Source organism: Cellulomonas sp. NPDC055163, from assembly GCF_053607065.1.
In genome coordinates this window covers 1-54,251 of record NZ_JBSGSU010000003.1, presented here as the reverse complement: position 1 = coordinate 54,251, position 54,251 = coordinate 1, and the positions used below count along the sequence as shown (strand labels likewise).

The window sequence follows — 54,251 nt, the reverse complement described above, 5'->3', positions numbered from 1 at the left end:
CGGGTGAGGGGGTGGTCCCTCCTCCGTGGTGTTGGGGGTGGGCCCGTTGCGGGAGGGGGGGCGAAAAAGAAGCTGAGGGGCGAGGCGCGGGGGGGGTGTGTCCTCCCGGGCCGGGCTGGGGACGGGCGGGTGTCAGTCGCGGCTGAAGTCCGCGCCGAGGGCCCCGAGCTTGTCCATGAAGTGCTCGTACCCGCGGTCGATCAGGCTGATCCCCCGCACCGACGAGGTGCCCTTCGCGGCGAGCGCCGCGATGAGGTGGCTGAACCCGCCGCGCAGGTCCGGGACCTCGATCTCGGCGGCCGCGAGCGGCGTCGGGCCGGAGATGACGGCCGAGTGGTAGAAGTTGCGCTGCCCGAACCGGCACGGCCGGCCACCGAGGCACTCCTTGTAGACCTGGATCGTCGCACCCATGCCGCGCAGCGCGTCGGTGAACCCGAAGCGGTTCTCGTAGACCGTCTCGTGGACGATCGACAGACCCGTGGCCTGCGTGAGCGCGACGACGAGCGGCTGCTGCCAGTCGGTCATGAACCCCGGGTGCACGTCGGTCTCGAGGACGATCGAGCGCAGGTCGCCGCCGGGGTGGAAGAACCGGATGCCGTCGTCGTCGACCACGAACTCGCCGCCGACCTTGCGGAAGGTGTTGAGGAACGCCGTCATCTCCGGCTGGGTCGCCCCGCGCACGTAGATGTCGCCGCCCGTCGCGAGCGCCGCCGACGCCCACGAGGCAGCCTCGATGCGGTCCGAGAGAGCCGTGTGCTGGAAGCCGTTGAGCCGCTCGACGCCCTCGATGCGGATGACCCGGTCGGTGTCGACCGAGATGATCGCGCCCATCTTCTGCAGGACGTTGATCAGGTCCATGATCTCGGGCTCGATCGCCGCGTTCGAGAGCTCGGTGAGCCCCTCGGCGCGCACGGCCGTGAGCAGCAGCTGCTCGGTAGCCCCGACGCTCGGGTACGGCAGCGCGATCTTGGTGCCCTGCAGGCGGCGCGGCGCCCGGATGTGGATGCCGCCCTCGCGCTTGTCCACGACCGCACCGAACTGGCGCAGGATGTCGAGGTGGTAGTTGATCGGCCGGTCACCGATGCGGCAGCCGCCGAGGTCCGGGATGAACGCCTCGCCGAGCCGGTGCAGCAGCGGGCCGCAGAACAGGATCGGGATGCGGCTCGAGCCGGCGTGGGCGTCGATGTCGGCGACGTGCGCGGACTCGACGTTGGACGGGTCGAGGTACAGCGTGCCGTCGTCGGCCTTCACGGTCACGCCGTGCAGCTCGAGCAGGCCGGTCACGACGGCCACGTCGCGGATCTGCGGGACGTTCCGCAGGACGCTCGGTCCTTCACCGAGGAGGGCGGCGACCATGGCCTTCGAGACGAAGTTCTTGGCGCCGCGGACGGTGATCTCCCCCGAGAGCGGGGTCCCACCGTTGACGTACAGCAGATCGGTCATGGTCCCCATCGTCGCTCACGGAACCGTGTGGTTCCTAACCGCGGGCCTGGCGCGTCGCCCGTCCGTGCAGAACCTGCACGGACGGGCGACGTATCGGGATGTTCCGGACGTTCCCGGACGGTCAGACGGTGCGCGTCGCGCCGAGCTCGACCGGGACGCCGACGGGCCGCGCGGCCTCGATCTCGACGGGCGGCAGGTGCTTGGCGGGCAGCGTGCGCGGGCGCCACGGCTCGCGCGTCGCCTCGAACGCCGTGATCTCAGCCTCGTGCTGGAGCGTGAGCCCGATGTCGTCGAGCCCCTCGAGCAGGCGCCAGCGCGTGTAGTCGTCGACGTGGAACGGCACCACGACGTCGTCGGCCGTGATCGTGCGCGCGACGAGGTCGACCGTCACCTCGGTCCCCGGGCGGGTCTCGAGCACCTTCCAGACGAGCTCGATGTCCTCCTGCGCCGCCTGGGCCGCGAGCAGCCCCTGCTTGCCGGAGTTGCCGCGGAAGATGTCGGCGAACCGGTTCGAGACGACGACCTTGAAGCCGTAGTCCTTGAGGGCCCACACGGCGTGCTCGCGCGAGGAGCCGGTGCCGAAGTCGGGACCCGCGACGAGCACCGAGCCCGACGAGTACGCCGGCTGGTTGAGCACGAAGGACGGGTCCCCGCGCCACGCGGCGAACAGCGCGTCCTCGAAGCCGGTCCGCGTGACCCGCTTGAGGTAGACGGCGGGGATGATCTGGTCGGTGTCGACGTTGCTGCGACGCAGCGGGACCCCGACGCCGGTGTGCTGGCTGAACTTCTCCATGGTGCTTCTCGCTTCCGGTGCGTGCGGGTCAGGCGTGCTGCAGGTCGGTCAGCGGCGAGCCGTCGGGTGCGACGACGTCGGCACCCAGGTCCGCCACGGACGAGAGCGTGCCGCGGATCGCGGTCGCCCCGGCGACGAGCGGCGACACGAGGTGCGTGCGCCCGCCCTTGCCCTGACGGCCCTCGAAGTTGCGGTTCGACGTCGACGCGGAGCGCTCCCCCGGCGCGAGCTGGTCGGGGTTCATGCCGAGGCACATCGAGCAGCCGGCGTTGCGCCACTCGGCGCCGAAGTCGAGGAAGATCTTGTCGAGCCCCTCGGCCTCGGCCTGCAGGCGCACGCGCGCCGACGCGGGGACGACGAGCACGCGCACCGAGTCGGCCTTCCGGCGGCCCTTCACGAGCTTCGCGACCGAGCGCAGGTCCTCGATGCGGCCGTTCGTGCACGAGCCGATGAAGACCGTGTCGACAGGGATCTCGCGCAGCGGCTGGCCCGGCGTCAGGCCCATGTACTCGATCGCGCGCTCGGCGGCCTGGCGCTCGTTCTCGTCGGCGATCTGCTCGGGGACGGGCACGTTGCCCGAGAGCGGGAGGCCCTGACCCGGGTTGGTGCCCCACGTCACGAACGGCTCGAGGTCGGCCGCCTCGAGCACGACCTCGGCGTCGAACGTCGCGTCGTCGTCGGTGCGCAGCGTCGTCCAGTACTCCACGGCGGCGTCCCAGTCGGCACCCTCGGGCGCGTGCGGGCGGCCCTGGAGGTACTCGAACGTGGTCTCGTCGGGTGCGATCATCCCGGCGCGGGCGCCCGCCTCGATCGACATGTTGCAGATCGTCATGCGGGCTTCCATCGACAGCGCCTTGATGGCCTCGCCGCGGTACTCGAGCACGTAGCCCTGGCCACCGCCGGTGCCGATCTTGGCGATGATCGCGAGGATGATGTCCTTCGACGTGGCGCCCGCGGGCAGCGTGCCGTTGACGGTGATCGCCATGGTCTTGAACGGCACGAGCGGCAGCGTCTGGGTCGCGAGCACGTGCTCGACCTCGCTCGTGCCGATGCCGAACGCGAGCGCGCCGAACGCGCCGTGCGTCGAGGTGTGCGAGTCGCCGCAGACGACCGTGAGGCCCGGCATCGTGAGGCCGAGCTGCGGGCCGACCTGGTGCACGATCCCCTGGTCGGCATCGCCGAGCGAGTGGATGCGCACGCCGAACTCCGCGGCGTTGTTGCGCAGCGTCTGGATCTGGGTGCGGCTCGTCACGTCGGCGATGGGCCGGTCGATGTCGAGCGTCGGGGTGTTGTGGTCCTCGGTGGCCAGCGTGAGGTCGGTGCGGCGCACCGTGCGGCCCGCGAGGCGGAGCCCCTCGAACGCCTGCGGGCTGGTCACCTCGTGCACCAGGTGGAGGTCGATGTAGAGCAGGTCCGGTGCGCCGTCGGTGCCGCGGCGCACGATGTGCGCGTCCCAAACCTTCTCTGCCAGCGTGCCGGCCATGTCCGTGGTCCTCTCGTGATCCCCCGCCGGAGAATGGTTGCGGGGCAGTAAGTAGGCCGAGCGGCTTGCGTCTCAGGTTACGAGACGCCAATATCGACCTATGGACAACTCTAGCGGAGTCGGCGTGCTGGACAAGGCCGCGTCCGTTCTCAGTGCACTCGAGGCCGGTCCGGCGACGCTCGCGCAGCTCGTGACCGCCACCCACCTCGCGCGCCCGACCGCGCACCGGCTCGCCGTCGCGCTCGAGCACCACCGCCTCGTCGCCCGCGACATGCAGGGCCGGTTCGTGCTCGGGCCCCGCCTCTCGGAGCTCTCCACGGCCGCCGGCGAGGACCGCCTCCTCGCGGCCGCAGGGCCCGTCCTGACGGCGCTGCGCGACCACACCGGCGAGAGCGCCCAGCTCTACCGCCGGCAGGGTGACCAGCGCATCTGCGTCGCCGCGGCCGAGCGGCCCATCGGCCTGCGGGACTCGATCCCGGTCGGCGCGACCCTGACGATGCAGGCCGGCTCCGCCGCGCAGATCCTGCTCGCGTGGGAGGAGCCGGACCGCCTGCACCGCGGCCTCCAGGGAGCGAAGTTCACCGCGACGATCCTCTCGGGCGTCCGCCGCCGCGGCTGGGCGCAGTCGGTCTCCGAGCGCGAGGTCGGCGTCGCGTCGGTGTCCGCGCCCGTGCGCGGCCCGTCGGGGCGCATCGTCGCCGCCGTCTCGATCTCAGGACCGCTCGAGCGCCTCTCGCGCCAGCCCGGCCGCCTGCACGCCGCCGCGGTCGTCTCCGCCGCCAACCGGCTGACGGAGGTGCTGCGCCGCACGGGTGAATGAGGGTCCCCCGGGGCTTCCGCCGCCGGGTCGGCTGCTCCTGCCGGGCCGTGCGCGGCGCCGGCGGTCGGCCGTCGGCGCGGGGGCCCCAGGGGCCGTAGGCCGTAGGGCCGCAGCGCATCCGGGCACCGTCCCGCGCGTTCAGGGAACCGCGCGCAGCGGCCCGTACGCCGCGCGGTAGGCGCGGGGACCGGCGCGCGGGGCCAACGTCCGGGCGAGCAGGTCGGGCAGCGCCGCGAGCCGCGACATGCGGTCGGTCGCCGCCTGCACGTGGGCCACGCGCGCGCGGCGCCGCCGCTCCCAGACGGCGCAGGCCGCCGACCAGTCGGGCACCGCCGCGAGGACCTCGGCGAGCACCAGGGCGTCCTCGAGGGCGAGGGCGGCGCCCTGTGCCCACACGGGGCCGGTGGCGTGCGCCGCGTCGCCCAGCACGACCACGCGCCCCCGGTGCCAGGTCGGGACCCGCACCTCCTCGACCGGCGCGTGGTAGGGCCGGTCGGGCGCACGGCAGGCGGCGTCGACTGCCGTCCTGGCCGGCGCCGGGAACCCCGCGAACGACTCGGCGAGCCACCCGAGGTCGCCGCCCGCCGAGCTGCCCGCGCTGCTCGACGCGTAGCCGTAGACCTCGCCCTCCGCGACGGGGACCAGGAGCAGAGCCAGGCCCCCACCGGTCCACGCGGTCCAGCACCCGACGCCCGGGTTCGGGACGACGAACCGCCAGCTCGTGGCGGTCATCGCGGACGCACGCGGCCGCGTGCCCACCACCGCGTCACGGACCGTGGACCGCACGCCGTCCGCACCGACGACGAGGTCGGCGAGCTCCCGGCTGCCGTCGCCGAGCACGACCTCGGAACCGGTCGTGCGGCTGTCGACGCCGACGACGCCGACCCCCCGGCGGACCTCCTGGCCGGCGCCCAGCGCCTCCAGCAGCCGACCCGGCCGCACGCAGACCGACGGTGCGACGCCCGACCAGAACGACGCCTCGTCGACCGCGAACAGCAGCCGACCGCTCCGGCTGCGGTACTCGCGCCGGGTCACCGGTACCCCGGCGGCGAGAACGGGCTCGACGACCCCGAGGGCGCCGAGCGCACGCACCGCGTTGCCCGGCAGGTTCAGTCCGAGACCGAGGCCGGGCGCACCGTCGCGGCGCTCGACCACCATGACGTCGATGCCGACGGCACGCAGCGCCCGCGCGGTCGCGAGCCCGGCGACACCGGCACCGACCACGAGCACGCGTCGCGTCATCGCCGGCTCCTCGTCGTGCGGCTCATCGGGCCAGCCTGCCGGTGTCCGGTGGCGGCGTCGAGCACGCGCCACCGCCGCTCACCGGCGTGCCGGCTCATCTCCAGTCCCACTCGACGTCGGCGCACACGCCCCGGGCGAGCACCCCGCCCCACGCGTAGGGCGTCGGGGTGTGCTCGGTCGCACTCGCGTTGCCGAAGATCTCCCACGTCGAGCCGATCGACTGCAGCGTCGCGTTCCCCGGCGCGCTCGAGTCGATCGCGGCGCCGTGCGAGACGAGGGAGCGGCCGTCCTGGCAGAAGACCGACGCCTTCTGGATGGTCGCCGACGACGGACCGCTGACGTCGCCGTCGGTGACGCGGAACCGGTTCGGCCGCTCGGCGCACAGCGCGATCGCGGTCAGCCCCCACGCGCCCGGGTACCCGCCCGGGTGCTCCTGCGCCTGGGCACGCAGCAGCCCGCCGAGGGCGTCGACCCGCGCCACCTGGAGGCCCACCCCGTGGGGGTCGGGGGCGTTGCGCACCGTCGCCCCACCGCCGAGGGCCACCAGGCCGGCCGGGCACACCGCGGAGACCGCCTGCATCGGCTCGGTGCTGGACTGCGGGGTCGACCCGGAGCTGAACACGTACCCGGGCGGCCGGTCGGCGCACCGGACCTGGACCAGGAGCGACCACGCGCGCGGCGTCCCTGCCCGGGTCTCGCTGGCGCGGGCGATCCACTCGTAGCGCCCGGTGACCGGCACCAGGTTCGGCAGGGACGCCCGGAGCGAGATCTGGTTGTCCTCCTGCCACGGGCCTCCCTCGTCGCCGGCGACACCGACCTTGGCCGACCCGCCGACCACGACCTTGCCGACCGGGCAGCTCGCGTGGATCTCCTTGGCGGGCTGGTGGTTCGTCCCGGTCGCCTCGGCGAGGTACTCCATGCCGGTGATCGGAGCCGCGACCGCGACCGCCTCGCCCTCGACGGGCTCCCGGGGAGCCGCTGAGGCAGCCTGGCCGGGTCCGACCAGCCCCGCGAGGCCCACGAGGCCCGCGAGCACCGGCCCGGCGAGCCGGGCCCTCCCGGTTCGGGCGGGCGCGCGGGTCCGGGAAGTGGGGGCGGCCGCGGCGCGGCCGGCTCCGTCGTCGTCCAGCATCGCGTGCGTCACGGCGGTGACCTCCTTGTGCGAAGTTCCGGTGCCGGCGTGTGCCGGGGGTCACCGGCGGCACGAGGTCCGGGTCGCGCCGCTCAGGACGGTGCGGGCTCGTCGTCGTGCACGAGGGGGAGAATGGGATCCACGCTAGGAAGCGGCACCGCCGCGCGGAACGCTCGTGCTACCGGAGGACCTGCCCGATCGTCCGGACGGCACGCGCGGGTGCGCGCGGTCCGGGGTCGAGGCCCTCGCCCGAGGAGGTGCGTCGTGGACGTGCTGTCCGACGTCCTGCTCGCCGTGCGACTCACCGGCGCGGTCTTCTTCGACGTCGACGCCCGGCACCCGTTCGCCACGCAGAGCCCCGGCTCCGACGCGATCGGCGCGAGGGTGATGGCGAACGCCCAGCACGTGATCGGCTTCCACGTGGTGACCGACGGGACCTGCTGGACGGAGGCCGTCGACCGGGACGAGCCACCGCAGCAGCTCGACGCCGGCGACATGGTGATCTACCCCGCCGGAGACGCGAACGTCATGGCCTCGGCGCCCGGGATGCGGGGTCGGCCGGACTGGCGCCGCTACTACCGGCCGGTGGACGAGCTGCTGCCGATGAGCATCCGCGTGAACCCCGACACGTCGGCCGAGCGCTGCCGGTTCGTGTGCGGCTTCCTGGCGTGCGACACCCGGCCTTTCAACCCGCTGCTCGACTCGCTGCCGCACGTGGTGCGTGCACCGCTGCCGGACCGCAGCTGGCGCTGGCTCGCCGGCCTGCTCGACGTCGCGGTCTCGGCCAGCTCCGCAGGCGCGGCACGCCGCGAGGCGGGGGTCGGTCCGGCAGGCGCCGCGCACGGTGCGCGCCCACGGAGCGACACGGGCACGGGCGTCGGCGCGGGTGCGGACTCCCGCGCCGGCATCCCGGCGACGCCGATCGTCCCCCCGGCCGCGGGCCAGGAGGCGATCCTCGCCAAGCTGGCCGAGCTCATGTTCGTCGAGGCGCTGCGCGCACACCTCTCGAGCCTTCCACCGGACGCCACGGGCTGGGTCGCGGGACTGCGCGACCCCTGCACGAGCGCAGCCTTGCAGCTCATGCACGGACGCCCCGCGGAGCCGTGGACCCTCGAGAGCCTCGCCCGGGAGGTCGGCACGTCCCGCTCCGTGCTCGCGGAGCGGTTCGGCGCCGTCGTCGGGCAACCACCCATGCAGTACCTCGCGCGGTGGCGGCTGCAGGTTGCGGCGCGACTCCTCGAGAGCGGCGACGCGACCGTCCGCCGCGCGGCCGCCGCCGTGGGCTACGAGTCGGAGGCGGCCTTCAGCCGAGCGTTCACCCGGTACGCCGGGCAGCCACCCGGCTCCTGGCGGCGCGCGCGCAGGTCGGCGGGGGCGTGGACGAGCTGAGGACCACCGATCGGCCGGAGACGCCGCTGCGTCGGGTGGGACCGGTGAGCGACCGCGCCGCCGCGCGCGGTCGCCGCGCGACGGGGCCGGAACACGACGGGGCCGGAACACGACAGACAAGGGTGAAGCCCTGGCCTGCGTTTCCGCTGACCAGGGCTTCGTGACGCCTCTGTACCCCCGACCGGATTCGAACCGGCGCTACCGCCGTGAGAGGGCGGCGTGCTAGGCCGCTACACAACGGGGGCCTATGCAGCCTGCGAGCGAACTCGCGTGCTACGGGTGAACACTCTACCGGAAGCTCTGAAGATCTCAGAACCGCCGCAGCGGTGCTCGCGCTGGGGTACCAGGACTCGAACCTAGACTAACTGAACCAGAATCAGTCGTGCTGCCAATTACACCATACCCCATGGGGGTACCCCCTCCACGCCGTCGCGTTCCGGACCGAGGCCCGTCACGCGGCACACGCAGACGTCGTACCGGCGGTGAACATTACCCGACGCCGGGGGCCCGTCCAAACCAGATCCTCGCTGCCCCGCTCTGGCGCGGGACGAGCGGCTCGACGAGCGGCAGGACGAGCACCGACCGGGCCGCGAACGCCACGCCGCCCCGCGTCACCCGACGCCCCGCCCAGCCGCGTCCGCCCCTGCATGGGATGCTCGTCCCATGGCTGACGACCCAGCCCGCCAGGACAGGGCCCGCTCGTTCGACCGCGGGGCTCAGGCGTACGGCCGTGCCCGCCCCTCCTACCCCGACGACGCGGTGCGCTGGTGCGTCCCGGACGGAGCGCACCGGGTCCTCGACCTCGCAGCCGGCACGGGCAAGCTCACCGCGGTCCTCGTCGCCCACGGGTTCGACGTGACCGCGGTCGAGCCCTCGCGCGCGATGCGCGAGCAGCTGACGTCGCTCGTGCCGGACGTCTCGCCCCGTCCCGGGACGGCGGAGGACACCGGGCTGCCGTCCGCGTCGGTCGACGCCGTGACGGTGGCCCAGGCGTGGCACTGGTTCGACGAGGCGGCCGCGAGCGCCGAGATCGCCCGCGTGCTGCGTCCGGGCGGCACGCTCGCGCTGCTGTGGAACGTGCGGGACGCCTCGGTCGACTGGGTGGCCCGGTTCGGCGAGATCATCCACCGCGGCGACGCGCACGAGCGCGACCCCGAGGCCCCGGCGCTCGGGGACCGCTTCGAGGTGCCCGAGCACGCGACGTTCCCGTGGACGGACCGGGTCGCGGTGCGGACGCTGCGGATGCTCGCCGCGTCACGCAGCCACCTGCTGACGCTGCCGGCCCAGCGCCGCGAGGAGCTGCTCGACGAGGTCGACGAGCTCGGCCGCACGCACCCGGACCTGCGCGGCCGCGACGAGGTCGACCTGCCCTACCGGACGGTGTGCTGGCGCGCGCGGGTGCGCGGCTGAGGCGTGCTCGTGGGTCGTCGCGGCCCACGCGTGCGGGCGCGACGGCACGCTCGCAGGTGACGCTCCCCGGGCAGCCCGGCGACGGGTCCGGCCCGGTGGGGGTGGCCCCCGCCCTGAGCGCTCGGCGGGGCGCGACGGCGGTCCCCGCGGCCCGCGTCAGCGGCGCAGGACCGCCGGCAGCTCCGTGAGGGACGTCACGACGTGCACGCCGGCGGCACGCGCCGCGGCGATGTCCGCCTCGGGGATCGTGCGGCGCCGCCCGCCCGGACGGTCGACCCACACACCGACGAGCCCGGCGCCGACCGCGGCGTGCGCGTCCACGTCGAGCTCGTCACCGACGTACACGGTGCGCGCCGGGTCCGTGCCGAGCCGGCGGCAGGCCTCCAGGAACACCCGCGGGTCGGGCTTGCCGAAGCCGAGGGTGTCGGTCCCGACGAGCATGGGCACACGCTCCCCGAGCCCCGCGACCTCGAGCTTGCGGGTCTGGTAGGCCACGTCGGCGTTGCTCAGCGCGCCCACGGCGAGGCCGGCGGCGACGAGCTCCTCGACGACGTCGGCCGCCTCCGGGTGTGCGGCCCAGGCGGCGGCGAACGCGGCGTCGAAGAGCTCGTCCCACGCCTCGTACGCCTCGTCGTCGAGCTCGGCGCCCCCGAACGCGCGGTGCAGGTCGTTGGCGCGGCCCATGCGCTGGGTCCGGTGGCTGACCTCGCCGCGCGTGAACTGCGCGTAGCGGTCGTGCTCGTCGGCCCGCCAGAAGGCCACGAGGCCCGCGCGCCGGTCCGCGTCGAGGTCGGTGAGGTACCGGTCGGCGACCGCCTCCATCGCCGCCCCGAACGCCGCGCGCGTGTCGACGAGCGTGTCGTCGATGTCGAACAGCACGCCGTCGACGTGCACCACCCCGTCGAGCGTGGCCAGGCGCTCGTCCGTCACAGCGTCGCGCGCAGCGTCGCGATGCGCGCGAGGGTCGAGTCCTTGCCGAGGATCTCCATCGACTCGAACAGCGGCGGCGAGACGCGCCGGCCCGAGAGCGCGGTGCGCAGCGGCGTGTACGCGAAGCGCGGCTTGATGCCCAGCCCGTCGACGAGCGCGGCCTGCAGCGCCTCCTGCGTCGCGGCGGTCGTGAACGCGTCGGCCGGGATCGGCTCGAGCGCGGCGGTCGCGGCGTCGAGCACCGCGGGGGCCTCGTCGCGGAGCCCCGCACGGGCGTCGTCCTCGACCACGAGCGCGTCGTCGGCCACGAACAGGAAGCCCAGCATGCCGACGGCCTCGCCGAGCAGCGTCATGCGCTCCTGGACGAGCGGCGCGCCGGCGTCGAGCAGTGCGCGGTGGCGGGGCTCGAGGTCGGCGTAGGAGTCGGCGGGGACGATCCCCGCGCGGTGCAGGTAGGGCACGAGGCGGTCCCGGAAGTCCTCGGGCGCGAGCATCCGCACGTGCGCCGAGTTGATGGCCTCGGCCTTCTTGACGTCGAAGCGGGCGGGGTTCGGGTTGACGTCGGCGACGTCGAACGCCGCGACGAGCTCCTCGGTCGTGAAGATGTCGCGGTCGGGCCCGATCGACCAGCCGAGCAGCGCGAGGTAGTTGAGCAGCCCCTCGGGGGTGAACCCGCGGTCGCGGTGCAGGAAGAGGTTCGACTCGGGGTCGCGCTTCGAGAGCTTCTTGTTGCCCTCTCCCATGACGTAGGGCAGGTGCCCGAAGACCGGCACGACCGAGCCGACGCCGAGCTCCAGCAGCGCGCGGTACAGCGCGACCTGGCGCGGCGTCGAGGAGAGCAGGTCCTCGCCGCGCAGCACGTGCGTGATGCCCATGAGCGCGTCGTCGACCGGGTTGACCAGCGTGTACAGCGGCTGGCCGTTCGCGCGGACGATCACGTAGTCGGGCACGGAGCCCGCGGGGAACGTGACGTCGCCGCGGACGAGGTCGGTGAACGTGACGTCGTCGTCGGGCATGCGCAGGCGCAGTACCGGCTCGCGACCCTCGGCGCGGAAGGCCGCCTTCTGCTCGTCGGTCAGGGCGCGGTCGAAGCCGTCGTAGCCGAGCTTGGGGTCGCGGCCCGCGGCGCGGTGGCGTGCCTCGATCTCCTCGGGCGTCGAGAACGACTCGTAGGCGAACCCGCCCTCGAGCAGGCGGCGGGCGACGTCGCGGTACAGGTCCATGCGCTGGGACTGCCGGTACGGCTCGTGCGGGCCGCCGACCTCGACGCCCTCGTCCCAGTCGAGCCCGAGCCAGCGCAGCGCGTCGAGCAGCTGCTGGTAGCTCTCCTCCGAGTCGCGCGCGGCGTCGGTGTCCTCGATCCGGAACACGAACGTGCCGCCGACGTGGCGCGCGTACGCCCAGTTGAACAGCGCGGTCCGGATGAGCCCGACGTGCGGGGTCCCGGTCGGCGAGGGGCAGAAGCGCACGCGGACGGCGGAACCCGTGGGCACGCCGGTGGAGGTCTCAGGAGCGGTGGAGGTCACAGGTGCCAGCCTACTGGCGGGCGCCCGGGCAGCCCGGGCCGGCTCCGCGAGGCTGCCCTGTCGTGCCCGGTCCGGTCCGGCCCCGTCCGGTCCGGCGTCAGGCCCGGCGCAGGACCGGGTTGCGCAGCGTGCCGATGTCCTCGATCTCGCACTCGACGACGTCGCGGTCCACGATCGGGCCGACCCCGGCGGGCGTCCCGGTGAGGATCACGTCGCCGGGCAGCAGCGTGAAGACCTCGGAGATGTACGAGATCAGGTACGCGACGTCGAAGATGAGCTGCGACGTGCGCCCGTCCTGGCGGACCTCGCCGTTGACCCGGGCACGCACCGCGAGGTCGTCGACGTCGAGCCCGGGGACGACCCAGGGGCCGATCGGGCACGACGTGTCGAAGCCCTTGGCGCGCGCCCACTGGTCGTCGGTGCGCTGGATGTCGCGCGCGGTCACGTCGTTCGCGACCGTGAACCCGAAGACCTGGCCGAGAGCGTGCTCGGGGGCGACGTCCTTGGTGACCTTGCCGATCACGACGGCGAGCTCGGCCTCGTGGTCGACGTGCTCGGTCCAGGTCGGCAGGACGATCGGGTCGTCCGGGCCGATCACCGACGTGTTGGGCTTGAGGAAGAGCAGCGGCGCGACGGGCAGGTCGTTGCCCATCTCGGCGGCGTGCGCGGCGTAGTTGCGCCCGACGCCGATGATCTTCGAGCGCGGGATCACCGGAGCGAGCAGCCGCACGCGGTCGTCGTCGAGCGGGACCTGCTCGCCGGTCGGCTGGACCGGGGTGTAGATCGGGTCGCCGGTGAGGACGACGAGCTGCTCGGAGCCCGGGTCACCCTCGACGAGGGCGTAGCGGGGGTCGTCGCCGGTCGTGAATCTCGCGATGCGCACGCGCCCACCCTAGTCGGGCGGCGCGCCCCCAGCCGTGTCGCCGGGTGCCCGCCCGGCGGACGTGCGGCGCGCCCCGCTGCACGTCAGGCGCGCGCGAGCACCTCGCCGTGCACGATCGAGAACCAGCCGTCCTCGGCGGTCCCCCACTCGCGCCACGCGTCCGAGAGGTGCTCGAGCGCGACCTCGTCGGCGAGCCCGTGCGCGATCGCCTGGGCCGCGAAGTTCGACGCGACCGCGCGGTCCGCCCACAGGCTGGACCACCATGTGCGGTCCTCGGGCGTCGCGTAGCACCACACGCCGGCCGACGGCGCGATGCCGGCGGGGTCGAACCCGGCCTGGCGCACCCAGCTCAGCAGGCGGCGTCCCGCGTCGGCCTCGGCGTGGTTGGCCTGCGTGACCTCGTGGTACAGCGTCAGCCACTCGTCGAGCCCCGCGGACGGCGGGTACCAGGTCATCGCGGCGTAGTCGGCGTCACGCACCGCGACGGTCCCACCGGGGCGCGTGACGCGGCGGATCTCGCGCAGCGCGGCGACGGGGTCGACGAGGTGCTGGAGCACCTGGTGGGCGTGCACGACGTCGAAGCTGGCGTCCTCGTAGGGCAGCGCGTACACGTCGCCGACCTCGAACGTCACGTTCGCCGCGTCCGCCTCGGTGGCCGCCTCGCGCGCGGCCTCGATGACCTTGGCCGAGCGGTCGATGCCGACGACGTCGCCCGGGCTCACCCGCGACGCGAGGTCGATCGTGATGGTGCCGGGGCCGCAGCCCACGTCGAGCAGCCGCTGACCGGGCTGGAGCGACGGGAGGAGGTACGCGGCGGAGTTCTCGGCGGTGCGCCAGCGGTGCGAGCGCAGCACGCTCTCGTGGTGCCCGTGCGTGTAGACGTCCTGGGGCGACTCGATGCTCACCCCGCACTGTAGACGCCGACCCGGGGCCCGTTTCAAGCACCGGAACAGGAAAGTCCGCGTGCTGAGACCCGCACCGCCCGGACCTGCGCCGGGCCCGCCCAGGACCCGCGCCCGCGCCGGCGGTACCGTGACCCGATGCAGCGGATCGCCGGCGTCGACGTCGCACGCGGGCTCGCAGTGCTCGGGATGTTCACCGCGCACCTCGCCCCCGGCGCCGCGGGTGACCCCTGGCCGCGGGGTGCCGTGCAGGTCGCGGACGGACGCTCGGCCGCCGCGTTCGTCGTGCTCGCCGGGCTCTCCGTGGCCCTGCTGTCGGGCGGTCCGCGACCCGCCGACGGCGTGCGGCGCGTGCAGGCCCGGCTCCGGGTGCTCGTGCGCGGCGTCCTCCTCGTGACGATCGGGGTCGTTCTCGTCGCGCTCGGGACACCCGTCGCGGTGATCCTGCCCGTGTACGGCGTCTACTTCGCCGTCGCGATCGGCTTCCTCGGCTGGTCCCCGCGGGCGCTGCTCGCCGCGGCGGCCGCCGTCGCCGTCGTCGGGCCGCCCCTGACGTTCCGCGTCGGGGACTGGCTCGTCGAGCGCGAGCAGGCGACGGCGCTGACTAACCTCGTCGTCGGGCACTACTACCCCGCCGGCATCTGGACCGCGTACGTGCTCGCCGGGCTCGCGGTCGGGCGGCTGGACCTCACCGCAGCGCACGTGCGCCGCGCCCTGCTGCTCGGCGGCACGGGGGTCGCGGTGCTGGCCCACCTCGCGTCGGGGGTGCTCATGCGGCTCGTCCCCGGCGCGCGCCCCGAGGTCGGGCTCGGGCGGTACCTGACGACCGAGCCCCACGCCGGCACGACCTTCGAGGTGGTCGCCAACACCGGCGTCGCGGTCGCGGTGCTCGCGGTGTGCCTCGTCGTCGCGGACCGCTGGCCGCGCCTGACGAGCCCGCTCGCTGCGACCGGCGCGCTCGCGCTCACGGCCTACACGGTGCACGTCGCCGTGGTCGCCGCCCTCGGCGACGACGTGGTCTGGGAGCCGACCGACGCGGTCTGGCTCACGTTCCTCGCCGTGACCGTCGTTGCCTGCACCCTCTGGCGCGCGACGCTCGGGCGAGGGCCGCTCGAGCGCCTGCTGCACGCGGTCTCGACGCGCGCGAGCGACCTCGGCGCCGATGGCCCCGCGCGCCCGCCGGCGGAGGGCGGCCGTGGGTCGTCCCGGACCGGCGGGCTCGCCTCGCCGGCTGCGGCGGCCCCGTCCTCGGGCGGTCCAGGGAGGGCGCCGGACGCTGCCGGACCCGCCGACGCCGCAGCCGGCAGAGCCCCGCTCTCCGGCGGCGGCCGGGCTCCACGAGGCTGACCGTCACGGCCCGGGGGCCCGAGCTCCGGGAGGCGGCCCGACCCGGCCAGAGGCCGGGCCGCGCGAGACCGACCGTCACGGCCGGCCGGGCCGCGCGAGGCTGACCGTCACGGCCGGCCGGGCCGCGCGAGGCTGACCGTCACGGCCAGGGGCCGAGCTCCGGGAGCGGGGCCGGTTCCCGGTGACGCTCGGCCGTGACCGGTCCCGAGGGCTCCCGCCCCGCGAGCCACGCGACGAGGTCCTCGGCCCGCTCGGCGTGCACGCGCACGAGCGCGCCGTCGCCGACCTCCCACCGTGAGGCCCCACGCCCGGGGACGAGAGCCACGAGCACGCCGCCCGGCACGCGCGGCGCGAGGAACTCGACGAGGTGGTCGAGCAGGGCGGGCGACCAGACGTCCTGCCCGACGCCGAGGTCGAGGTCGACCAGGTGGATGGCGAGCTCGCGCCACCATGCGTGCGCGACGGCGGTCGCGGGCTGGTCCCGGTAGCGCGTCGGGGCGTCCCAGTCCTCGGGTCCCAGGGCCTCGAGCGCCCTCTCGACCCGCCGCGCCGCCGCGACGACGTCGCGCGCGTGCACCTCTGCCGGGGCCCCCGCGCCCGCCTCGATCGCGGCGTCGCGGCCGGGCCGACCGCCGTCGTAGAAGTCCACGAGCCGGCGCGCGCGGGCGTGCTCGAGCTGGCGCGCCGCCGCGGAGCCGACCCCCGCGAGGTGCGCGAGCACGTGCCCGCGCGTCCACCCGGGGAGCCGCGACGGCGCCCCCACCTCGGCGTCGGTCAGCCGGGCGAGCACGCCCTCGAGCGCGTGCCGCAGCCGCACGACGTCCGCGACCACCTCCCGCCCCGCCGCGTCGGACTGCTCCGCTGCCGTCAGGGCCACAACCTCGTCCGGGTCCATCCCGCCGCCTCCCTCCGGTACACCGCACGCACGTGCGCCCGCTCGGCGCTGCCCTGCCAGAACTCGATCTCCTCGGGCACCACGACCCACTCCTGCCACTCGGGCAGCACGAGCTCGCGGTCCGCGTCGGCGCGCGCCGTCGCGTCGGCGATCGCCGCGACGAGCTCGGCGTGCGACGCGAGCGGCTCACCGGGCCGGGTCGCGAGCGCCGCACCGCGGGACGCCGGGGAGCGCTCGAGGAAGTCCGTGGCCGACGCCGCCGCACCCATCGCGTGCGCCCACCCGGTGATCCGGACCTGGCGTGCGAGCGTCGGCCAGTAGAAGCTCGCCGCGACCGTCGCGTCGGCGGTGAGGTCCTGGATCTTGCGGCTGCGCGCGTCGGTCGCGAAGTGCCAGCCGTCGGCGGTGACGTCCTTGAGCACCACGACGCGCGCCGAGACCGATCCGTCGGCCCCTCGGGTCGAGAGCGTCATGGCCTGCGGCGCCGGTGTGCCCGCGTCGATCGCGCCGAGCACCCACTCCGTGAACAGCACGTGCGGGTCGTCGGGGGCGTCGTCGGGCTCGAAGCCCGGCAGGTCGGCGCCGAACGCCGGGGCGCGGCGCAGCCGCTGGCGCAGCGTCGGGCCCTCCGGGTCCCTCATGCCGTGCGTGCGTCGCGGGACGCGCCGAGGGGACGGGGGGCCACGCCGGGGTGGGTCACCCGGTCAGTATCTCCGCGGGCGCACGCCTGCGGAAGAGCAGGTCACACGAGTGCGGCGACCGTCAGGAGGACCGCGAGGCCCGGGAGCAGCCCCTGGGTCACGGCGGCGCGCGCCATCCTGCGGTCGGTGACCACCAGCACGAGGGCCGCGGCCGCCATGGAGCCGCACGCGAGGAGCACGAGCGCCGTACCGGCCTCACGGGAGCCCGCCGCCGTGAGCCCGACACCGACGAACGCGCCGACGGCGAGGAACAGGTTGTAGAAACCCTGGTTGTAGGCCCACGGGCGGACCGCGGGGACGTCCTCGGTGCGGGTCCGGAAGCGGGCGTGGACCTCGGGGCGCTCGAAGCGGACCGACTCGAGCACGAAGATGACGACGTGGAACGCGGCGGCGAGCGCGGCGAGGACGAGGGCGAGGGTCAGCAGCATGCGGCCCAGCATCCTCCGTCCCGGCCGCGGTGCGGCACCCAGCCCCGGCGTGGGGCGCGGGACCTCCGGGGGGCGGTCCGGGCGACCTACCCTGGTGCCGTGGAACCGACCGCGCACGCGCGCCTCGTGCTGCCCGCCGCGGAGTGGGCCGGACGCGCACGCGAGCACGCCGCACGGGCCGACGCCCTGACGCAGGCGCACCGCGCGCGCCGGGCCGCCGGCGAGCGCCACGCGATCGACGACTTCCTCTACGACTACTACGGCACCAAGCCCTCGCTCCTGCGCCGGTGGCACCCCGGGGCCGGCACCGCGCTCGCCCCCGCGGCGGCCGGCCCGGCGGAGCACGCGGCGTGGCGCTGGTACCGCACCGACGCCGACGGCGCCGTCGCCCTCGACATCGGGGCGTTCCTCGACGAGCGCCGGGACACCGTCGCGTTCGTCCGCACCCTGCTCGCGCGGACCGCGTCCCGCCCGGCGCACACGGGCTGCCTGGGGCTGCACGAGTGGGCGATGGTCTACCGCCAGGACGACGAGCGCCGCCGGCACACGCTGCCGCTGCGCCTCGGGCGGGGCGGGACCGACGCGGTGGTCGAGCAGCTCCCGCTGCAGTGCACGCACTTCGACGCGTTCCGGTTCTTCACGCCCGACGCGGTGCCGCGCAACCGCGCACCGCTCAGCCGGGCCGACCAGGTCGAGCACGAGCAGCCGGGCTGCCTGCACGCGAACATGGACCTGTTGACCTTGGAAGCAGGCATGTTTCGAGAAGCGGCGCCCTTGACCCGTCAGACGCAGGTCGAATTCGAGCAGCCGGGCTGTCTACATGCAAATATGGACTTGCATAAATGGTCATCAAAATTGGGACCGGCAGTGCCTGGGGAAGTCGCGCTCGATTGCTTCGAGCTCGCGACGGAAATCCGAACGGTCGACATGCGAGCGTCGCCGTACGACGTCACCACCTACGGCCTTGAGCCTATCCCCATAGAAACGGCAGCAGGCAAAGCCGAATACATCCGTGCGCAGCGCAGCTTTGCAACCCGAGCCAGCGTCTTGCGCCAGCGGCTCGTCGAGATTTGCGAACAATTGCTTGGCCACGCATCCGCGCCTAAGGCGAAGTTCGAGGCTCCGCGTGCCACCTAGGGGCTAGAAGGCCCCGGCTCGCCGTCCCACACCGCTCGGAACGTCTTCCACAGAATCATCAGGTCCATCGAGATTGACCAATTCTCCATGTAGCGAGCATCGAGACGCACCGCGTCTTCCCACGAAAGTTCTGCGCGTCCTGATACCTGCCACAGTCCGGTTATTCCAGGCTTCGTCAAGAGGCGACCTTGGTAGTAATCACTGTAGCGTTCCACCTCCGCAAGCAGGGGCGGCCGGGGGCCTACTAGCGACATCTCACCACGAAGCAGATTGAGCAACTGCGGCAGTTCATCGATCGAGAATCTCCGAAGCACGCGCCCCACCGGTGTGATGCGCGGGTCGGACCGCATCTTGAACAGGAGACCAGAGCGCGGGTCGACTCCATCAGCGAGCGCGGCCAAGTTCTGAGGAGCGTCCACGTACATCGTTCGCATTTTCCACATAGTGAACGTCTGACCGGCTAGGCCGACTCGAGTCTGGCGATAGAACGCTCCACCTGGACTGCTAAGCGCAACTGCTGCCGCGGCCCCGAGAATGACGGGTGAACAGAGGAAAAGCGCAAGGGATCCGAGCACCACATCGAGCACGCGCTTGGCTCGTCGCGCGGTCGAAAATGGCTCCCGAGAACCTGAAAGCACCTCGACGGCGACTGCAATGTCCCGACGAGAGACTCCAAAAGCGCCAGAGAGCCGACTTCTCGGGCGGATCAAAGCTTGCGCCACAATAAACCGACGTGGATCAGGCGGGTTCGCTGCGATCTCCGGCGCGGAGAATTCCGGTCTCCACTGGAGATGATCTTGCTCCGGAACGATCTCTTGCGTGAATTGCTTCTCAAGGAATTCGAGGTAGCTTCCTGCGCTGGACATCAAGCGCCGCCTCTGGACCCAAGCGCGTTAACGGCGAGCAGAATCGATCCGACAGTGCATGCCGCCTGGAGGAAAAACACCATCTCTGTTCGGGCCATCGCGCGCGTATTTGCTTCTAGAGCGACAAGTTTCGCCGATTCAAGCAGTGCGACATCCTGAATGGATCCAGAATTCCATCGAGCGAGCTGGCTAGGAGATGGCCCGAGCACGAGTCGCGCCAACCCGAGCACGACGACGCCCAGGATTGCCGAGCCGGCGATAGTGATGATGAGCAGTCGCTCAGGAGCGTCGGTACCGTTGCCCGCCGCACCGGTGCCGATCAGACCTACAAGTAGAGCGGTCGCCGCGACGAGCACTCCGGCGCGTGTGGCGTAGGCGTCGGCCTGGGCTCGCTGCTCACTCAGTTGACGATCGATCTCTGAGAGCAGTTGGCTCACGACCCGACTCCCCCTAACTCGAAGGCTGCAAGGCTACATGCGCACCCCCGCGCAGACGTGCAATCTCGCGCACGTTCGCTGGAAACGAGAGGACGCGGGGAGCGGTCCAGGACCTTGGCAGCCCGGCCCACCACGGTTGGCCCGGGCCGTTCCGAGGCCAAGGAGGACTTGCCTGCTAGTCGCGCCAGCACGGACCTCTTCAAGTGGGCCTCGAAGCTCGGGCCCGCGGCGCCCGGCGAGCTCGTGCTCGACTGCTTCGAGCTCGCCCGGGACGTGCGCACGCTGGACATGCAGGCGTCGCCGTACGACGTGACCTCGCTCGGCGAGCGTCCGGTCGCTATCGAGACGTCCGCCGGGAAGGCCGAGTACGTGCGGCGGCAGCGGGGGTTCGCCGAGCGGGCGGCCGTCCTGCGCGAGCGGCTGCTCGTCGTGGCGGGCGGCGTCCTCGACGCGGACCCGGCGCTCGCGTCCTGAGACCCGGCGCACCCGGGGCCGGCGGGGGCAGTGACGGGGCGGTCACGGCGCAGAAAGACGAAACGGACCTTTTACGTGACGTTCATCACGAGTCGGGACATCCTGACGAATTGTCGGTGATACTTGCTGCACATCGACCACCGACATGGGAGGGGCCATGGAGATGACGAGCACCGACGAGATGACCACCGCGACCGACGAGCGCGACGAGATCAGCTTCACGAGCGTGAGCAACCCGCGCCGCGTGCGCATCTGACCAGCACCGACGCCCGGCTCCGAAGCCCGGCGCGGCCCCGCACCCGCGGGCCCGCGCCGGGCTTCGCGCGTTCTGCCGCGAGGCAGACAAGTGCCGCGCAGAACTCCCCGCGCGTACGGTCGGGATATTGTTCCGGAAACATCGCCGCAGCGGTGGCGACATTCTTGGTCACGTGTTCAGATGACCAGCGGGTGCGTGCCCTGCCAGGATCGCTCCGTGAGCGTGCGCTACCCCGACCCCCTCGTCCCCGGTGACCGCGTCGCGGTGACGGCCCCCTCCGCGGGCGTCGCCGCGCGGTTCCGACCGCGCCTCGACCGTGCAGTGCGCGAGCTCGAGGCGCGCGGTCTCGACGTCGTGCTGGGCGAGTGCCTCGACGGTGACGGCGTGGTCAGCGCCCCGGCAGCGGACCGCGCCGCCGAGCTGACCGCGATGCTCGTCGACCCGGCCGTGCGCGCCGTCGTCCCTCCGTGGGGCGGCGAGCTCGCGATCGACCTCGTCGGCCTGCTCGACTGGGACCTGATCGCCGCCGCACGTCCCACGTGGTTCGTGGGCTTCTCGGACACCTCGACCCTGCTCACCGCGATGACGCTGCGCACCGGCGTCGCGACCGTGCACGGCCCCGCGTTGATGGAGCTGCCCTACGCGACCCCCGCGCCGCTCCTGCCGTGGCTCGACGTGGTCCGCGCCCCGGCAGGGACGCCGCTGCACCAGGGGCCGTCCGCGCGGTACGCCGGCGGTGGGTGGGACGACGTCGTGGCCCACCCGGACGTCGACCGGTACACGCTCGACACGCCCGCGTCGTGGGTCCGGCTCGACGGCGGCACCGGGGACGTCGTCGCACGCGGGCGCCTCGTCGGCGGCTGCCTCGAGACGGTCGCGCACCTGGCCGGCAGCCCGTACGGCGACGTGCCCGGGTTCGCCCGCACGCACGCGCCCGAGGGCCTCGTCGTCTACGTCGAGGCGTCCGAGGACACCGCGTTCGGCACCGCGCGGCGGCTGCACGGGCTGCGGCTCGCAGGCTGGTTCGACGACGCCGCCGCGGTCCTCGTGGGCCGCACGAGCGCGCCGGACTCCCCCGGGTTCACGCAGCACGACGCGGTGTGGGACGCGCTCGGGGGCCTCGGCGTCCCCGTCGTCGCCGACGTCGACTGCGGCCACGTGCCGCCCCAGATGACGCTCGTGAACGGCGCGCTCGCGACGCTCACGTGGCGCGGCGACGAGCGCTCGCTCGTGCAGGAGCTCGCCTGACGTCCGCCCGCCGCCATGACCTCAGGAGTCGCGCTCGGGGTCGCCGAGGAGCGTCGCGGTGTGGTCGGGCACGTACGTCGACAGCTCGCGCGGCGGGCGCTCGTACCCGCTGGACGCCTTGGGGCGGTCGGGCAGCTCGACCTTCTCGTGCGGGACGTCCTCGTACGGGATCGTCGAGAGCAGGTGGGCCATCATGTTGAGCCGGGCGTGCTTCTTGATGTCCGACTCCACGACGTACCAGGGGCTCGACGGCACGTCGGTGTGCACGAGCATCTCGTCCTTGGCCCGCGAGTAGTCCTCCCACCGGTTGATCGACTCGAGGTCCATGGGGCTCAGCTTCCACTGCCGCACGGGGTCGGACAGCCGCGAGCGGAAGCGCTTGAGCTGCTCCTCGTCGGACACCGAGAACCAGTACTTGCGCAGCAGGATCCCGTCCTCGACGAGCATCTGCTCGAAGATCGGCGTCTGGCGCATGAAGCGGGAGTACTCCTGCGGCGTGCAGAAGCCCATGACGCGCTCGACGCCCGCGCGGTTGTACCAGGACCGGTCGAACAGCACGATCTCGCCCGCGGCGGGGAGCTGGGCGATGTAGCGCTGGTAGTACCACTGGCCGCGCTCGCGCTCGGTCGGTGCGGGCAGCGCCGCGATGCGCACGATGCGGGGGCTCAGGTACTCGGTGATCCGCTTGATCGTGCCGCCCTTGCCGGCCGCGTCGCGTCCCTCGAAGACCACGACGACGCGGGCACCGGTCGCGCGGACCCACTGCTGGACCTTGACGAGCTCGGCCTGCAGGCGGAACAGCTCGGCCTCGTAGACGTCGTCGTCGATCTTCGGCCCGCGCCGCTGCTTCTCGGCCTGCTTCGCGGCCTTCTTGGCGTGCGCGTCGTGCCGGTCCCGCTCGCGGCTGTTCGTGGTTCCCATGTGCGGACGCTAGCGCCGACGGCCCCCGCGCGCCCTCCGACGCGGACCGTGCCGGGTCGCGGGCCTGGGAGGATGGGCCGGTGCCCGACGCCGACCGCCCGCTGACCCTCGCCGAGCGTGTCCCGGCCGACCCCCACGACCCCGACGCGCTGTACGACGCGTTCACCGGCTGGGCGAGCGAGCAGGGCCTCGCGCTCTACCCGCACCAGCAGGAGGCGCTGCTCGAGCTCGTGACCGGCTCGCACGTGATCCTGTCCACGCCGACGGGCTCCGGGAAGTCCCTCGTCGCGATCGCCGCGCACTTCGTCGCGCTCGCGCAGGGCCGCCGGACGTTCTACACGGCGCCGCTCAAGGCGCTCGTGAGCGAGAAGTTCTTCGCGCTCGTCGAGGCGTTCGGCTCGGACAACGTGGGGATGATGACGGGTGACTCGGCCGTCAACGCCGACGCGCCCATCATCTGCTGCACCGCCGAGATCCTCGCCAACCAGGCGCTGCGCCACGGGGCCGGCACCGACGCCGGCCAGGTCGTCATGGACGAGTTCCACTTCTACGCCGACCCGCAGCGCGGCTGGGCGTGGCAGGTGCCGCTGCTCGAGCTGCCCCGGGCGCAGTTCCTGCTCATGTCCGCGACGCTCGGCGACGTCGCGTTCTTCGCCGAGGACCTCACCCGGCGCACCGGCGAGCCCGTCGCGGTGATCGCGGACGCGGAGCGGCCCGTCCCGCTGACGTTCACGTACGCCGTCGAGCCGTTGCACGAGCTGCTCGAGGAGCTCGTGCGCACGCGCCGGGCCCCCGTGTACGTCGTGCACTTCACGCAGAAGGAGGCCGTCGAGCGCGCGCAGGCGCTGCTGTCGATGAACCTCGCGAGCCGTGAGCACCGCGACCGCATCGCCGACGAGCTCGGTGCCTTCCGGTTCGGACCCGGCTTCGGGCGGACGCTGTCCCGGCTGCTGCGCCACGGCGTCGGCATCCACCACGCCGGGATGCTGCCCAAGTACCGGCGCGTCGTCGAGCGCCTCACGCAGAAGGGCCTGCTGCAGGTCGTGTGCGGCACCGACACGCTCGGCGTCGGCATCAACGTCCCGATCCGCACGGTCGTGCTGACGTCGCTCGTGAAGTACGACGGCGTGCGCATGCGCCACCTGTCCGCGCGCGAGTTCCACCAGATCGCCGGGCGCGCCGGTCGCGCGGGGTTCGACACCGTCGGCGAGGTGATCGTGCTGGCGCCCGAGCACGTGATCGAGAACCGCAAGCTCCTCGAGCGCGCGGGCGACGACCCGAAGAAGCTCAAGAAGATCGTCCGCAAGAAGGCCCCCGAGGGCGCGGTCAACTGGACGGACAAGACGTTCGAGCGGCTGCGCGACGCCCCGCCCGAGCCGCTGACGTCGAGCTTCGCGGTGAGCCACGCGATGGTCCTCAACGTGCTCGCGCGCGAGGGCGACCCGGTGGCGGCCATGACACGCCTGCTGACCGACAACCACGAGCCCGAGAGCGCGCGCGGCCGGCACGTGCGCCAGGCCGTCTCGGTGTACCGGTCGCTGCGCACCGCGGGCGTCGTCGAGCGCGTCGTCGTCCCCGACGCCGCGGCGCCCGGGGGCCGGCGCCGGACCGTGCGCCTCACCGTCGACGTCCCCGCGAACTTCGCGCTCAACCAGCCGCTCTCGCCGTTCGCGTTCGCGGCGCTCGACCTGCTCGACCGGGACGACCCGGCGTACGCGCACGACGTCGTCTCGGTCATCGAGGCGACGCTCGACGACCCGCGCCAGGTGCTCGCCGCACAGGAGAACAAGGCGCGAGGCGAGGCCGTCGCGGCGATGAAGGCGGACGGCATCGAGTACGAGGAGCGCATGGCGCTGCTCGAGGACGTGTCCTACCCGCGTCCGCTCGCCGACATCCTCACCGCGACGTTCCACACGTACAAGCAGACGAACCCGTGGGTCGCCGACCACGAGCTGTCACCGAAGTCCGTGGTCCGCGAGATGCACGAGCGCGCGATGACGTTCCCCGAGTACGTCTCGACCTACTCGCTCGACCGCACCGAGGGCGTCCTGCTGCGCTACCTCGCCGACGCGTACCGCGCGCTGCGCCAGACCGTCCCCGAGGAGGCCCGCACCGAGGAGCTCCACGAGATCGTCGAGTGGCTCGGCGAGCTCGTGCGGCGCACCGACTCGAGCCTGCTCGACGAGTGGGAGCGCCTGCGCAACCCCCTCGACGAGCGCGGGCCCGGCGGCGAGCTCGCCGCCGTCGAGGACGACGCTCCCCCGCCCGTCACGGCGAACCCTCGCGCGTTCCGTGCGCTCGTCCGCGGCGCGCTGTTCCGTCGCGTCGAGCTCGCGGCGCGCGAGGCGTACGGGGCGCTCGCCGCCCTGGGCGACAAGGACGCCGGCGGCGAGCCGTGGGACGCCGACCGGTGGGCGCAGGCGCTCGACCCGTACTACGACGACCACGACGAGATCCTCACCGGCGCGCCCGCGCGCGGACCCGCGCTGTTCACCGTCGTCGACCGTTCCGCACCCGGCCACGAGCTGCCCGCGGGCGCGGTCGCCGGGACGTGGGAGGTCCGTCAGGTGCTCGACGACCCGGCCGGGGACCACGACTGGCGCATCGACGCGGTCGTCGACCTCGCGGCGAGCGACGCCGTCGGGGAGGTCGTCCTGACCGTCGTGGCCGTCGGGCGGCTCTGAGGCGGACCCCCGCCGGCCCGGCGGGCGTCAGTACAGGAAGACCGGCAGCCACTCGCGGTTGTGCGCGTGCACGAGCGCGAGGAACAGCACGAGGTCGAACAGCAGGTGCACCGACACCACGTACGTCAGCGACTTGGTGAGCTTGAACGTGTACCCCTGCAGCAGCGCGAACGGGTACGTCAGCAGCGGCCCCCACGCCTGGTAGCCGATCTCCCAGAGGAACGACGCGAACACCACGGCCTGCAGCCCGTTCGCGAGCCAGTCGGGGAAGTGCCGCCGCAGCAGCGTGAAGGTGGTGCACACGAAGAACAGCTCGTCCCAGATGCCGACGGTGTTCACCCCGAGGAACAGCCGCACGAAGACGGTCGGGTCCGAGGCGTCCGGCCAGTTCGTGTAGACCCCGGTGCGGATGAGGTAGAACGGCAGGACGAGGTACCCGAGCAGCACGACCAGCAGCAGGTACAGCCGCGCCGGGAGCGGCCACGGCTTCCCGGTACGGACCGGGAAGCGGATGAGGTCCTCCCGGTAGACGAACCGGGAGACGGCCCACGGGACGAGCACCGCGAGCGCGAGCGCGGAGCCCATGAGCGCCATGTGGCTGATGCTCAGGTCCGCGTCGAGCGGGACGAGGCTGATGATCGTGAGTCCCGCGGCGACGAGCACGAGGTGCCGGGCGAGCTCGCGGTCGACCACCGCCGCGAGCACGACCGACGCGGCGAGCGTCGCGTACCCGGCAGCGTGCTGGACGCCGAACAGCAGCACCGCCGACGCGCACAGCAGCAGCGCGGGGGGCAGCTTCCAGCTCAGGGCCGCGCGCTCGCGCTGCAGCGTCGGGGTCGGCGTCGCGGTCACCGGGACAGCGTGCCACGTGCCGGCGCGCGCGCCCGGCGGACGTGGGCGGGCGGTGCGGCCGACCCGCGCGGGCCGGGCTCGACGCGCCCGGTGCGGGGGGCCGACGTAGCGTGAGGAGCACACCGACGACGTGGAGGACGACGATGACCGCACCGACGACGAACGAGGCGTCCGACGACGACCTGCAGACCATCGCGGCGATCGTGAAGGCCGCGAAGATCGCGCTCCTGACGACCACGACGCTCGACGGGCACCTGCACAGCCGCCCGCTCGCGGTGCAGGACGCCGACTACGACGGCGAGCTGTGGTTCTTCACGCAGGACCCGAGCCGCAAGGTCGACGACATCCGGACCCATCCGCAGGTGAACGCGGCGTTCGAGTCGGACAAGGGCTTCCTGTCGATCGCCGGGCGCGCCGAGCTCGTGCACGACCGGGCCAAGGTCGACGAGCTGTGGTCGCCGCAGGTCTCCGCGTGGTTCCCCGAGGGCAAGGACGACCCGACCGTCGCCCTGCTGCGGGTGGTGCCCGAGTCCGCCGAGTACTGGAGCGACGACACCCCGAACGTCGTCAAGGTGTTCAAGATCGCGAAGGCGGCGGTCTCCGGCGGCCAGCCGGACATCGGCGAGAACCGCGCCGTCGAGCTCTGAGGGGCCGTCAGGACCGGCGCCGGGGGGCGGCTCGGCAGGACGGACCGAGGTAAGGCAATCCTGCATCTGCGCAGGTCAGGGCAGCCAAACCTGCGGTGACAGATCGCGTCGAGGCTCCTACCGTGGAGCCATGACCACACATCCGTCGCCCACGGCCCTGCCGTCGCTGCCGACCTTCGACACCGAGTTCGCGTCGCGGCTGAACTGGCTGCGCGCGGGCGTCCTGGGCGCCAACGACGGGATCGTGTCCATCGCCGCCATGGTGGTCGGGGTCGCGGCCGCGACACCGTCGGTCCCGGCCATCGCGATCGCCGGAGCCGCGGGGCTCGTCGCCGGCGCGCTCTCGATGGCGTCGGGCGAGTACGTCTCCGTGAGCAGCCAGCGCGACGCCGAGCGCTCGCGCGCGGCCGGCGGCCCGGGCCGCGACGAGCCGCACCTGACGAGCGCGTGGCACGCCGCGGGCGCCTCGCTGCTCGCGTTCGTCGTCGGTGGCCTCGTCCCCCTGCTGGTGGTCCTGACGACCCCGGCCCCGGCGCGCGTGCCGGCGACGTTCGCCGCCGTCGTGCTCGCGCTCGCCCTGACCGGTCACGTCAGCGCACGCCTCGGCGGCTCGGCGTCAGGCCCGGCGGTGCGGCGCAACGTGCTCGGCGGCGGGCTCGCGATGGGCGTCACCTACGGCGTCGGGCTCCTCGTCGGCGTCGCAGTCTGAGGCCCCCGGGGACGCCGCACCGCTGGCTAGGCTTCCGCCGTGGCCCCGAAGAAGCCCGCTCCGTCGGGAACCCCCGCGCTCGTCGCGCTCGCCGCGGCCGGCGTCACGCACACCGCGCACCCCTACGATCACGACCCCGCGAGCGACGTCGGGTACGGCCTCGAGGCCGCGCAGGCGCTCGGCGTCCCGCCCGAGCAGGTGTTCAAGACGCTCATGACGAGCGTCGACGGCGCGCTCACCGTGGCGGTCGTCCCCGTCACGGGGAAGCTCGACCTGAAGGCGCTCGCGCACGCCGTGGGCGGCAAGAAGGCGGCGATGGCCGAGCGCGCCGCCGCCGAGCGTGCCACGGGCTACGTCGCCGGCGGGATCTCGCCGCTCGGTCAGAAGACCCCGCACCCGACCGTCCTCGACGAGACCGTCTGGCTGTTCGACACGGTGCTCGTCTCGGGCGGCCGGCGCGGCCTCGACGTCGAGCTCGCGCCCGCGGACCTCGTGCGCCTCACGGACGCGACGGTCGCGGACATCGCCCGCGACTGACCCGCGCACGCGATCGCACCCGAGGCGGCGACCCGACCGACGCACCGCGGGCCCGGTCGAGCCTCCCGCCCCGCGGCGCTCCCGTCAGCGGCCCTGGGGTCAGCTGCTCGACGCGGCGAACGGGCGCGACGTCGGGACGATCTCCTTGCCGAGCGGCAGCAGGGACACCGGGATGAGCTTCAGGTTGGCGACGCCCATCGGGATGCCGATGATCGAGACGAACAGCGGCACGGCCGTCAGGACGTGCCCGATCGCGAGCCAGATCCCCGCGACGAGCACCCAGACCACGTTGCCGAGCGTCGACCACGCGCCCGCGCCCGGCTTGTCGACGACCGTGCGCCCGAACGGCCACAGGACGTAGCTCGCGATCCGGAACGAGGCGATGCCGAACGGGATCGTCACGATCAGCACGCATCACACGATGCCCGCGGCGACGTAGCCGAGCGCGAGCCAGAACCCGGCGAAGACGAGCCAGACGACGTTGAGGAGCGTGTTCACGTGCGTCAGTCTCCCGTACCGCGCGCCGGTGCGGGATCCGGGAGGACCCCGGTCGGACCCCGGTCTCGCGGGCGCCTGCCCCGGTCTAGGGTGTCCTGCCATGACCCTCGACGACGCGCGCGCCGGCGTGACCGCACGCCTGCGTCAGGTCCGGTCGCGGCTGCACGACGCGGAGGTCGCAGCCGGCCGTGACCCGGGTTCGGTCCGCCTGCTGCTCGCGACCAAGACCGTCCCCGCCGAGCTCGTGCGCGCGGCCGTCGAGGCCGACTCCGCGGACGTGCACGCGCGCGGCACCGGGTCGCCGGTGCTGCTCGGCGAGAACCGGGTCCAGGAGCTCGTCGCGAAGGCCCCCGTGCTGGTCGGCCTCGCGGCCGAGCTGCACCTCATCGGCCCGTTGCAGTCGAACAAGGTGAACCACGCGCTGCGCTGGGCGACGTGCGTCGAGAGCGTCGACTCGCTCGAGCTGGCGCGGCGGCTCTCCGAGCGGTGCGTCGCGACCGAGCGGGAGCTCGACGTGCTGGTGCAGGTCAACGTCTCGGGCGAGCCGACCAAGCGCGGGGTCCCGCCGGAGGAGGCGCTCGGGCTCGCCACCGACGTCGCGGCGCTCCCGGCGCTGCGCCTGCGCGGGCTCATGACGATCGGCGCCAACTCCGCCGACCCGGGCCTGGTCCGGGCCGGCTACGCGCGGCTGCGGTCGCTGCGGGACGACGTCACGGGCTCGGGGGCACCGGGCACCGCCGGGGCGACCGGCCTCTCGATGGGCATGAGCGGCGACCTCGAGCTCGCGGTCGCCGAGGGAGCGACGGTCGTGCGGATCGGCACGGCGGTGTTCGGCAGCCGGACGCTCTGACCGGTCCGCAGCGCGCGGCTGCGCGGACGGGCCGTGGCCAGGTGCCGCCGGTGCAGCAGCTCCATGCGGCGCAGCGCACGCTCCAGCTCGTCCACGGCTCCCCCTCGTCCCCCTCCCGGCGCACCCCGCGCCGGTGCGGCCAGGCGTCGTCGGCCTGTCCACGGGGAGGAGCATCGCGGACCCGTCCTGATACGGCCGCGGCACGCGCGGTGCCGCGCGGGTGAAGATGTGGTCCATGAACCCTGCACCTCGCACGCGCTTCCCGCGCTGGGTCTACGGAGCCGGCGCGGAGCCCGACGCACGCTTCTCGCTCGCGAACGAGCGCACGTTCCTCGCCTGGGTGCGGACGTCGCTCGCGCTCCTCGCGAGCGGGGTCGCCCTCGAGGCGCTCGCGGTGCCCGTCGAGCCGTGGGCGCGGTCCGCGGCGGCCCTCGTGCTCGTGGCCCTCGGGGCCCTCGCGCCCGTGCAGGCGTGGGTGGGGTGGGCGCGTGCGGAGCGGGCGATGCGGCTGGCCCGGCCGCTGCCGCCGCCGCTGCTGGCGGGTCCGCTCGGCCTGGGGCTGCTGCTCACGGGTGTCCTGCTGCTGGTCGGGCTGCTCGCGGCATGAGCGCCGAACCCCCACCCGCCGAACCCCCACCCGCCGCGCCCGGCGCCCTGCCCGCTCCCCCGCCCGGCCTGCAGCCCGAGCGCACGGCCCTCGCGTGGCGGCGGACCGCGCTCGGCCTCGCGACCGGCTCGCTCGTCGCCGGCCGCCTGCTGGCGCCCGACCTCGGCCTGGTGGCGTGGTGGGTCGCCGCGGCGGGGGTCGTGCTCGCGGGGGCGCTCGCGGTGGTCGCGCACCGGCGGTCCGCCCAGGAGCACCGGGGCGGGCGGCTCGTGACGGCGTGCGCCGGGGTGGCGCTGCTGCTCGGGGTCGTCTCTGCCGTCGTCGTGCTGCGCGCCGCGCCCTGAGCGGAGGCCGGGCGGGACTGGCGACCTCGCTGCTGAGCGGCGGGTCCGGGGTGACGGCCACGATCCGGACGGCGCGTGTCAAGGTCGCTTGACAGGACCTCGGGTGTCAAGCATCCTTGTCACCGTTCCGAGTCAAGCATGCTTGACACCCGACCCGCCCACCGGAGGACCCGTGACCCCGCTCGACACGCTCCAGGCGATCGATGCCCCCGCCCTGACCGTCGTCGTGCTCGCCGTCGTCGCGCTCGCCCTCGTCGTCTCCGAGCCCGTCCTCGGCCGGCGCGAGCACCGCGCCTTCCTCGCCGAGCTGGCCACCGACCCGGCACCCGACGCGCAGGAGTCGGTGCGCGTGCGCCTCTACCGGCGCTGGACCCGGCAGAGCTGGGCGCTCGGGCTCGCCGCCGTCCTCCTCGTCGCCGTCCTCCCGGGCGTCGGGCTCGCCGACGTGGGGCTGGCCGCACCCGACCTCGACGGGCTGCTCGGGGCCGGCGAGGGATCGTTGAGCAGCTCGACGCTCGCCGGGTTCCTCGTCGGCGCGACGCTCGCCGTCGTCGCCTCGACGCTGCTCGTGCGGCTCGTCTCCCGGCGGTCGGGCCGCACGCCGATCGCCGGCGCCGCGGCCGTCGAGCCGATGCTCCCTCGGACCCCGCGCGGTCGGCGCGGCTGGGCCGGGCTCGCGCTCGCCGCCGGCGTCACCGAGGAGGTCACCTACCGCGGGCTCCTGCTCCTCGCCATCGCGCTGCTCGCACCCGACGCCGACCGGACGACCGTCCTCGTGGTCGCAGCCGCGCTGTTCGGCGTCGCGCACTGGTACCAGGGTCCGCTCGGCATGCTCGCCACGGGCGCGGTCGGCGTCGCGCTCGGCGGCCTCTACCTGAGCACGGGGAGCCTGCTGGTCCCGATGGTGCTCCACACGCTCGTCGACCTCCGGCCTCTGCTCCTGCCCACCCCGCGCCCGGCAGCGGCCCCCGGGGTCGGCACGGCCGGCGACCCCGCCCCGGCCGGCGCTCCCGGCACGGGTGACGACGCCGCGCCGACCGTCCGCGCGACGTCCCCGACCGCGCCCGGCTCGGCGCACCCGCTCGACGCCCCGGTCGCCCCGTGAAGAACGAGATCCGCCGACTGCGCGAGGAGGCCGGGCTCTCGCAGGCCGCGCTCGCCGAGGCCCTGCGCGTGTCCCGGCAGACCGTCAACTCGCTCGAGACCGGGCGCTACGACCCCTCGCTGCCGCTCGCGTTCGCCGTCGCACGCTACTTCCGCACCACGATCGAGGAGATCTTCCATGACGAAGCGTGACCGCACCCCGGCCCAGCAGCGCAACGCGTGGCTGCTCGGCGTGCTCTCGGGAGCCGTCGCACTCGTCGCCCTCTACGCGCTGCTCGCCGGGCGGGCGCCGGGCGACGCCGCCGAGGGAGCGCTCGCGGGCGGCGGGTTCGTGCTCCTCGCGGCGTGCGTCGCCCGCTGGCGCACCGTGCGCCGTGCGCGCACGGCGGGCACCGCCGCCCGGATCGGCGGCGGTGCGCTCGACGAGCGCGACGACCACGTGCTGACGCGCACCCTCGCCGTCGTCGGGACGGTCGCGATCATCACGAGCGCGCTCGCGTCCACGGCGGTCATGGTCGGCACCGACGCGACCGTCGTCGTCGGGGCCCTGCCGTTCGTGCTGCTCGCCACGCTCGGGATCACGTTCGTCGTGGTCGACCGCCGGACCTGAGCCGCGGAAGGGTCAGACCACGCGCGCCGGGCTCGCCCAGCCGAGCGCGGTGTCGACGAGCTCGACCCGGCGCAGGCTCGGCAGGTCGTCCAGCGGGATCCACTCCGCGCGGTCGACCGGCCCGTGCACCTCGTGCCGCAGCAGCCCGCCGACGACGCGCCCCGAGTACACGACGCGCAGCAGGTGCAGGTCGAGCGGCGCGGGTCGGGGCGGAGCCACCTGCGCGCCCGTGCGCAGCGAGTCCACGCCGAGCAGGTCACCGAGCTCGACGACGAGGCCGGTCTCCTGGAGCACCTCGCGCCGCGCGCCGTCGTCCGGCGGCTCGCCGAACACGAGGCCCCCGCCCGGGAGGGTCCACGCGGATCCCGCCGCACCGTTCCACCGCATGAGCAGCACGCGGCCGGCGTCGACGCACAGCGCGTACGCCGAGATCCGGGTCAGACGCTCCGTCGCACCGCCGCCGCGCGGGACCCTCATCGGCCGACCTCGACCGCGACGTGACGCGGGGCTCCGGAGCGGGCCGAGCGGTGCGTGTTCCTGTGCCTGTGCTTCTGCCTGTGCCGGTGGTGCGCGTCCGCCGTCATGGGGCCTCCTGGTGATCCGCCCCCCGACGGAGCGCCACGGTACCGGGGGCGCGTCGAGCGGGCAACGCGGACGCCGGGGCGCGCGCCGAGCAGCACCGGCGCCCGGACGGTGCCCCAGGGCAGCATCCTCAGCCGCACATCGGGTCGTCGGGGTCGACGCCGGACTGCGTGGTGACCTCGGGTGCCGGGACGGGTGGCTCCGCGCCGGCGCCCGCGTCGGGCGGCGTCCCCGTCCCGCCACCGGGTGCCCCGCCACGGTCCGCCGTCGCTCCGGTACCGCCGGCCGGCGCCTGGGTCCCGGGGCTCGCCGGATCACCGGTCCCCGCGTCCGGGGCCGCCGGGGTCACGGGGTCGACGAGCGGGAGGTCGAGCTCGAGGCGCTTCCAGACGAGGTCCGCGTCGGGCGTCCAGACCAGGTTCCCGTCCGAGGTGCCGTTGGGGACGGTCGCGAACGTGACGGCGGACGGCTGGAGCTCGCGCAGCGACAGCGCCAGACCCACGAGGTTGTCCGGTGCACCGAGCTGGTCCGACGCGGTCAACGAGCGGGTCGCGGCGTCCAGGAACCCGTAGACGCTGCGCGGGCTCGTCAGCACCTCCGCGGAGAGGACCTTGCGGGTCATCGCGCCCACGAACTTCTGCTGGCGCGGGATGCGCTGCGTGTCGGAGTTGTCGGACCCGGTGACGTACCGGGCACGCACGTAGTCGAGCGCCTGCTGGCCCGCGAGGTCGTGCCAGCCCGCCGCGAGGTCGAGCTCGGTGTTGCCCTTGGTGTCCCGGATCGCACGCGGCACGCAGACGCGCACCCCGCCGATCGCGTCGACCATGCCCTGGAAGCCCGCGAAGTCGACGAGGAGGAAGTCCGACATCACGAGACCGGTGTTCTCGGCGATCGTCGAGAGCGTGCACGCCGCTGCGAGGCCCACGTCGCCAGTGTCCGCGCCGATCGCGAACGCCGCGTTGAACTTGTCGGTGCGGGGCCGGGACATCGGCCCCTCGGGGTCCCGGTCGAGGTGGCACGCGGGGATCCGCACGTACGAGTCGCGCGGGATCGAGACCACCTCGACGCGGGTCCGGTCCGCCGAGACCTGCACGATCATCGTCGTGTCCGAGCGCATGCCGTCGTCCGCGCCGCCGATGTCCGCGTTCACGCCGCTGCGGTCGTCGGAGCCCATCGCGACGAACCGCACCGGCTGACCCGCCCACGAGTCGCCCGGCGGGGGCGGCTCGGTCGGGCTCGCCGAGGGCGCGGCGACGAGGTGCGAGATGTCCTCGACGCGCTCGACGTTGCCGTTGAGCCGCACGGCGGCGAGCGCGGCAGCCGACCCGCCGAACGCGAGCACGGCGACGGTCACGAGACCCACGAGGCGCCCGACAGGCAGGCGCGGGCCGTGCGACGCCGCGTGGCGGGGAGGGGCGGGGGGTGCGCCGTTCGGCGCTGCTCGACGTGCTCGGCTCACCCCGACACCGTAGGGAGTCCGAGCACGTGCGTGGGGCCCCAGCGGGTGGGAGATCGGTGCAGATGACGTGCACGTGCCCCGGGGCGGCCGTCGGTGCACCGCCCGCCGCGCGGACCAGGGCTCACGGGACGCGCGCGGTCCACTCCGGCGTCCCGAACCGGGTCTCGACCAGGTGCGCGGCGCGGGCGAGCTCGGCGTCCGTGAGCGCACCGTCGACGGTCCGGTAGCGCGACCGGAAGTGGGCCTCGAACGCGGCGATCACGTCGGCCCGCGCCATCCCGGTCTGGGACCGCACGGGGTCGACGCGCTTGTTCGCGCTCGTCGTGCCCTTGTCGGAGAGCTTCTCGCGCCCGATGCGCAGGACCTCGAGCATCTTGTCCGCGTCGATGTCGTAGGCCATCGTCACGTGGTGCAGCACGGCGCCGCCCGCGAGGCGCTTCTGCGCGGCCCCGGCGATCTTCCCCGCAGGCGAGGCGATGTCGTTGAGCCCCGCGTACGACGCCCGCACCCCGACGTCGGCGAGCGCCCCGAGGACCCAGTCGTCCAGGAACGCGTACGACTGCTCGAACGACAGCCCGTCGACGAGCGAGGCCGGGACCACGAGCGAGAACGTGATGCAGTTGCCCGCCTCCATGAACATCGCGCCGCCGCCCGAGACGCGGCGCACGACGGTGATCCCGTACCGCTCGGCGGCCTCGGCGTCGACCTCGTTGCGCAGCGACTGGAAGGAGCCGATGACGACGGCCGGCTCCACCCAGTCCCAGAACCGCAGCGTCGGCCCACGCCGGCCCGCGGCGAGCTCCTCGGCGAGAACCTGGTCCAGCGCGCAGTGCAGCGCCGGGCGCTGCGGGGGCATCCGCAGCACCTCGAAGGTGTGGTCGTGCCAGCTCGTGGCGTGACCGAGGGCCCGGCGCACCGCGATCGCCACGGACTCGGTCGTGAAGCCCACGAGCGTGACCCCCGGGCCGAGCGCGCCGTCGATCGCGGCGGCGAGCTCGGCGACCGAGGACGTCACGGGCCGGCCGCGCAGCGCGCCACCGAGCCGGTCGAGCGCGTCGTCGGGCTCGAGGAAGAAGTCCCCGCTCACCCGGACGTCGGCGAGGGCGGCGTCGGCCACCGTCACGTCGGCCGCCACGAGCTTGCCGCCGGGCACCTTGTACTCGCCCCGCAGGACAGTCTCGTCGCTCACCCCGTCACCCTACGGCGCCCCCACCAGACCCCTGCAGCGCGGCGGCAGCGGCCGAGGCCCGCCGCTGCATCAGCGTGTCGAGCGCCGCACCCTCACCGAGCCGGTCCACGAGCTCCCCGTCCCCGGCTCCCCCGATCACCTCGGCGTTCCACGTGACGATCGCGTTGCCCACGAGCAGGTGCCCGCGGTACCCGGGCACGGTCGTCCCCTCGGCGGTGTGCGCGATCTCCTGCCAGAGCGACGGGAACCGGCCCTGCGCCTCCGTGGCGGGCTCCCCCGCCCAGGACGCGCCGTCGACGCCCTGGTTGACCTGCCGGTACTCCGGGCAGGAGTCGACGGTCGCGACGAGCGTGCGGAAGGCGTCGGCCGCGGCGTCCTGGTCCGCGACGACGGCGACCTCCTGCCGCACGCGCACGGAGGGCCCGTCCCAGCCGCGGACCTCGTAGGCCACGGGCGCCGCGCTCACGACGGTCCGGGCGACCGCGCACCGCGCGGGCTCGACGCGCGACCCCTCCGGCGTCCCCCACGCCCACGGCAGCACCGGCCACGCGGCCAGCGGGTCGTCGCCGGGCAGCACCTCCTCGAGCTCCTCGCGGCCGAGGAGCAGCGCGCTCGCGGACGCGGCGTCGAACTGCGGCGCCTGCACGGTGGGCAGCACCGTCGGGGCGGGGGTCGTGGAGCCGGGGCTCACCGACGGTGACGGGAACGGCAGCGGCTCGGCCGAGGCCCACGGACGGGCGGCGACCCCCGAGGCGCCCGCGAGCACCAGCAGCACACCGACGACCCACCACGGCCAACGGCGGGCGCGCCGGTGCGGCGGGGCCGCCGCGGCGTCGACGGGCACGAGTCGCTCCTGGAGGACGAGGGATGAGACTCCCTTGACCTTACGCTGACCGACCGGTCGACCGCAGGACTCGACCGTGTCGCTCCCCCGCGCGCGGCTCTCCGCGCGCCGCCCACGCACCCGGCATCGCGCGGGAGTGGTCAGCTCGGGTCGACCCCGTGGTGGTACAGGCCCCAGATCGCCGAGTCGGTGAGCGCCTCCCACGACGCCTCGAGCAGGTTCGGGCCGACCCCGACGGTGCTCCAGGACGTCTGGCCGTCGCTCGACTCGATGAGCACGCGCGTCACGGCGTCGGTGCCGTGCATCGAGTCCAGGATGCGCACCTTGAAGTCGATGAGCTCGAACGACTCGAGCACCGGGTAGACCCGCACGAGCGCCTGCCGCAGCGCGTGGTCCAGGGCGTTGACGGGGCCGTTGCCCTCGCCGGTCGAGACGATGCGCTCGCCGCCGGCGTGCAGCTTGACGGTCGCCTCGGCCGTCGCCGGCACCCCGCGCCCGCCCGCCCGCTCGACGATCGCGCGCCAGCTCTCGACCCGGAAGTAGCCGGGCCGCCCGCCGTTGAGCTCCTCGACGAGCAGCAGCTCGAACGACGCGTCGGCCGCGTCGAACGTGTAGCCCTGCGCCTCGGCCTCCTTGACGCGCTTGGTCACGCGCGCGAGGAGCTCGCTCTGCCCCGCGAGGTCGAAACCGAGCTCGCGGCCCTTGAGCTCGATCGCCGCACGCCCGGCCATGTCGGAGATGAGCATGCGCATGTCGTTGCCGACGCGTCGTGGGTCGATGTGCTGGTAGAGGTCGGGGTCGACCCGGATCGCGCTCGCGTGCAGGCCGCCCTTGTGCGCGAACGCGCTGGCACCGACGTACGGCTGCCGCGCGAACGGGGCGATGTTGGTGATCTCGCTGATCGCGTGCGCGATCCGCGTCATCTCGGGCAGGCCGCCCTCACCCTCGCCGCCGGTGGCGAGCAGCGTGCGGCCGCGCTTGAGCTCGAGGTTCGCGACGACGGCGAGCAGGTCGGCGTTGCCCGTGCGCTCGCCGTAGCCGTTGACCGTGCCCTGGACGTGCTCGCAGCCGGCACCGACGGCAGCGATCGAGTTCGCGACCGCGCACCCCGAGTCGTTGTGCGCGTGGATGCCGAGGATCGCGCCGGGCCCGACGACCGCACGCACCTCGGCGACGATCTCGGCGACCCCGTCGGGCAGCATCCCGCCGTTGGTGTCGCAGAGCGTCACGACCTCCGCGCCCGCCTCGAACGCGCGGACCGCGGCCGACAGCGCGTACTCCCGGTCGAAGCGGAAGCCGTCGAAGAAGTGCTCGGCGTCCACGACGACGCGCCGGCCCTCACGCACGAGCAGCGCGACGGTGTCGCCGATCATCGCGAGGTTCTCCTCGCCGGTCGTGCGCAGCGCCCGCTCGACGTGCCGCAGGTCGCTCTTCGCGACGAGCGTGACCACGGGGGCCCGCGAGTCGATCAGCGCACGGACCTGCGGGTCGTCCTCCGCCCGGACCCCGGCCTTGCGCGTGGACCCGAACGCCGCGAGCACCGCGTGCTTGAGGTCGAGCTCGGTGCGCGCCCGCGCGAAGAACTCGGTGTCCTTCGGGATGGCCCCGGGCCAGCCGCCCTCGATGAAGCCGACCCCGAGCTCGTCGAGCAGCGGGGCGATCGCGAGCTTGTCCGCGACGGAGAGGTTCATGCCCTCCTGCTGCGCGCCGTCGCGCAGGGTCGTGTCGTAGACGTGGAACGGGCGCGCGCCCTCGGGGGTGGGGTGGGTCACGATCGGCTCTCTCCGGTCGGTCGGTCGGACGTGTGTCGGTCTCAGGGACCCGGCCGCGGCCGGTGGGTCCCGCCGGCGGGGGTGGTGCCGGCCTGTCGTGGGGTGTCGGTCGGCTGCCGCTCGGCAGCTGGTCGACACCTGTGCCGGGCGGGGGTGGTGCCCGACAACAAAAAGACCCCCCGAGGATGCGGGAGGTCGGCGCGTCTGCGGGTGGGCAGACGCGCTACACGATGATGAGGCTGAGCTGTGTCACGCGCCACATCATGCCACAGGCCCCCAGCGGCCCCTCGCCCCTCTCGCCCGCTGGACACCGGGCCCGCGCGAGCCCCGCGGTCGCCGACGCCACGCGGTCGCTGCGCCAGCTCCGCGGTCGCCGTCGCCGGTCGACGCGCGACGCCGCGAGCCCCGCGGTCGCCGTCGCCGGTCGACGCGCGACCCCGCAGGGTCCGGGGCCGCCGTCGAGCGGCGGCCGCAGAGCCCACGCACGGTCAGACGAGCCGGTGCAGCCAACCGTGCCGGTCCGCGGCGCGGCCGTACTGGATGTCCGTGAGCTCGGTGCGGATGCGGGTGGTGAGCGCGCCCGGCTGGCCGTCGGCCACCGTGTGCTCCCAGCCGCGTCCCGCGAGCCGCCCGATCGGCGTGATGACCGCGGCCGTGCCGCACGCGAAGACCTCGGTGACCGAGCCGTCCGACAGGCCCGTGAGCACCTCGGCGAGCGGGATGCGGCGCTCCTCGACGTCGTGGCCCGCGTCGCGCGCGAGCTGGAGGATCGACGAGCGGGTGACGCCCTCGAGGATCGAGCCGGAGAGCTCCGGCGTCGCGACCGTGCCGTCGGCGCGGACGACGAACACGTTCATCCCGCCGAGCTCCTCGAGCAGCGTGTTCGTCGCGGCGTCGAGGAAGCACACCTGGTCGTAGCCGTTCGCGGCGGCCTGCCGCTGCGGCAGGAGGCTCGCGGCGTAGTTGCCGCCGCACTTCGCGTCGCCGGTGCCCCCGGGACCCGCGCGGTGGAACTCGTCGTCGACCCAGATCGACACCGGCTTGACGCCGCCCGCGAAGTACGGGCCGACGGGCGAGGCGATCACGAGGAACTCGGCCTCGAGCGTCGGGCGGACGCCGAGGAACGCCTCCGAGGCGTACATGAACGGGCGCAGGTACAGGCTCGCCTCGTCGCCGGTCGGGACCCAGCTGCGGTCGGTCGCGACGAGCGCGGTGATCGCGCCGAGGAAGTCCGCCTCCGTGAGCACCGGGAGTGCGAGCCGGTGCGCCGAGCGGGCGAGCCGTGCAGCGTTGGCCCACGGGCGGAAGGTCCAGACGGACCCGTCCGCGTGCGGGTACGCCTTGAGGCCCTCGAAGATCTCCTGGCCGTAGTGCAGCACGGCCGTCGCGGGGTCGAGCTGCAGCGGGCCGTACCGCTCGACCCGGCGATCGTGCCAGCCGGTGTCGTGCGACCACGACACGCGCGCCATGTGGTCGGTGAAGACGGTCCCGAACTTCGGCGCCGCGGTCAGCGCGTCGCGCTCCGCGTCGGGGGTCGGGGTGTCCGTCGGGCGGATCTCGAACGTCGGCAGCTCGGTCGACGGGGACGTGTCGGTGCTCATGAGGGGGCCTTTCACCTGGGACGGTTCTGACGGTACCGGGTGAGACGGCCGGGTGGTCGGGGGGACGCGCGCCGCGCGCCGGCCCGCCGCGAGGGCGGCCCGTGCGCGGGTCAGCCGCTGATGCGCGCGGCGAGGTCCTTGCCCACCTCGGCCGTCGACCGTACTCGCCCGAGCGAGCCGCGCTCGACCAGGTCGGCGGCGACGGCGCGCTCGACGGACGCCGCGGCGTCGGTCAGCCCGAGGTGGTCGAGGAGCATCGCGACGGACAGGACCGTCGCGGTCGGGTCCGCCTTGCCCTGGCCCGCGATGTCCGGCGCGGAGCCGTGCACGGGCTCGAACATGCTCGGGGCCGTGCGGTCCGGGTTGATGTTGGCGGACGCCGCGAGGCCGATGCCGCCCGTGATCGCCGCGGCGAGGTCGGTGAGGATGTCGCCGAACAGGTTGTCGGTCACGATGACGTCGAAGCGTGACGGGTTCGTGACGAGGAAGATCGTCGCGGCGTCGACGTGCAGGTAGTCGACCGTGACGTCGGGGAACTCGGCGTTGACCGCGTCGACCGTGCGGCGCCACAGGTGGCCCGCGTGCACCAGCACGTTGTGCTTGTGCACGAGCGTGAGCTTCTTGCGCGGGCGCGCCGCGGCACGGGCGAACGCGTCGCGCACCACCCGCTCCACGCCGAACGCGGTGTTGACGCTGACCTCGTTCGCGACCTCGGCGGGCGTGCCGACGCGGATCGCGCCGCCGTTGCCGACGTACGGGCCCTCGGTGCCCTCCCGGACCACGACGAAGTCGACCTCGCCCGGGTTCGCGAGCGGCGACGTCACGCCCGGGTAGAGCCGGCCGGGGCGCAGGTTGACGTAGTGGTCGAGCGCGAAGCGCAGCTTGAGCAGGAGCCCACGCTCGAGGACGCCCGACGGGACCTGCGGGTCGCCGATCGCGCCGAGCAGGATCGCCTCGTGGCCGCGGATCGCCTCGAGGTCCGCGTCCGTGAGCGTCTCGCCGGTCGCGTGCCAGCGGCGGGCGCCGAGGTCGAAGTCGGTGGTGCGCACGGTCACATCGCTGCCGGCGAGCGCCGCATCGAGGGCCAGCAGGCCCTGCTCGACGACCTCGGTCCCGATGCCGTCGCCTGCGATCACTGCCAGCTCGATGGTGCGCGTCATGCGGCCACCCTAGCGGGGCGTCCCACGTGCCGGGACGCTCATCTCACGCCTCGACACATGCCGAGGGCGGCGCCCCGGGTGCGGGGCGCCGCCCTCGGCGGACGTGCGGTGCGCCGGAGCCCGCAGGCCGTGCGGGCCTGCGGGCCGGGCGGGGTGGAGCGGGACGCGGCGGTCGCGCCCCGGCGGGTCAGCGCGCGGCCGAGCCCTCGACGTAGTCGCCCTCGGTCGGCTTGACCCACGCGAACATCTTGCGCAGCTCGCGGCCGGTCGACTCGATCGGGTGCGCCTCGCCCTTCGCGCGGAGCTCCTGGAACTCCGGGGCGCCGGCGTCCTGGTCGTCGATGAAGCGCTTCGCGAAGGCACCGTTCTGGATGTCCGCGAGGACGGCCTTCATGTTCTCCTTGACGCTCGGGTCGATGACCCGGGGGCCCGAGACGTAGTCGCCGTACTCGGCGGTGTCGGAGACGCTCCAGCGCTGCTTGGCGATGCCGCCCTCGACCATGAGGTCGACGATGAGCTTGAGCTCGTGCAGCACCTCGAAGTAGGCGACCTCGGGCTGGTAGCCGGCCTCGGTCAGCGTCTCGAAGCCGTACTGGACGAGCTGCGAGGCGCCGCCGCAGAGCACGGCCTGCTCGCCGAAGAGGTCCGTCTCGGTCTCCTCGGTGAACGTCGTCTTGATGCCGCCGGCACGCAGGCCGCCGATGCCCTTGGCGTACGAGAGCGCGAGCTCCCACGCGCTCCCCGACGCGTCCTGCTCGACCGCGACGATGACCGGCACGCCGCGCCCGTCCGCGTACTCCCGGCGCACGATGTGGCCCGGGCCCTTGGGCGCGACCATGACGACGTCGTGGCCGGCCTCCGGCGTGATGTAGCCGAAGCGGATGTTGAAGCCGTGGCCGAAGACCAGGGCCGCGCCGTCCTTCAGGTTGGGGGCGATCTCGTCGCGGTACAGGTGACGCTGCACCTGGTCGGGCGCGAGGATCACGACGACGTCGGCACCCTGGACGGCCTCGACGACGGGGAGGACCTTGAGGCCCTCGTTCTCCGCCTTGACGCGCGAGCTCGAGCCCTCGCGCAGGCCGACCGTGACGTCGACGCCCGAGTCGCGCAGGTTCAGCGCGTGCGCGTGCCCCTGGCTGCCGTAGCCGATGACGGCGACCTTCTTGCCGGCGATGAGGGACAGGTCAGCGTCGTCGTCGTAGAACAGCTCAGCCACGGTCGATCTCCTTGGTGTGGTGTGGGGTCGTGCAGAAGCGTAGGACGGGTCGTCCGGGTCCGGCGGGCCGGTCCGGCGACGGTCGGGCGGCGGTCAGGCGGTGCGGGAGACGCGCTCGAGCGCCCGGTCGGTGATCGAGCGCGAGCCGCGGCCGATCGCGACGGTGCCCGACTGGACGATCTCGCGGACGCCGAACGGCTCGAGCGCGTTGAGCAGGGCCGTCAGCTTCGCGGGGCTGCCCGTGGCCTCGATCGTCACCGCGTCCGGCACGACGTCGACGACGTGCGCGCGGAACAGCTGGACGACCTCGAGCACGTGCGTGCGCTGCGCAGCCTCGGCGCGGACCTTGACCAGCAGCAGCTCGCGCTGCACCGAGGACGAGTCCTCGAGCTCGACGATCTTGAGCACGTTGATCAGCTTGTTCAGCTGCTTCGTGACCTGCTCGAGCGGCAGAGCCTCGACGTCGACGACCACGGTGATGCGCGAGATCTCGTCGTGCTCGGTCGGGCCGACCGCGAGCGAGTGGATGTTGAACGAGCGGCGGGCGAACAGCCCCGCGACGCGCGTGAGCACGCCGGGCTTGTTCTCCACGAGAACCGACAGCGTGTGCCTGCTCATGCTGCACCTTCTCCAGAGGTCGACGGGGTCGTGACGGGGGCCGGCGTGCGGGGGCGGCTCGGGCCGGGCATCAGTCCTCCCGGTCCCACGCCGGGGAGATCCCGCGCGCGTACTGGATCTCGTCGTTGCTCACCCCGGCCGAGACCATGGGCCACACCATCGCGTCGCGCGAGACCGTGAAGTCGACCACGACGGGCTGGTCGTCGATCTCCATGGCCCGCTTGATGGTCGCGTCGACGTCGGCCCTCGTCTCGCACCGCAGCCCGACGCAGCCGTACGCCTCGGCGAGCTTGACGAAGTCCGGCACGCGCGCGGTGCCGTGCCCGGTGTGCAGGTCGGTGTTCGAGTACCGCGACTCGTAGAACAGCGTCTGCCACTGCCGCACCATGCCGAGCGAGGAGTTGTTGATCACCGCGACCTTGATCGGGATCTCGTTGATCGTGCAGGTCGCGAGCTCCTGGTTGGTCATCTGGAAGCAGCCGTCGCCGTCGATGGCCCACACGGTCCGGTCGGGCTCACCGACCTTGGCGCCCATCGCCGCCGGCACCGAGAAGCCCATGGTCCCGAGGCCGCCGGAGTTGAGCCACGAGTTCGGGCGCTCGTAGCGGATGAACTGCGAGGCCCACATCTGGTGCTGGCCGACGCCCGAGGCGAAGATCGACTCCGGCCCGGAGATCTCCCCGATCCGGCGGATCACGTGCTGCGGGGCGAGGTGGCCGTCGGCGGGCTCGTCGAATCCCAGCGGGAACGTCTCGCGCCAGGCGTCGACCTGCTTCCACCAGCCCTCGAGGTCGGGCCGGCCGTGCTGCGCGTGCTCCTTGACGAGCTCGGGCAGCAGGTCGGCGAGGACCTCCTTGAGGTCGCCGACGATCGGCACGTCCGCGGTGCGGTTCTTGCCGATCTCCGCGGGGTCGATGTCGGCGTGCACGATCGTGGCGCCGGGCGCGAAGCTCGAGAGCTTGCCGGTCACGCGGTCGTCGAACCGTGCGCCGAGGCTCACGATGAGGTCGGCCTTCTGCAGCGCGGCGACCGCGGCGACCGTGCCGTGCATCCCGGGCATGCCGAGGTGCTGGGGGTGCGAGTCGGGCAGGGCGCCACGGGCCATGAGCGTCGTCACGACGGGCGCGCCCGACGCGTCGACGAGCTTGCGCAGGCCCTCCGACGCGCGCGAGCGGATCACGCCGCCGCCCACGTAGAGCACCGGCCGGCGTGCGGTCGCGAGCAGCCGGGCCGCCTCGCGGATCTGCTTGGCGTGCGGCTTCGTGACCGGGTGGTACCCGGGCAGCTTGAGCTCCTGCGGCCACGAGAACGTGGTGTTCGTCTGCATCGCGGACTTCGCGATGTCGACGAGCACGGGGCCGGGGCGTCCGGTCGACGCGATGTGGAACGCCTCGGCGATGACCCGCGGGATCTCGTCCGGGTCGGTCACGAGGTAGTTGTGCTTCGTGACGGGCAGCGTGATGCCGACGATGTCGGCCTCCTGGAACGCGTCCGTCCCGATGAGCGACGCGCCGACCTGGCCGGTGATCGCGACGAGCGGGATCGAGTCCATGTGCGCGTCGGCGATCGGGGTCACGAGGTTCGTGGCGCCCGGGCCGGACGTCGCCATGCACACGCCGACCTTGCCGGTCGCGTGCGCGTAGCCCTGCGCCGCGTGCCCGCCGCCCTGCTCGTGCCGCACGAGGATGTGCCGGACACGCTTCGAGTCCATGAGCGGGTCGTAGGTCGGCAGGATCGCGCCGCCGGGGATGCCGAAGACGACCTCGGCGCCGGCCTCCTCGAGCGAGCGGACGATCGACTGGGCACCCGTGACGCGCTCGGGGCCGACGGCGACGTCGCGCGTGACCTCGGCGCTGCGCGGATCGGCGGTGACGCGCACGGAGGCCGGCGTGGCCGGCGTGCGCGGGGGTGCCGGGTGGGGACCCTGGACCATCGGTTTCTCCCTGGCTTCGGTGCTGGTGGAGCTCGGGTCGTGCTGTGCGGTGCCGTCCGGGCGGGCGTGCCGCCGACATAGAAAAACCCCTCGGCCCGGAACGGGCTGGACGAGGGGTGAGCGCGCGACGAGACCTGGTGACGAGGTCGCCTCAGCCGGCGCGCTCAGGTACTACGAGGAGGAGGATCGTCTGCACGTCCGGGACTCTACGCCGCACCCGCGGGGATGTCACCTCGCCCCACGGCGCGTCTCGCATCGTGGTTCACGTGTCCGCCATACGGAAGGCTGGTCGACCGCTCATACCGAGCACCACCTCTGCCGATCTGGGACGGAGGAGGTCGCACGGACCTCGGCCGGATGCTGCCGTCGCGGTGGCGAGGAGGGGCGGCGACCATGCCCGGTAGACGTGCGCCCGCGCTCGCGCTCACGGCCCTGCTGGCCCTCGCCGCCTGCGCCGGCCCCGCCCCGGCCGCGGACCCGGCACCCGCCGAGCGCCCGGCGTCGGCCGCCTCGGCGCCGGCCACGCCGGACGTCGACCCCGGTGCGCCGCTCGAGCACCTCGCGGACGCCCTGGTCTACGACCCCGCCGCCCTCACGCTCCCCCCGGACGCCGGTGCGCACTTCGCCGCCGCGGACCTGGACACGTTCGCGGCCCAGGCGATCGAGGCGTTCGACGTCGTCATGGAGACCTCGGAGCACACGCAGCGACCCGACGGCGACGGCCCGCTCCTGCTCACGCACTTCGAGCCCGTCGCGGGGTACCTCACGCCGTCGGCGTGGTCGCTGCTCGTGACCGCCTTCGAGTCCGGCGACCAGCCGACGGTCTCGGCGCTCGTCCCGTCGAGCGCGCTCGCCCCGCCGGTCACGCCGGCGGATGCCGCATCGCCCGGCACGCCTGACCCCGGCTCGCCCGGCCCCGGCACGCCCGGCACCAACGCCGAGAGCGCCGCGACGGAGCAGGTCGGCAGCATCGAGCCCTACCGCCCCACCGGTCAGCCGACCGTCGAGCTCGTCTCGCGCGAGCCCGGCGGCGCCCGACTCGCCGTCACCTTCTCCTACCAGCGCGTCTTCGGCGCACCCGACGGGGAGCGCGTCTACGACACCGACCACACCCTCTACCTCGTGCCGGTCGAGGGCCGGTGGCTCGTGGACGGCTGGCGGACGAGCTACCCGACGCTCGCCCCCTGACGCGTGTCGGCACAGGGCCGGCGCCCCGACGCGTGTCGCCCCGAGGCCGTCAGCTCCCGGGTGCACGCACCGGCCCCGCGGCGCGTCCCGCTCAGCAGCAGCGCGAGCCCGGGTGCCGCGCGGTGTGCGCGTGCCGCTCGCGCCAGTACTCCCCCACGCCCAGCGGCGTGACCCCCGGAGCCGTGCGCGCGAGGTGCGCGACGTAGCGTGCGTGGTCGTCGTCGCCCAGCAGCGCGCCCACGTACCAGCGCACGGCCTGCCACACCCGCGCCGCACGCGAGCTCAGGCCCGCCGGCCCGGCGACACGTCCGGGTCCGCGCGCGGGCGCCGTGGCGCCGGCGCCCGGCTCGGCCGCCGCGCTCATCCGTGCGCCCCCGCCCGCGCCGGGCGCGGCCCCTCGGCGTCCCAGAGCGCCTGGATCTCGCGCTCCGCGTCCGTCGGCACCATGCCGGTGGGCGCGAAGATCTGCGACGGCGCGTCCGGCTCCTCGCTCGTCGGGAGCCCGCCCGCGCGCACCGCCCGCACGCACACCACCGCAGCGGCGGCGACCGTGATCAGCACGAGCACGGCGAACAGGATCGAGAGCGTGCCCTGCACCGCGGTGTTCCGGATCACGGCGTCCATCGCCTCGGGCGTCGCGGCCGACCCGAAGGACTCCTCGCCCGCCGCGCGGGCCGCCTGGAACGCGTCGTGCTGCGCCCAGTACCCGAGCTTCGGGTCGGGCGAGAAGATCTTGAGGTACGACGCCGTCATGGTGACCACGAGGTCCCAGACCAGCGGGACGCCCGGGATCCAGGCCCACCGGAGCAGCCCCTTCTTGACCACGATCGTGAAGACCACCGAGAGCGCGATCGCGGCGAGCAGCTGGTTCGCGATGCCGAAGAGCGGGAACAGCGTGTTGATGCCGCCGAGCGGGTCCGTCACGCCCATGAGCAGGATCGCGCCCCACCCGGCGACCACGAGCGCCGAGCACAGCCACGCCCCGACTCGCCACGACGGGTCGCGGAACCGCTTCGCTGCACCGCCGAGGTTGCCGAGGGAGTCGGAGAGCATGAAGCGCGCGACGCGGGTCCCGGCGTCGACGGTCGTGAGGATGAACAGCGCCTCGAACATGATCGCGAAGTGGTACCAGAACGACGCGAGGGACGACCCCCCGATCGCGCTCGCGAGCACCTGCGCCATCCCGAACGCGAGCGTCGGGGCCCCGCCGGTGCGGGAGATGATCGACTCCTCGCCGACGTCCTCCGCGGCGCCGGCGATCGCGTCGGGCGTGATGTCGGTGCCGCCGAGCCCGAGCCCGTTGACGTACGCCGCTGCCGTCTCGGGCGTCCCGCCGGTCAGCGCCGTCGGGGCGTTCATCACGAAGTAGAGGTGCTGGTCGATGACGACCGCGGTGACGAGCGCCATGATCGCGACGAAGGACTCCGTCATCATGCCGCCGTACCCGATGAGCCGCGCCTGGCTCTCCTTCTCCAGGAGCTTGGGCGTCGTGCCGGACGCGATGAGCGAGTGGAACCCGGACAGCGCCCCGCACGCGATCGTGATGAACAGGAACGGGAACAGCGAGCCTGCGAACGCGGGGCCGTCGCCCTCGAGCGCGAACGACGAGACCGCGGGTGCCTGGACCTCGGGGCGCACGAGGAGGATGCCGACGGCGAGCAGGATGATCGTGCCGACCTTCATGAACGTCGACAGGTAGTCGCGCGGCGCGAGGAGCAGCCACACCGGGAGCACCGAGGCGGCGAACCCGTACGCGACGAGCAGCCAGGCGATCGTCACCTTGGAGAGCGTGAACCAGTCCTGCCCCCAGTCGGTCTCGGCGACCCAGCCGCCCGAGACGATCGCGAGCAGCAGCAGCACGAGGCCGATGAGCGAGACCTCGCTGACCCGGCCGGGCCGCAGGAACCGCAGGTAGACGCCCATGAACAGCGCGATCGGGATGGTCATGGCGATCGAGAAGATGCCCCACGGGCTCTCGGCGAGCGCGTTCACGACGACGAGGCCGAGCACGGCGATGATGATGATCATGATGACGAAGACGCCGACGAGCGCGGCGACGCCCCCGACGCGGCCGAGCTCGTCGCGCGCCATCTGACCGAGGCTGCGCCCGCGCCGGCGCACCGAGATGGACAGCACGAGGAAGTCCTGGACCGCGCCGCCGAGCACGCAGCCGATCACGATCCAGAGCGTGCCGGGCAGGTAGCCCATCTGCGCCGCGAGCACGGGACCGACGAGCGGCCCGGCGCCGGCGATCGCCGCGAAGTGGTGCCCGAAGAGCACGCGCCGGTCGGTCGGCATGAAGTCCTTGGCGTTCTCGTAGCGCTCCGCGGGCGTCGCCCGGTCGTCCCGCGGCCGCACGATCTTCCGCTCGACGAAGCGCGCGTAGAACCGGTAGGCCACGGCGTACGTGCAGACGGCCGCGACGACGAACCACACCGAGTTGACGGTCTCGCCGCGCACGACCGCGATGAGCGACCAGGCGACGGCACCGAGCAGCGCGATCACGGCGAACACGATCCTCGAGCGGACCGGCATGGGGCGCCGGTCGATCACCCCGACGGGCAGCGCCCCCTCCTCGGTGCGCAGCACCTCGACTCCGGACGCGTGGGACATGGGCCCTCCCGGGACGGCTCGTGCCACGCGCCCCGAGCCCCCTGGCCCGCGTCGGCAGCGACGTGACGCGCGTCACGCTATCCCCGGGCGCGGGCCCCTGCCTACGGACGGGTGCGGCGCGTCGTGAACACGGGCGGAGGCATGCTGAAACTACTTGCACGATGGGAAAGTAGGTGCGAGAGTGAACGCACGTTCCGAACCGCACACCAGGAGACGGCCATGACGACGATGCACCCGCCCACGCCCGACGAGGCGCGCGCGCTCCTCCGCTCGTCCACGACCTCCGCCGCCGCGGTGCGGGACATCGGCGGCAACCGCCACGCGCAGTGGCTGACCGGCCACGCGGTCGCGGTGTTCTCCTACTTCGCCGCGCTCGCGACCGCCGACGAGGACGTCGAGGTGCTCGTCCCGTCGCTCGCCTACGCCGCGGCCCTCGCCGTGCTGAGCGTCACGCTCCTGCCGGGCGCGACCGTCAGCAAGTCCGGCATGGGGCGGCGCTGGCTCCGGGCGCTGCTGTGGTGGGGCGCGGTCTACGCCGCGTGCATGGTCGTCGGCCTGTACCGCTTCCCCGGGGAGCCCGCGTTCTGGCTCCCCGCCGCCGTCGTGACCGCGCTGCCGCTCGCGCTCGGCGCCCTGCGGGAGAACCGCGCATGACGACCGCGCCGGCACCCGACGGGGCGCTGCCCACGCCCGACGTCGTCGGCGCCAGCGCCCGCGTGCGGCTCGACGACGTCATCCACGCCCCCGTCCGCCTGTCCATCGTCGCCGCGCTCGCCGCGACGGACGAGGCGGAGTTCGGCGCGGTCCGCGACGCGGTCGAGGTCTCCGACTCCGCGCTCAGCAAGCACGCGTCCGCGCTCGAGCAGGCCGGCTACGTGGCCGTCCGCAAGGGGTACGTCGGCAAGCGCCCGCGGACGTGGCTCACGCTCACCCCGTCCGGGCGCGAGGCTCTCGCCGCGCACCTCGCGGCGCTGCGCAGGATCGCCGGCGACGCCTGACCCGCGAGGCGGGAGCGGGGGCGACGCCCGCCCGGGCCCTCGCACCCGGTCGACACGGAGTGACACACGTCACACATCTTTATGGTCGATTCGACCATCGCTAGCCAACGCGCGCTCGATACGTCGTGCAATATGGTCACCATGACCACAACGACGAGCACGGCACTGCTCACCGACCACTACGAGCTCACGATGCTGCGCGCCGCGCTCGCCGACGGCACCGCGCACCACCGCTCGGTCTTCGAGGTCTTCGCCCGGTCCCTGCCCGCCGGCCGCCGGTACGGCGTCGTCGCCGGGCTCGGCCGGGTCGTCGAGGCCGTCGAGCACTTCCGGTTCACGCCCGAGCACGTCGCCTGGCTGCGCGAGGCCGGCATCGCCGACGACGCGACCGCCGCCTACCTCGCCGAGTACCGCTTCACGGGGAGCATCGACGCGTACCGCGAGGGCGAGCTGTACTTCCCGCACTCCCCCGTGCTGACCGTGACCGGGACGTTCGCCGAGTGCGTGCTCCTCGAGACGGTCGTGCTGTCGATCCTGAACAGCGACTCGGCGGTCGCGTCCGCCGCCGCGCGCATGGTCAGCGCCGCGAACGGCCGCGTGCTGCTGGAGATGGGCAGCCGCCGGACCGGCGAGCAGGCCGCGGTGGCCGCCGCCCGCGCGGCGTACGTCGCCGGCTTCGACGCCACGAGCAACCTCGAGGCCGGCTTCCGGTACGGGATCCCCACCCGCGGCACGGCGGCGCACGCGTTCACGCTCGCCCACGCCGACGAGCCCACCGCATTCGGCTCGCAGGTCCGTGCCCTCGGCACCGGGACCACGCTGCTCGTCGACACCTATGACACGCGCGAGGGCGTCGAGCGCGCGGTCGCCGCGGCCGGCCCGGACCTGGGCGGCATCCGCATCGACTCGGGCGACCTCGCCGCCGAGGCCCGCGCCGCCCGCGCACAGCTCGACGCGCTCGGGGCGAGCACCACCCGCATCGCGGTGACCGGGGACCTCGACGAGCACGGCATCGCCGCCCTGGCCGACGCACCGGTCGACGTCTACGGCGCAGGGACCCGGCTCGTCACCGGCTCGGGCCACCCGACGTGCGGCATGGTCTACAAGCTCGTCTCGATCGCCGACCGTCCCGGCGCCGACGCGCCGATGCGCGCCGTGGCGAAGAGATCCGCGGGCAAGGCGAGCGTCGGCGGGCGCAAGGTCGCTTACCGCGGCCTCGACCACGCCGGGTACGCCTCGCGCGAGAACGTCGTGGTCCGCCACCTCCCCGACGCCCCCGAGGCCGGCCTCGGGCGGGCGCTGCAGGTCCCGGTCGTCCGTGGCGGGAACGTCGTGCACCACCCGTCGCTCGCCGAGATCCGCGCGCACCACCGCGGCGCCAAGGCCGAGCTCATGCCCCTCGACCTCGACCTGGCGCCCGGCACCCCGCGCCTCGCCGCCGACCCGACCGCCCTCACCCCCACGACAGGAGCCTGACCGATGAACCAGTCCCCGACCACCGCCCTCGTCGTCGTCGACGTCGAGGTGTGCTTCGCCGAGGGCGGCACGCTGCCCGTCGCCGGTGGCGCCGCCGTCGCCGCGGCTGTCACCGCCCACCTGGCCGCGCACCCGCAGCGGTACGCCCGCGTCGTCGCCTCGCGCGACTGGCACGACCCGCTGCCCGCGACGAACGACGGCCACTTCGCCGACCCCGGCACGGATCCCGACTACGTCCGCACCTGGCCCGAGCACGGCGTCGCCGGCACCCCGGACGCCGAGTACCACCCCGACCTGCGCCTGCCTACCGGGACCGTGCACGTCGTCAAGGGCATGGGCCGCGCCGACTACTCCGCGTTCGACGGCGTGCAGCTCGCCAGCCTCGGGACCGACCGTCCGCTGGGCGTGCTCGACGCGCTCGACGGTGTCGACGTCGTGGAGGTGGTCGGCATCGCGACCGACCACTGCGTGCGCGCGACCGCGCTGGCCGCCGCCGCGGCGGGCTTCGGCGTCCGGGTGCTGACGGACCTGACGGCCGGCGTGGCCGTCCCGACCACGATCGCCGCGCTCACCGAGCTCGCGCAGGCGGGCGTCGAGCTCACGACCTCGTCGGCGGTGACGTCATGAGCCCCGCCGCGCAGGCGCCCGAGGGCTACGACCCCGGCGAGTACCCCGTCTTCTTCGTGACCGTCGACACCGCGATCTTCACCGTGCGCGACGGCGCCCTCAAGGTCCTGCTCGTGCAGCGCCGGGACGACCCGTACGCCGGCTGCTGGGCGCTGCCCGGCGGGTTCAAGAACCCCGACGAGACGCTCGACGAGGCCGCGTGGCGCGAGCTCGCCGAGGAGACCGGGGTCCGGCCGAGCGGCTGGCACCTCGAGCAGCTCGGCTCGTTCGGCGACCCCCGCCGCGACCCCCGCGGCAACATCGTCACGGTCGCGTACGTGGCCTTCGCCCCCGACCTGCCCGACCCGGTCGCCGGGTCCGACGCCCGCGACGCGCGCTTCTGGGACGTCGACGACCTCGACCTGCCGAGCCTGCAGGGCGGCAACCACGACCGCGGCCTCGAGGACGCGCCCGAGCTCGCGTTCGACCACACCGTCATCGCCGCGCGCGCCGTGGACCGCGTCGCGGCCAAGCTCGAGTACACGACCCTGGCGACCGCGTTCTGCCGGCCGCAGTTCACGCTCGGCGAGCTGCAGCACGTCTACGAGGCCGTGTGGGGGGTGCGCCTCGACCGGTCGAACTTCCGGCGGTGGGTCCAGCAGACCACAGGCCTCGTGCGACCCGCCGACACCGACAGCCGCCGCGCCTCCGGGGGCCGCGGGCGGCCCGCCGCGCTGTTCGAGGCGCGCCCGGAGCTCGGCACGCTCTACCCGCCGCTGCTCCGACCCGACGACGCCCGCGCACTGCGCCCGGCGAAGGAGACCCGATGACGACCCTGCGCGTCCTGCTCGCCCAGACCACGACCCGCGTCGGCGACCTCACCGGCAACGCCGCGGCGCTCGCCGGTGCGGTGGCCTCGGCCGAGCGCTGCCGGGCCGACGTGCTCGTGACCCCGGAGATGGCCGTCACCGGGTACCCCGCCGAGGACCTGCTCGCCGAGCCCGAGTTCGTGGGTGCCGCGATGGACGCGGTGGCCGGCGTCGCCGTCACCACCGGGGGGACCGTCGCGCTGCTCGGGTCGCCGTGGCACGTCGGCCGGCTGCCCGAGGCCGGTGGCGCCGGCGCGCTCGGCTGGTCGACCGACGCGCTCGAGCGGCCGCTGCGCAACGTCGCGGCGGTGGCGCACCGCGGGCGCGTCGTCGCGGCGCACGCCAAGTCGCTGCTGCCCACCTACTCCGTGCTCGACGACGCGCGCCACTTCGCGCCCGGCGCGCGGCACCAGTCGCTGTACACCGTCCGCACGCCGGACGGCCCGGTCACGTTCGGCGTCCTCGTCTGCGAGGACGTGTGGGACCCGGCGCTCGCGGTCGAGGCAGCGGCAGCCGGCGCGCAGGTGCTGCTCGTGCCCAACGCGTCGCCGTACCACGTCGGCAAGCCGGCGCTGCGGCTCGCGCAGGTCGCGGCGGCGGCGCGCGCGTCCGGGGTGCCGATCGCCTACTGCAACACGGTCGGCGGGCAGGACGAGGTCGTGTTCGACGGCGGCTCGTTCGTCGTGGACGCCGCCGGGGCGCTGCTCGCGCGGGCGCGGTCGTTCGCTGCCGACGAGCTCGTCGTCGACGTGCCCGTGGCGCCGCCGCGGGTCACGGCCCGGGCCGACGGCCTCACCCCGGCCGCCGCCCGCCCGGCCGACCCCGGTGCGGCTCGTCGCGCGCGCCCGGCGGGGTGGTCGTCCGACGTCGTGGAGCTCGGTGTCACCCACGAGACCCGTGCGCCGCTCGCACCGCCGGTCGTGACCCCCGCGCTGGACGTCGACGCCGAGGTGTACGCCGCGATCGTCACCGGCTTCGGCGACTACTGCCGCCGCGTGGGCCTGCCGCGGGTCGTGCTGGGGCTGTCCGGCGGGATCGACTCGGCGCTCGCCGCGGTCGTCGCCGTCGACGCGCTCGGCGCGGACGCCGTCTGGGGCATCGGCATGCCGGGGCCCTACTCGTCGCCCGGCTCGGTCGACGACGCCCGCGAGCTCGCCGCGAACCTCGGCATCCGGTTCGACGTCGTCCCGATCACGGACGCCTGGGCCGAGCGCCGCGACGCCCTGGGGGCGCTGCTGACCGAGGCAGCCGGCGCCGGGGACTCGCCGCCGGGGCGCGTCGACCCGGTCGCGTGGGAGAACCTCCAGGCCCGCCTGCGCGGCACGACGCTCATGACGGTCGCGAACGCGACCGGCGCGCTCGTCTGCACCACGGGGAACCGGTCGGAGTCGGCCGTCGGGTACTTTACGCTCTACGGCGACAGCTGCGGGACGGCACCGAACCCGCTCGGGGACCTGCTGAAGACGACGGTGACGCGACGCGACGGGACCGTGCTGCCGGGCGTGTACGGGCTCGCGGCGTGGCGCAACGCGCAGGCGACCGCCGCCGGGCAGGTCCCGCCGGTCCCCGCGGCGACGCTCACCAAGCCCGCGTCCGCCGAGCTCGCGCCGGACCAGCAGGACACGGACTCGCTGCCGCCGTACCCGGTGCTCGACCGCCTCCTGCTCGCGTTCCTCGAGGAGCACGCGACCGCCCAGGACCTCGCCCGGACGCTCGTGGACGAGGACGGCTGGGACGTCGGCGCGGCCGTCGCGACGGTGAACCGGGTGCTCGCGCTCGTCGACCGCAGCGAGTTCAAGCGGCGCCAGGCCCCGGTCCGCATCAAGGTCTCGCGCCGGGCCTTCGGTCGCGACCGGCGCATGCCGATGGCCAACCACTGGTCGCACGCCCGGGCCGTGGCACCGGAGCGGGCGGCGCTGCCGGTCTGACACGGGCGGCGCGCGGCGGCTCCCCGGCCCGCGGGCGACCGGTGGGGGCGGGCACGACGGAGCCCCGGGCACACAGGCACCCGGGGCTCCGTCG

General features: G+C 74.0%; 52 protein-coding genes, 2 tRNA genes and 1 pseudogene. 24 read left to right on the top strand and 31 right to left on the bottom strand.

The window, feature by feature from the left end; all coding sequences use genetic code 11:
* Positions 1-132 precede the first annotated feature (132 nt).
* From murA to leuC, 3 genes are all read right to left on the bottom strand, one after another.
* Positions 133-1,443 (bottom strand): UDP-N-acetylglucosamine 1-carboxyvinyltransferase, encoded by a 1,311-nt coding sequence (gene murA, locus ACWFNE_RS06545; RefSeq protein ID WP_452121625.1) that lies wholly within the window; start codon positions 1,441-1,443, stop codon positions 133-135.
* A 121-nt stretch (positions 1,444-1,564) separates the two neighbouring features.
* On the bottom strand, positions 1,565-2,236 hold the full coding sequence (leuD, locus tag ACWFNE_RS06540; protein WP_258723793.1) for a 3-isopropylmalate dehydratase small subunit: 672 nt from the start codon (positions 2,234-2,236) through the stop codon (positions 1,565-1,567).
* Between the two features lie 28 nt (positions 2,237-2,264).
* Positions 2,265-3,719: a 3-isopropylmalate dehydratase large subunit gene (leuC, locus tag ACWFNE_RS06535; protein ID WP_452121624.1), complete on the bottom strand. Its 1,455-nt coding sequence runs from the start codon at positions 3,717-3,719 to the stop codon at positions 2,265-2,267.
* 100 nt (positions 3,720-3,819) lie between these two features.
* Between leuC and ACWFNE_RS06530 the strand changes: the two genes are divergently transcribed.
* Positions 3,820-4,539, top strand: a complete 720-nt coding sequence (locus tag ACWFNE_RS06530; RefSeq protein ID WP_183294257.1) for an IclR family transcriptional regulator — start codon at positions 3,820-3,822, stop codon at positions 4,537-4,539.
* 138 nt (positions 4,540-4,677) lie between these two features.
* On the opposite strand, the gene ACWFNE_RS06525 is transcribed toward ACWFNE_RS06530, so the two are convergent.
* Positions 4,678-5,781 carry an FAD-dependent monooxygenase gene (locus ACWFNE_RS06525; protein ID WP_452121623.1) on the bottom strand — a complete coding sequence of 368 codons (1,104 nt, stop codon included), beginning with the start codon at positions 5,779-5,781 and terminating at the stop codon, positions 4,678-4,680.
* Between the two features lie 94 nt (positions 5,782-5,875).
* Positions 5,876-6,925, bottom strand: a complete 1,050-nt coding sequence (locus ACWFNE_RS06520) for a hypothetical protein (protein ID WP_452121622.1) — start codon at positions 6,923-6,925, stop codon at positions 5,876-5,878.
* Positions 6,926-7,177: 252 nt separating this feature from the next.
* Here ACWFNE_RS06520 and ACWFNE_RS06515 point away from each other — a divergent pair, with 252 nt between their 5' ends.
* Entirely contained in the window at positions 7,178-8,302 is a 1,125-nt protein-coding gene (locus tag ACWFNE_RS06515; protein WP_452121621.1) for an AraC family transcriptional regulator, read from the top strand.
* Positions 8,303-8,474: 172 nt separating this feature from the next.
* On the opposite strand, the gene ACWFNE_RS06510 is transcribed toward ACWFNE_RS06515, so the two are convergent.
* Both ACWFNE_RS06510 and ACWFNE_RS06505 read right to left on the bottom strand, forming a co-directional pair.
* A tRNA-Glu gene (locus tag ACWFNE_RS06510) sits at positions 8,475-8,547 on the bottom strand.
* A gap of 90 nt (positions 8,548-8,637) precedes the next feature.
* Positions 8,638-8,709, bottom strand: a tRNA-Gln gene (locus ACWFNE_RS06505).
* 256 nt (positions 8,710-8,965) lie between these two features.
* On the opposite strand from ACWFNE_RS06505, the gene ACWFNE_RS06500 reads away from it, so the two are divergent.
* Positions 8,966-9,712: a class I SAM-dependent methyltransferase gene (locus ACWFNE_RS06500; RefSeq protein WP_452121620.1), complete on the top strand. Its 747-nt coding sequence runs from the start codon at positions 8,966-8,968 to the stop codon at positions 9,710-9,712.
* Positions 9,713-9,868: 156 nt separating this feature from the next.
* Here the strand turns inward: ACWFNE_RS06500 and ACWFNE_RS06495 are convergent, their stop codons facing one another.
* The 4 genes from ACWFNE_RS06495 to ACWFNE_RS06480 all read right to left on the bottom strand — a co-directional run bounded on the left by ACWFNE_RS06495 (position 9,869) and on the right by ACWFNE_RS06480 (position 13,956).
* Positions 9,869-10,642 carry an HAD family hydrolase gene (locus ACWFNE_RS06495; protein ID WP_452121619.1) on the bottom strand — a complete coding sequence of 258 codons (774 nt, stop codon included), beginning with the start codon at positions 10,640-10,642 and terminating at the stop codon, positions 9,869-9,871.
* The gene (gltX, locus tag ACWFNE_RS06490; protein WP_452121618.1) at positions 10,639-12,168 is read right to left on the bottom strand and encodes a glutamate--tRNA ligase; all 1,530 of its coding nucleotides are present in this window, start codon (positions 12,166-12,168) and stop codon (positions 10,639-10,641) included. The genes ACWFNE_RS06495 and gltX overlap by 4 nt, the downstream gene beginning before the upstream one ends.
* A gap of 97 nt (positions 12,169-12,265) precedes the next feature.
* Positions 12,266-13,051, bottom strand: a complete 786-nt coding sequence (locus tag ACWFNE_RS06485; protein WP_452121617.1) for a fumarylacetoacetate hydrolase family protein — start codon at positions 13,049-13,051, stop codon at positions 12,266-12,268.
* A gap of 83 nt (positions 13,052-13,134) precedes the next feature.
* Positions 13,135-13,956, bottom strand: coding sequence for a methyltransferase domain-containing protein (locus ACWFNE_RS06480; protein WP_452121616.1), 822 nt, complete (start codon positions 13,954-13,956; stop codon positions 13,135-13,137).
* A gap of 135 nt (positions 13,957-14,091) precedes the next feature.
* On the opposite strand from ACWFNE_RS06480, the gene ACWFNE_RS06475 reads away from it, so the two are divergent.
* A complete protein-coding gene (locus ACWFNE_RS06475) occupies positions 14,092-15,300 on the top strand; it encodes a heparan-alpha-glucosaminide N-acetyltransferase domain-containing protein (protein WP_452121615.1) in 1,209 nt (402 codons plus the stop codon).
* A gap of 139 nt (positions 15,301-15,439) precedes the next feature.
* On the opposite strand, the gene ACWFNE_RS06470 is transcribed toward ACWFNE_RS06475, so the two are convergent.
* The 3 genes from ACWFNE_RS06470 to ACWFNE_RS06460 form a co-directional block, all read right to left on the bottom strand.
* On the bottom strand, positions 15,440-16,195 hold the full coding sequence (locus ACWFNE_RS06470; protein ID WP_452121614.1) for a maleylpyruvate isomerase family mycothiol-dependent enzyme: 756 nt from the start codon (positions 16,193-16,195) through the stop codon (positions 15,440-15,442).
* The gene (locus tag ACWFNE_RS06465; protein ID WP_452121613.1) at positions 16,168-16,836 is read right to left on the bottom strand and encodes a pyridoxine/pyridoxamine 5'-phosphate oxidase; all 669 of its coding nucleotides are present in this window, start codon (positions 16,834-16,836) and stop codon (positions 16,168-16,170) included. Before ACWFNE_RS06465 ends, ACWFNE_RS06470 begins: the two co-directional genes overlap by 28 nt.
* A gap of 101 nt (positions 16,837-16,937) precedes the next feature.
* On the bottom strand, positions 16,938-17,324 hold the full coding sequence (locus ACWFNE_RS06460) for a DUF1304 domain-containing protein (protein ID WP_452121612.1): 387 nt from the start codon (positions 17,322-17,324) through the stop codon (positions 16,938-16,940).
* Positions 17,325-17,423: 99 nt separating this feature from the next.
* Between ACWFNE_RS06460 and ACWFNE_RS06455 the strand changes: the two genes are divergently transcribed.
* Positions 17,424-18,461 carry a 3-methyladenine DNA glycosylase gene (locus ACWFNE_RS06455; RefSeq protein ID WP_452121611.1) on the top strand — a complete coding sequence of 346 codons (1,038 nt, stop codon included), beginning with the start codon at positions 17,424-17,426 and terminating at the stop codon, positions 18,459-18,461.
* Here ACWFNE_RS06455 and ACWFNE_RS06450 read toward each other — a convergent pair.
* A complete protein-coding gene (locus tag ACWFNE_RS06450) occupies positions 18,458-19,327 on the bottom strand; it encodes a sugar transferase (RefSeq protein WP_452121610.1) in 870 nt (289 codons plus the stop codon). The two genes, ACWFNE_RS06455 and ACWFNE_RS06450, sit on opposite strands and share 4 nt — an antisense overlap.
* On the bottom strand, positions 19,327-19,764 hold the full coding sequence (locus ACWFNE_RS06445; protein WP_452121609.1) for a hypothetical protein: 438 nt from the start codon (positions 19,762-19,764) through the stop codon (positions 19,327-19,329). The genes ACWFNE_RS06450 and ACWFNE_RS06445 overlap by 1 nt, the downstream gene beginning before the upstream one ends.
* A gap of 168 nt (positions 19,765-19,932) precedes the next feature.
* Between ACWFNE_RS06445 and ACWFNE_RS06440 the strand changes: the two genes are divergently transcribed.
* Positions 19,933-20,238 (top strand): hypothetical protein, encoded by a 306-nt coding sequence (locus ACWFNE_RS06440; RefSeq protein ID WP_452121608.1) that lies wholly within the window; start codon positions 19,933-19,935, stop codon positions 20,236-20,238.
* 472 nt (positions 20,239-20,710) lie between these two features.
* Positions 20,711-21,742, top strand: coding sequence for a S66 family peptidase (locus ACWFNE_RS06435; protein ID WP_452121607.1), 1,032 nt, complete (start codon positions 20,711-20,713; stop codon positions 21,740-21,742).
* Between the two features lie 21 nt (positions 21,743-21,763).
* Here the strand turns inward: ACWFNE_RS06435 and ppk2 are convergent, their stop codons facing one another.
* Positions 21,764-22,663: a polyphosphate kinase 2 gene (gene ppk2, locus ACWFNE_RS06430; protein ID WP_452121606.1), complete on the bottom strand. Its 900-nt coding sequence runs from the start codon at positions 22,661-22,663 to the stop codon at positions 21,764-21,766.
* A gap of 80 nt (positions 22,664-22,743) precedes the next feature.
* Between ppk2 and ACWFNE_RS06425 the strand changes: the two genes are divergently transcribed.
* Positions 22,744-25,347: a DEAD/DEAH box helicase gene (locus tag ACWFNE_RS06425; protein ID WP_452121605.1), complete on the top strand. Its 2,604-nt coding sequence runs from the start codon at positions 22,744-22,746 to the stop codon at positions 25,345-25,347.
* A gap of 27 nt (positions 25,348-25,374) precedes the next feature.
* On the opposite strand, the gene ACWFNE_RS06420 is transcribed toward ACWFNE_RS06425, so the two are convergent.
* A complete protein-coding gene (locus ACWFNE_RS06420; protein WP_452121604.1) occupies positions 25,375-26,199 on the bottom strand; it encodes a CPBP family glutamic-type intramembrane protease in 825 nt (274 codons plus the stop codon).
* A 143-nt stretch (positions 26,200-26,342) separates the two neighbouring features.
* On the opposite strand from ACWFNE_RS06420, the gene ACWFNE_RS06415 reads away from it, so the two are divergent.
* The 3 genes from ACWFNE_RS06415 (at position 26,343) to ybaK (ending at position 28,092) form a co-directional block, all read left to right on the top strand.
* Complete coding sequence (locus tag ACWFNE_RS06415; protein WP_452121603.1) at positions 26,343-26,846, top strand: pyridoxamine 5'-phosphate oxidase family protein; 504 nt, start codon at positions 26,343-26,345, stop codon at positions 26,844-26,846.
* 130 nt (positions 26,847-26,976) lie between these two features.
* The gene (locus ACWFNE_RS06410; RefSeq protein WP_452121602.1) at positions 26,977-27,555 is read left to right on the top strand and encodes a VIT1/CCC1 transporter family protein; all 579 of its coding nucleotides are present in this window, start codon (positions 26,977-26,979) and stop codon (positions 27,553-27,555) included.
* 39 nt (positions 27,556-27,594) lie between these two features.
* Entirely contained in the window at positions 27,595-28,092 is a 498-nt protein-coding gene (ybaK, locus tag ACWFNE_RS06405; protein ID WP_452121601.1) for a Cys-tRNA(Pro) deacylase, read from the top strand.
* A 99-nt stretch (positions 28,093-28,191) separates the two neighbouring features.
* On the opposite strand, the pseudogene ACWFNE_RS06400 reads toward ybaK, so the two are convergent.
* A pseudogene (locus tag ACWFNE_RS06400) lies at positions 28,192-28,590 on the bottom strand (YccF domain-containing protein).
* Positions 28,591-28,690: 100 nt separating this feature from the next.
* Between ACWFNE_RS06400 and ACWFNE_RS06395 the strand changes: the two are divergent.
* From ACWFNE_RS06395 to ACWFNE_RS06370, 6 genes are all read left to right on the top strand, one after another.
* Positions 28,691-29,440: a YggS family pyridoxal phosphate-dependent enzyme gene (locus tag ACWFNE_RS06395; RefSeq protein ID WP_452121600.1), complete on the top strand. Its 750-nt coding sequence runs from the start codon at positions 28,691-28,693 to the stop codon at positions 29,438-29,440.
* Positions 29,441-29,675: 235 nt separating this feature from the next.
* A complete protein-coding gene (locus ACWFNE_RS06390; protein WP_452121599.1) occupies positions 29,676-30,047 on the top strand; it encodes a YidH family protein in 372 nt (123 codons plus the stop codon).
* The gene (locus ACWFNE_RS06385; protein ID WP_452121598.1) at positions 30,044-30,391 is read left to right on the top strand and encodes a DUF202 domain-containing protein; all 348 of its coding nucleotides are present in this window, start codon (positions 30,044-30,046) and stop codon (positions 30,389-30,391) included. Before ACWFNE_RS06390 ends, ACWFNE_RS06385 begins: the two co-directional genes overlap by 4 nt.
* Positions 30,392-30,563: 172 nt before the next feature.
* Positions 30,564-31,496, top strand: coding sequence for a CPBP family intramembrane glutamic endopeptidase (locus ACWFNE_RS06380; RefSeq protein ID WP_452121597.1), 933 nt, complete (start codon positions 30,564-30,566; stop codon positions 31,494-31,496).
* Positions 31,493-31,687 carry a helix-turn-helix transcriptional regulator gene (locus tag ACWFNE_RS06375; RefSeq protein WP_452121596.1) on the top strand — a complete coding sequence of 65 codons (195 nt, stop codon included), beginning with the start codon at positions 31,493-31,495 and terminating at the stop codon, positions 31,685-31,687. Before ACWFNE_RS06380 ends, ACWFNE_RS06375 begins: the two co-directional genes overlap by 4 nt.
* Positions 31,674-32,105 carry a hypothetical protein gene (locus ACWFNE_RS06370; RefSeq protein ID WP_452121595.1) on the top strand — a complete coding sequence of 144 codons (432 nt, stop codon included), beginning with the start codon at positions 31,674-31,676 and terminating at the stop codon, positions 32,103-32,105. Before ACWFNE_RS06375 ends, ACWFNE_RS06370 begins: the two co-directional genes overlap by 14 nt.
* Before the next feature lie 12 nt (positions 32,106-32,117).
* On the opposite strand, the gene ACWFNE_RS06365 is transcribed toward ACWFNE_RS06370, so the two are convergent.
* The 10 genes from ACWFNE_RS06365 to ACWFNE_RS06320 form a co-directional block, all read right to left on the bottom strand.
* The gene (locus ACWFNE_RS06365; RefSeq protein ID WP_452121594.1) at positions 32,118-32,582 is read right to left on the bottom strand and encodes an NUDIX domain-containing protein; all 465 of its coding nucleotides are present in this window, start codon (positions 32,580-32,582) and stop codon (positions 32,118-32,120) included.
* A gap of 235 nt (positions 32,583-32,817) precedes the next feature.
* Positions 32,818-34,146, bottom strand: a complete 1,329-nt coding sequence (locus ACWFNE_RS06360) for an LCP family protein (RefSeq protein ID WP_452121593.1) — start codon at positions 34,144-34,146, stop codon at positions 32,818-32,820.
* Positions 34,147-34,267: 121 nt separating this feature from the next.
* The gene (locus ACWFNE_RS06355) at positions 34,268-35,317 is read right to left on the bottom strand and encodes a lipoate--protein ligase family protein (protein WP_452121981.1); all 1,050 of its coding nucleotides are present in this window, start codon (positions 35,315-35,317) and stop codon (positions 34,268-34,270) included.
* A gap of 22 nt (positions 35,318-35,339) precedes the next feature.
* Complete coding sequence (locus ACWFNE_RS06350) at positions 35,340-36,179, bottom strand: hypothetical protein (protein WP_452121592.1); 840 nt, start codon at positions 36,177-36,179, stop codon at positions 35,340-35,342.
* A gap of 140 nt (positions 36,180-36,319) precedes the next feature.
* Positions 36,320-37,951, bottom strand: a complete 1,632-nt coding sequence (gene cimA, locus ACWFNE_RS06345; RefSeq protein WP_452121591.1) for a citramalate synthase — start codon at positions 37,949-37,951, stop codon at positions 36,320-36,322.
* A 488-nt stretch (positions 37,952-38,439) separates the two neighbouring features.
* Entirely contained in the window at positions 38,440-39,552 is a 1,113-nt protein-coding gene (locus tag ACWFNE_RS06340) for a branched-chain amino acid aminotransferase (RefSeq protein WP_452121590.1), read from the bottom strand.
* A gap of 110 nt (positions 39,553-39,662) precedes the next feature.
* The gene (locus tag ACWFNE_RS06335) at positions 39,663-40,712 is read right to left on the bottom strand and encodes a 3-isopropylmalate dehydrogenase (protein ID WP_452121589.1); all 1,050 of its coding nucleotides are present in this window, start codon (positions 40,710-40,712) and stop codon (positions 39,663-39,665) included.
* 187 nt (positions 40,713-40,899) lie between these two features.
* The gene (gene ilvC, locus ACWFNE_RS06330) at positions 40,900-41,928 is read right to left on the bottom strand and encodes a ketol-acid reductoisomerase (protein WP_034627103.1); all 1,029 of its coding nucleotides are present in this window, start codon (positions 41,926-41,928) and stop codon (positions 40,900-40,902) included.
* Between the two features lie 93 nt (positions 41,929-42,021).
* Positions 42,022-42,546 carry an acetolactate synthase small subunit gene (gene ilvN / locus ACWFNE_RS06325; protein ID WP_452121588.1) on the bottom strand — a complete coding sequence of 175 codons (525 nt, stop codon included), beginning with the start codon at positions 42,544-42,546 and terminating at the stop codon, positions 42,022-42,024.
* Positions 42,547-42,616: 70 nt separating this feature from the next.
* Positions 42,617-44,479 carry an acetolactate synthase large subunit gene (locus ACWFNE_RS06320; RefSeq protein ID WP_452121587.1) on the bottom strand — a complete coding sequence of 621 codons (1,863 nt, stop codon included), beginning with the start codon at positions 44,477-44,479 and terminating at the stop codon, positions 42,617-42,619.
* A gap of 393 nt (positions 44,480-44,872) precedes the next feature.
* Between ACWFNE_RS06320 and ACWFNE_RS06315 the strand changes: the two genes are divergently transcribed.
* Positions 44,873-45,667 carry a hypothetical protein gene (locus ACWFNE_RS06315; protein WP_452121586.1) on the top strand — a complete coding sequence of 265 codons (795 nt, stop codon included), beginning with the start codon at positions 44,873-44,875 and terminating at the stop codon, positions 45,665-45,667.
* 91 nt (positions 45,668-45,758) lie between these two features.
* On the opposite strand, the gene ACWFNE_RS06310 is transcribed toward ACWFNE_RS06315, so the two are convergent.
* The gene (locus ACWFNE_RS06310; protein WP_452121585.1) at positions 45,759-46,031 is read right to left on the bottom strand and encodes a YbdD/YjiX family protein; all 273 of its coding nucleotides are present in this window, start codon (positions 46,029-46,031) and stop codon (positions 45,759-45,761) included.
* Positions 46,028-48,280 (bottom strand): carbon starvation CstA family protein, encoded by a 2,253-nt coding sequence (locus ACWFNE_RS06305; protein WP_452121584.1) that lies wholly within the window; start codon positions 48,278-48,280, stop codon positions 46,028-46,030. The genes ACWFNE_RS06310 and ACWFNE_RS06305 overlap by 4 nt, the downstream gene beginning before the upstream one ends.
* Before the next feature lie 219 nt (positions 48,281-48,499).
* Here ACWFNE_RS06305 and ACWFNE_RS06300 point away from each other — a divergent pair, with 219 nt between their 5' ends.
* From ACWFNE_RS06300 to ACWFNE_RS06275, 6 genes are all read left to right on the top strand, one after another.
* Entirely contained in the window at positions 48,500-48,934 is a 435-nt protein-coding gene (locus tag ACWFNE_RS06300) for a hypothetical protein (protein WP_452121583.1), read from the top strand.
* Positions 48,931-49,278 carry a winged helix-turn-helix domain-containing protein gene (locus ACWFNE_RS06295; protein ID WP_452121582.1) on the top strand — a complete coding sequence of 116 codons (348 nt, stop codon included), beginning with the start codon at positions 48,931-48,933 and terminating at the stop codon, positions 49,276-49,278. Before ACWFNE_RS06300 ends, ACWFNE_RS06295 begins: the two co-directional genes overlap by 4 nt.
* Before the next feature lie 132 nt (positions 49,279-49,410).
* Positions 49,411-50,754, top strand: coding sequence for a nicotinate phosphoribosyltransferase (locus ACWFNE_RS06290; protein ID WP_452121581.1), 1,344 nt, complete (start codon positions 49,411-49,413; stop codon positions 50,752-50,754).
* Between the two features lie 3 nt (positions 50,755-50,757).
* On the top strand, positions 50,758-51,381 hold the full coding sequence (locus ACWFNE_RS06285) for an isochorismatase family protein (RefSeq protein ID WP_452121580.1): 624 nt from the start codon (positions 50,758-50,760) through the stop codon (positions 51,379-51,381).
* Positions 51,378-52,190 (top strand): NUDIX hydrolase, encoded by an 813-nt coding sequence (locus tag ACWFNE_RS06280; RefSeq protein ID WP_452121579.1) that lies wholly within the window; start codon positions 51,378-51,380, stop codon positions 52,188-52,190. The genes ACWFNE_RS06285 and ACWFNE_RS06280 overlap by 4 nt, the downstream gene beginning before the upstream one ends.
* Complete coding sequence (locus ACWFNE_RS06275) at positions 52,187-54,157, top strand: NAD+ synthase (protein WP_452121578.1); 1,971 nt, start codon at positions 52,187-52,189, stop codon at positions 54,155-54,157. Before ACWFNE_RS06280 ends, ACWFNE_RS06275 begins: the two co-directional genes overlap by 4 nt.
* Positions 54,158-54,251: the final 94 nt, after the last annotated feature.

What these genes read in the sequence shown, in the direction of transcription:
- murA (WP_452121625.1), bottom strand. Translation starts at nt 1,443, where the DNA reads ATGACCGATCTGCTGTACGTCAACGGTGGGACCCCGCTCTCGGGGGAG.
- leuD (WP_258723793.1), bottom strand. Translation starts at nt 2,236, where the DNA reads ATGGAGAAGTTCAGCCAGCACACCGGCGTCGGGGTCCCGCTGCGTCGC.
- leuC (WP_452121624.1), bottom strand. Translation starts at nt 3,719, where the DNA reads ATGGCCGGCACGCTGGCAGAGAAGGTTTGGGACGCGCACATCGTGCGC.
- ACWFNE_RS06530 (WP_183294257.1), top strand. Translation starts at nt 3,820, where the DNA reads ATGGACAACTCTAGCGGAGTCGGCGTGCTGGACAAGGCCGCGTCCGTT.
- ACWFNE_RS06525 (WP_452121623.1), bottom strand. Translation starts at nt 5,781, where the DNA reads ATGACGCGACGCGTGCTCGTGGTCGGTGCCGGTGTCGCCGGGCTCGCG.
- ACWFNE_RS06500 (WP_452121620.1), top strand. Translation starts at nt 8,966, where the DNA reads ATGGCTGACGACCCAGCCCGCCAGGACAGGGCCCGCTCGTTCGACCGC.
- ACWFNE_RS06475 (WP_452121615.1), top strand. Translation starts at nt 14,092, where the DNA reads ATGCAGCGGATCGCCGGCGTCGACGTCGCACGCGGGCTCGCAGTGCTC.
- ACWFNE_RS06470 (WP_452121614.1), bottom strand. Translation starts at nt 16,195, where the DNA reads ATGGACCCGGACGAGGTTGTGGCCCTGACGGCAGCGGAGCAGTCCGAC.
- ACWFNE_RS06465 (WP_452121613.1), bottom strand. Translation starts at nt 16,836, where the DNA reads ATGAGGGACCCGGAGGGCCCGACGCTGCGCCAGCGGCTGCGCCGCGCC.
- ACWFNE_RS06460 (WP_452121612.1), bottom strand. Translation starts at nt 17,324, where the DNA reads ATGCTGCTGACCCTCGCCCTCGTCCTCGCCGCGCTCGCCGCCGCGTTC.
- ACWFNE_RS06450 (WP_452121610.1), bottom strand. Translation starts at nt 19,327, where the DNA reads ATGTCCAGCGCAGGAAGCTACCTCGAATTCCTTGAGAAGCAATTCACG.
- ppk2 (WP_452121606.1), bottom strand. Translation starts at nt 22,663, where the DNA reads ATGGGAACCACGAACAGCCGCGAGCGGGACCGGCACGACGCGCACGCC.
- ACWFNE_RS06415 (WP_452121603.1), top strand. Translation starts at nt 26,343, where the DNA reads ATGACCGCACCGACGACGAACGAGGCGTCCGACGACGACCTGCAGACC.
- ACWFNE_RS06410 (WP_452121602.1), top strand. Translation starts at nt 26,977, where the DNA reads ATGACCACACATCCGTCGCCCACGGCCCTGCCGTCGCTGCCGACCTTC.
- ACWFNE_RS06395 (WP_452121600.1), top strand. Translation starts at nt 28,691, where the DNA reads ATGACCCTCGACGACGCGCGCGCCGGCGTGACCGCACGCCTGCGTCAG.
- ACWFNE_RS06390 (WP_452121599.1), top strand. Translation starts at nt 29,676, where the DNA reads ATGAACCCTGCACCTCGCACGCGCTTCCCGCGCTGGGTCTACGGAGCC.
- ACWFNE_RS06385 (WP_452121598.1), top strand. Translation starts at nt 30,044, where the DNA reads ATGAGCGCCGAACCCCCACCCGCCGAACCCCCACCCGCCGCGCCCGGC.
- ACWFNE_RS06370 (WP_452121595.1), top strand. Translation starts at nt 31,674, where the DNA reads ATGACGAAGCGTGACCGCACCCCGGCCCAGCAGCGCAACGCGTGGCTG.
- ACWFNE_RS06365 (WP_452121594.1), bottom strand. Translation starts at nt 32,582, where the DNA reads ATGAGGGTCCCGCGCGGCGGCGGTGCGACGGAGCGTCTGACCCGGATC.
- ACWFNE_RS06340 (WP_452121590.1), bottom strand. Translation starts at nt 39,552, where the DNA reads ATGAGCACCGACACGTCCCCGTCGACCGAGCTGCCGACGTTCGAGATC.
- ACWFNE_RS06335 (WP_452121589.1), bottom strand. Translation starts at nt 40,712, where the DNA reads ATGACGCGCACCATCGAGCTGGCAGTGATCGCAGGCGACGGCATCGGG.
- ilvN (WP_452121588.1), bottom strand. Translation starts at nt 42,546, where the DNA reads ATGAGCAGGCACACGCTGTCGGTTCTCGTGGAGAACAAGCCCGGCGTG.
- ACWFNE_RS06320 (WP_452121587.1), bottom strand. Translation starts at nt 44,479, where the DNA reads ATGGTCCAGGGTCCCCACCCGGCACCCCCGCGCACGCCGGCCACGCCG.
- ACWFNE_RS06315 (WP_452121586.1), top strand. Translation starts at nt 44,873, where the DNA reads ATGCCCGGTAGACGTGCGCCCGCGCTCGCGCTCACGGCCCTGCTGGCC.
- ACWFNE_RS06310 (WP_452121585.1), bottom strand. Translation starts at nt 46,031, where the DNA reads ATGAGCGCGGCGGCCGAGCCGGGCGCCGGCGCCACGGCGCCCGCGCGC.
- ACWFNE_RS06305 (WP_452121584.1), bottom strand. Translation starts at nt 48,280, where the DNA reads ATGTCCCACGCGTCCGGAGTCGAGGTGCTGCGCACCGAGGAGGGGGCG.
- ACWFNE_RS06300 (WP_452121583.1), top strand. Translation starts at nt 48,500, where the DNA reads ATGACGACGATGCACCCGCCCACGCCCGACGAGGCGCGCGCGCTCCTC.
- ACWFNE_RS06295 (WP_452121582.1), top strand. Translation starts at nt 48,931, where the DNA reads ATGACGACCGCGCCGGCACCCGACGGGGCGCTGCCCACGCCCGACGTC.
- ACWFNE_RS06290 (WP_452121581.1), top strand. Translation starts at nt 49,411, where the DNA reads ATGGTCACCATGACCACAACGACGAGCACGGCACTGCTCACCGACCAC.
- ACWFNE_RS06285 (WP_452121580.1), top strand. Translation starts at nt 50,758, where the DNA reads ATGAACCAGTCCCCGACCACCGCCCTCGTCGTCGTCGACGTCGAGGTG.
- ACWFNE_RS06280 (WP_452121579.1), top strand. Translation starts at nt 51,378, where the DNA reads ATGAGCCCCGCCGCGCAGGCGCCCGAGGGCTACGACCCCGGCGAGTAC.
- ACWFNE_RS06275 (WP_452121578.1), top strand. Translation starts at nt 52,187, where the DNA reads ATGACGACCCTGCGCGTCCTGCTCGCCCAGACCACGACCCGCGTCGGC.